Annotated in this window: 47 protein-coding genes and 1 pseudogene (1 of these 48 cut by a window edge); 34 read left to right on the top strand and 14 right to left on the bottom strand. The window is 69.2% G+C overall.

Translation table 11 applies throughout. The features are described from left to right. Window positions 1-619: 619 nt before the first annotated feature. The 3 genes and pseudogenes from ASC66_RS17755 to ASC66_RS04955 form a co-directional block, all read left to right on the top strand. A pseudogene (locus ASC66_RS17755) lies at window positions 620-2,410 on the top strand (DEAD/DEAH box helicase); the annotation flags it as partial. A 144-nt stretch (window positions 2,411-2,554) separates the two neighbouring features. Beyond that, complete coding sequence (locus ASC66_RS04960) at window positions 2,555-3,247, top strand: collagen-like triple helix repeat-containing protein (protein WP_157509650.1); 693 nt, start codon at window positions 2,555-2,557, stop codon at window positions 3,245-3,247. 196 nt (window positions 3,248-3,443) lie between these two features. Then, window positions 3,444-3,878, top strand: a complete 435-nt coding sequence (locus ASC66_RS04955) for a hypothetical protein (protein WP_082492015.1) — start codon at window positions 3,444-3,446, stop codon at window positions 3,876-3,878. Between the two features lie 124 nt (window positions 3,879-4,002). Here the strand turns inward: ASC66_RS04955 and ASC66_RS04950 are convergent, their stop codons facing one another. Next, window positions 4,003-4,755: a GntR family transcriptional regulator gene (locus ASC66_RS04950; RefSeq protein WP_055835416.1), complete on the bottom strand. Its 753-nt coding sequence runs from the start codon at window positions 4,753-4,755 to the stop codon at window positions 4,003-4,005. Between the two features lie 225 nt (window positions 4,756-4,980). On the opposite strand from ASC66_RS04950, the gene ASC66_RS04945 reads away from it, so the two are divergent. From ASC66_RS04945 to ASC66_RS04905, 9 genes are read left to right on the top strand one after another with little or no spacing between them, the layout of a single operon-like run. After that, window positions 4,981-6,057, top strand: a complete 1,077-nt coding sequence (locus ASC66_RS04945) for a substrate-binding domain-containing protein (protein WP_055835413.1) — start codon at window positions 4,981-4,983, stop codon at window positions 6,055-6,057. Window positions 6,058-6,089: 32 nt separating this feature from the next. Beyond that, window positions 6,090-7,634, top strand: coding sequence for an ATP-binding cassette domain-containing protein (locus ASC66_RS04940; RefSeq protein ID WP_200944709.1), 1,545 nt, complete (start codon window positions 6,090-6,092; stop codon window positions 7,632-7,634). Further along, window positions 7,631-8,608, top strand: a complete 978-nt coding sequence (locus ASC66_RS04935) for an ABC transporter permease (protein ID WP_055835405.1) — start codon at window positions 7,631-7,633, stop codon at window positions 8,606-8,608. Before ASC66_RS04940 ends, ASC66_RS04935 begins: the two co-directional genes overlap by 4 nt. Next, complete coding sequence (locus ASC66_RS04930) at window positions 8,605-9,663, top strand: ABC transporter permease (protein WP_055835402.1); 1,059 nt, start codon at window positions 8,605-8,607, stop codon at window positions 9,661-9,663. The genes ASC66_RS04935 and ASC66_RS04930 overlap by 4 nt, the downstream gene beginning before the upstream one ends. Then, complete coding sequence (gene lsrF / locus ASC66_RS04925) at window positions 9,656-10,531, top strand: 3-hydroxy-5-phosphonooxypentane-2,4-dione thiolase (RefSeq protein WP_055835399.1); 876 nt, start codon at window positions 9,656-9,658, stop codon at window positions 10,529-10,531. Before ASC66_RS04930 ends, lsrF begins: the two co-directional genes overlap by 8 nt. A gap of 55 nt (window positions 10,532-10,586) precedes the next feature. Continuing rightward, window positions 10,587-12,233 (top strand): glycerol-3-phosphate dehydrogenase/oxidase, encoded by a 1,647-nt coding sequence (locus ASC66_RS04920; RefSeq protein WP_055835396.1) that lies wholly within the window; start codon window positions 10,587-10,589, stop codon window positions 12,231-12,233. Window positions 12,234-12,246: 13 nt separating this feature from the next. Next, the gene (locus ASC66_RS04915) at window positions 12,247-13,746 is read left to right on the top strand and encodes an FGGY-family carbohydrate kinase (RefSeq protein ID WP_200944707.1); all 1,500 of its coding nucleotides are present in this window, start codon (window positions 12,247-12,249) and stop codon (window positions 13,744-13,746) included. A gap of 5 nt (window positions 13,747-13,751) precedes the next feature. Beyond that, on the top strand, window positions 13,752-15,671 hold the full coding sequence (locus ASC66_RS04910) for an SDR family NAD(P)-dependent oxidoreductase (protein WP_200944705.1): 1,920 nt from the start codon (window positions 13,752-13,754) through the stop codon (window positions 15,669-15,671). Between the two features lie 58 nt (window positions 15,672-15,729). Beyond that, window positions 15,730-16,032, top strand: a complete 303-nt coding sequence (locus tag ASC66_RS04905) for a putative quinol monooxygenase (RefSeq protein WP_055835390.1) — start codon at window positions 15,730-15,732, stop codon at window positions 16,030-16,032. Window positions 16,033-16,065: 33 nt separating this feature from the next. Here ASC66_RS04905 and ASC66_RS04900 read toward each other — a convergent pair whose 3' ends face one another. Further along, a complete protein-coding gene (locus tag ASC66_RS04900) occupies window positions 16,066-19,188 on the bottom strand; it encodes an AAA family ATPase (RefSeq protein WP_055835386.1) in 3,123 nt (1,040 codons plus the stop codon). Next, window positions 19,185-20,432 carry an exonuclease SbcCD subunit D gene (locus ASC66_RS04895; RefSeq protein WP_055835383.1) on the bottom strand — a complete coding sequence of 416 codons (1,248 nt, stop codon included), beginning with the start codon at window positions 20,430-20,432 and terminating at the stop codon, window positions 19,185-19,187. Before ASC66_RS04895 ends, ASC66_RS04900 begins: the two co-directional genes overlap by 4 nt. A 197-nt stretch (window positions 20,433-20,629) precedes the next feature. On the opposite strand from ASC66_RS04895, the gene ASC66_RS04890 reads away from it, so the two are divergent. After that, on the top strand, window positions 20,630-21,415 hold the full coding sequence (locus ASC66_RS04890) for an SDR family oxidoreductase (RefSeq protein ID WP_055835380.1): 786 nt from the start codon (window positions 20,630-20,632) through the stop codon (window positions 21,413-21,415). Between the two features lie 120 nt (window positions 21,416-21,535). Next, the gene (locus tag ASC66_RS04885) at window positions 21,536-22,126 is read left to right on the top strand and encodes a dihydrofolate reductase family protein (RefSeq protein WP_055835377.1); all 591 of its coding nucleotides are present in this window, start codon (window positions 21,536-21,538) and stop codon (window positions 22,124-22,126) included. Here the strand turns inward: ASC66_RS04885 and ASC66_RS04880 are convergent. After that, entirely contained in the window at window positions 22,102-23,211 is a 1,110-nt protein-coding gene (locus ASC66_RS04880; protein WP_055835372.1) for an LLM class flavin-dependent oxidoreductase, read from the bottom strand. The two genes, ASC66_RS04885 and ASC66_RS04880, sit on opposite strands and share 25 nt — an antisense overlap. A gap of 173 nt (window positions 23,212-23,384) precedes the next feature. Between ASC66_RS04880 and ASC66_RS04875 the strand changes: the two genes are divergently transcribed. Further along, window positions 23,385-24,344, top strand: a complete 960-nt coding sequence (locus ASC66_RS04875) for an FKBP-type peptidyl-prolyl cis-trans isomerase (protein ID WP_082492014.1) — start codon at window positions 23,385-23,387, stop codon at window positions 24,342-24,344. 201 nt (window positions 24,345-24,545) lie between these two features. Here the strand turns inward: ASC66_RS04875 and ASC66_RS04870 are convergent, their stop codons facing one another. Continuing rightward, window positions 24,546-24,824, bottom strand: coding sequence for a glutaredoxin family protein (locus tag ASC66_RS04870; RefSeq protein WP_055836359.1), 279 nt, complete (start codon window positions 24,822-24,824; stop codon window positions 24,546-24,548). A 92-nt stretch (window positions 24,825-24,916) separates the two neighbouring features. Between ASC66_RS04870 and ASC66_RS04865 the strand changes: the two genes are divergently transcribed. Beyond that, entirely contained in the window at window positions 24,917-25,522 is a 606-nt protein-coding gene (locus tag ASC66_RS04865) for a hypothetical protein (protein ID WP_055835365.1), read from the top strand. A gap of 198 nt (window positions 25,523-25,720) precedes the next feature. Here the strand turns inward: ASC66_RS04865 and ASC66_RS04860 are convergent, their stop codons facing one another. Continuing rightward, window positions 25,721-26,185 (bottom strand): hypothetical protein, encoded by a 465-nt coding sequence (locus ASC66_RS04860; RefSeq protein ID WP_055835363.1) that lies wholly within the window; start codon window positions 26,183-26,185, stop codon window positions 25,721-25,723. Between the two features lie 149 nt (window positions 26,186-26,334). Here ASC66_RS04860 and ASC66_RS04855 point away from each other — a divergent pair, with 149 nt between their 5' ends. Then, complete coding sequence (locus ASC66_RS04855) at window positions 26,335-27,039, top strand: VOC family protein (protein ID WP_055835360.1); 705 nt, start codon at window positions 26,335-26,337, stop codon at window positions 27,037-27,039. A 196-nt stretch (window positions 27,040-27,235) separates the two neighbouring features. After that, a complete protein-coding gene (locus ASC66_RS04850; RefSeq protein WP_055835357.1) occupies window positions 27,236-28,165 on the top strand; it encodes an AEC family transporter in 930 nt (309 codons plus the stop codon). 45 nt (window positions 28,166-28,210) lie between these two features. On the opposite strand, the gene ASC66_RS04845 is transcribed toward ASC66_RS04850, so the two are convergent. Continuing rightward, a complete protein-coding gene (locus ASC66_RS04845) occupies window positions 28,211-28,942 on the bottom strand; it encodes an SDR family oxidoreductase (protein ID WP_055835354.1) in 732 nt (243 codons plus the stop codon). A 205-nt stretch (window positions 28,943-29,147) separates the two neighbouring features. Here ASC66_RS04845 and ASC66_RS04840 point away from each other — a divergent pair, with 205 nt between their 5' ends. The 5 genes from ASC66_RS04840 to ASC66_RS04820 all read left to right on the top strand — a co-directional run bounded on the left by ASC66_RS04840 (window position 29,148) and on the right by ASC66_RS04820 (window position 32,859). Beyond that, complete coding sequence (locus ASC66_RS04840) at window positions 29,148-29,540, top strand: ArsR/SmtB family transcription factor (protein ID WP_055835351.1); 393 nt, start codon at window positions 29,148-29,150, stop codon at window positions 29,538-29,540. After that, on the top strand, window positions 29,537-30,022 hold the full coding sequence (locus tag ASC66_RS04835; protein WP_055835348.1) for an SRPBCC family protein: 486 nt from the start codon (window positions 29,537-29,539) through the stop codon (window positions 30,020-30,022). Before ASC66_RS04840 ends, ASC66_RS04835 begins: the two co-directional genes overlap by 4 nt. Before the next feature lie 186 nt (window positions 30,023-30,208). Continuing rightward, a complete protein-coding gene (locus tag ASC66_RS04830) occupies window positions 30,209-30,643 on the top strand; it encodes a VOC family protein (RefSeq protein WP_055835345.1) in 435 nt (144 codons plus the stop codon). A 22-nt stretch (window positions 30,644-30,665) separates the two neighbouring features. Further along, window positions 30,666-31,547 (top strand): shikimate 5-dehydrogenase, encoded by an 882-nt coding sequence (locus tag ASC66_RS04825; protein WP_200944703.1) that lies wholly within the window; start codon window positions 30,666-30,668, stop codon window positions 31,545-31,547. A 49-nt stretch (window positions 31,548-31,596) separates the two neighbouring features. Next, window positions 31,597-32,859, top strand: a complete 1,263-nt coding sequence (locus ASC66_RS04820; RefSeq protein WP_055835341.1) for a glycosyltransferase — start codon at window positions 31,597-31,599, stop codon at window positions 32,857-32,859. A 105-nt stretch (window positions 32,860-32,964) separates the two neighbouring features. Here ASC66_RS04820 and ASC66_RS04815 read toward each other — a convergent pair whose 3' ends face one another. After that, window positions 32,965-33,891, bottom strand: coding sequence for an EamA family transporter (locus ASC66_RS04815; RefSeq protein ID WP_055835338.1), 927 nt, complete (start codon window positions 33,889-33,891; stop codon window positions 32,965-32,967). 234 nt (window positions 33,892-34,125) lie between these two features. Between ASC66_RS04815 and ASC66_RS04810 the strand changes: the two genes are divergently transcribed. From ASC66_RS04810 to ASC66_RS04795, 4 genes are all read left to right on the top strand, one after another. After that, window positions 34,126-38,193, top strand: a complete 4,068-nt coding sequence (locus ASC66_RS04810; RefSeq protein ID WP_055835335.1) for an ExeM/NucH family extracellular endonuclease — start codon at window positions 34,126-34,128, stop codon at window positions 38,191-38,193. Window positions 38,194-38,563: 370 nt separating this feature from the next. After that, window positions 38,564-39,256: a hypothetical protein gene (locus ASC66_RS04805; protein WP_055835332.1), complete on the top strand. Its 693-nt coding sequence runs from the start codon at window positions 38,564-38,566 to the stop codon at window positions 39,254-39,256. 162 nt (window positions 39,257-39,418) lie between these two features. Continuing rightward, window positions 39,419-40,246, top strand: coding sequence for a YcnI family copper-binding membrane protein (locus tag ASC66_RS04800; protein WP_055835328.1), 828 nt, complete (start codon window positions 39,419-39,421; stop codon window positions 40,244-40,246). Between the two features lie 9 nt (window positions 40,247-40,255). Beyond that, window positions 40,256-40,891 (top strand): copper resistance CopC family protein, encoded by a 636-nt coding sequence (locus tag ASC66_RS04795; RefSeq protein ID WP_055835325.1) that lies wholly within the window; start codon window positions 40,256-40,258, stop codon window positions 40,889-40,891. A 105-nt stretch (window positions 40,892-40,996) separates the two neighbouring features. Here ASC66_RS04795 and ASC66_RS04790 read toward each other — a convergent pair whose 3' ends face one another. Beyond that, window positions 40,997-41,662, bottom strand: a complete 666-nt coding sequence (locus ASC66_RS04790; RefSeq protein ID WP_055835321.1) for a fasciclin domain-containing protein — start codon at window positions 41,660-41,662, stop codon at window positions 40,997-40,999. A 184-nt stretch (window positions 41,663-41,846) separates the two neighbouring features. Between ASC66_RS04790 and ASC66_RS04785 the strand changes: the two genes are divergently transcribed. The 3 genes from ASC66_RS04785 (at window position 41,847) to ASC66_RS04775 (ending at window position 46,570) form a co-directional block, all read left to right on the top strand. After that, window positions 41,847-43,649, top strand: a complete 1,803-nt coding sequence (locus ASC66_RS04785) for a cytochrome c biogenesis protein DipZ (RefSeq protein ID WP_055835318.1) — start codon at window positions 41,847-41,849, stop codon at window positions 43,647-43,649. 261 nt (window positions 43,650-43,910) lie between these two features. After that, the gene (gene recQ, locus ASC66_RS04780) at window positions 43,911-45,962 is read left to right on the top strand and encodes a DNA helicase RecQ (protein ID WP_055835314.1); all 2,052 of its coding nucleotides are present in this window, start codon (window positions 43,911-43,913) and stop codon (window positions 45,960-45,962) included. Window positions 45,963-46,045: 83 nt separating this feature from the next. After that, on the top strand, window positions 46,046-46,570 hold the full coding sequence (locus tag ASC66_RS04775) for a GNAT family N-acetyltransferase (protein WP_055835310.1): 525 nt from the start codon (window positions 46,046-46,048) through the stop codon (window positions 46,568-46,570). A gap of 6 nt (window positions 46,571-46,576) precedes the next feature. Here the strand turns inward: ASC66_RS04775 and ASC66_RS04770 are convergent, their stop codons facing one another. Next, entirely contained in the window at window positions 46,577-47,053 is a 477-nt protein-coding gene (locus ASC66_RS04770) for a GNAT family N-acetyltransferase (RefSeq protein ID WP_082492012.1), read from the bottom strand. Window positions 47,054-47,150: 97 nt separating this feature from the next. Continuing rightward, a complete protein-coding gene (locus ASC66_RS04765; protein ID WP_055835304.1) occupies window positions 47,151-47,765 on the bottom strand; it encodes a Pr6Pr family membrane protein in 615 nt (204 codons plus the stop codon). Between the two features lie 191 nt (window positions 47,766-47,956). Between ASC66_RS04765 and ASC66_RS04760 the strand changes: the two genes are divergently transcribed. Beyond that, window positions 47,957-48,370 carry a DUF7144 family membrane protein gene (locus tag ASC66_RS04760; protein WP_055835301.1) on the top strand — a complete coding sequence of 138 codons (414 nt, stop codon included), beginning with the start codon at window positions 47,957-47,959 and terminating at the stop codon, window positions 48,368-48,370. A 54-nt stretch (window positions 48,371-48,424) separates the two neighbouring features. Here the strand turns inward: ASC66_RS04760 and ASC66_RS04755 are convergent, their stop codons facing one another. Then, a complete protein-coding gene (locus ASC66_RS04755) occupies window positions 48,425-50,230 on the bottom strand; it encodes an Ig-like domain-containing protein (protein WP_162243473.1) in 1,806 nt (601 codons plus the stop codon). 296 nt (window positions 50,231-50,526) lie between these two features. Here ASC66_RS04755 and ASC66_RS04750 point away from each other — a divergent pair, with 296 nt between their 5' ends. Together ASC66_RS04750 and ASC66_RS04745 are read left to right on the top strand one after the other, a co-directional pair. Then, the gene (locus ASC66_RS04750) at window positions 50,527-52,746 is read left to right on the top strand and encodes an acyl-CoA dehydrogenase family protein (RefSeq protein WP_082492011.1); all 2,220 of its coding nucleotides are present in this window, start codon (window positions 50,527-50,529) and stop codon (window positions 52,744-52,746) included. Between the two features lie 9 nt (window positions 52,747-52,755). Then, window positions 52,756-53,790 carry an LLM class F420-dependent oxidoreductase gene (locus ASC66_RS04745; RefSeq protein ID WP_055835295.1) on the top strand — a complete coding sequence of 345 codons (1,035 nt, stop codon included), beginning with the start codon at window positions 52,756-52,758 and terminating at the stop codon, window positions 53,788-53,790. Between the two features lie 216 nt (window positions 53,791-54,006). On the opposite strand, the gene ASC66_RS04740 is transcribed toward ASC66_RS04745, so the two are convergent. Together ASC66_RS04740 and ASC66_RS04735 are read right to left on the bottom strand one after the other, a co-directional pair. Beyond that, complete coding sequence (locus tag ASC66_RS04740; RefSeq protein WP_055835294.1) at window positions 54,007-54,597, bottom strand: HhH-GPD-type base excision DNA repair protein; 591 nt, start codon at window positions 54,595-54,597, stop codon at window positions 54,007-54,009. A 105-nt stretch (window positions 54,598-54,702) separates the two neighbouring features. After that, window positions 54,703-55,734: a malate dehydrogenase gene (locus ASC66_RS04735; protein WP_055835290.1), complete on the bottom strand. Its 1,032-nt coding sequence runs from the start codon at window positions 55,732-55,734 to the stop codon at window positions 54,703-54,705. Between the two features lie 65 nt (window positions 55,735-55,799). On the opposite strand from ASC66_RS04735, the gene pip reads away from it, so the two are divergent. Then, on the top strand, window positions 55,800-56,573 hold the 5' portion of the coding sequence (gene pip, locus ASC66_RS04730; RefSeq protein WP_055835288.1) for a prolyl aminopeptidase. It continues 183 nt past the right edge of the window; only the first 774 of its 957 coding nucleotides appear in the window; it begins with the start codon at window positions 55,800-55,802; its stop codon lies off the right edge, out of view.

Raw genomic sequence — 56,573 nt, 5'->3', positions numbered from 1 at the left:
CCGGCCGCACGGCCAAGAACTACGACCCGTCCTACGCAAAGGGTGCCGCCAAGGGCGGCCCCAAGCAGGGTGCCCGCAGCCCGGGACACCGCGGCTTCCGCGCCGATGAGGCCGGTGCCGCCCCCAAGAAGAACCGCTGGAACGCCGACGAGCGTGCCGCTCGCGCAGCCGGTGGCTCCGAGCGCCCCGCCTACGGCGACCGCCCGCAGCGCGGCAACGACCGCCCGGCTTACGGCGACCGTCCGGCGCGCGGCAACGACCGCCCGTCCTACAACAACGACCGCGGTGACCGTCCGGCGCGTGGCAACGACCGCCCGGCGTATGGCGACCGCGCGGCCGGTGGCCGCAGCGAGCGTCCCGCGTACAACAACGACCGTTCCGNTGGCAACGACCGCCCGGCGTATGGCGACCGCGCGGCCGGTGGCCGCAGCGAGCGTCCCGCGTACAACAACGACCGTTCCGAGCGTCCGTCCTATGGCCAGCGCAGCGAGCGTCCCTCCTACGGTGACCGTCCGGCGCGTGGCAACGACCGCCCGGCGTATGGCGACCGCGCGGCCGGTGGCCGCAGCGAGCGTCCCGCGTACAACAACGACCGTTCCGAGCGTCCGTCCTATGGCCNCGAGGCCCTTGCCGGTGCCACAGTCGTCTTCACGGATGATGACGTCCTGCGACACGTGACCGTCCGGCGCGTGGCAACGACCGCCCGGCGTATGGCGACCGCGCGGCCGGTGGCCGCAGCGAGCGTCCCGCGTACAACAACGACCGTTCCGAGCGTCCGTCTTACGGCCAGCGCAGCGAGCGTCCCTCCTACGGTGACCGTCCGGCGCGCGGCAACGACCGCCCGGCCTACAACAACGACCGCGGCGACCGCCCGGCCTACGGTGGCGATCGCAGCCAGCGCAACGAGCGTCCGTCCTACGGCGACCGCCCCCAGCGCAGCGAGCGCCCCGCCTACGGTGCGGGCAGCGAGCGCCCCGCGTACAACGCAGACCGCGCACCGCGTCGCGACGTCGCCGACCGTGCGGACCGCCCGCGTCGCAACGTCGAGGAGCGTCCGCCGCGCCGCGACAACTTCGACCGCCCCGGATTCCAGAAGTCTGAGCGCAGCGACTCGAGCTTCTACCCGAAGCGCGACTTCTCCGGAACCGCAGGCAAGGGCCACTTCACCCCGCAGGACGACGTGGTGCTCGAGCGCCTCGAGGCCGAGGCAATTCAGGCCTCGGACGTCGTCGGCATGAGCTTCGGTGACCTGGGCCTCGGCGGCAACATCGTCGCAGCCCTCGCCGAGCTCGGTGCTCCGAGTCCGTTCCCGATCCAGGCCGCAACCATCCCCGACGTTCTCGCCGGCAAGGATGTCCTCGGCCGCGGAAAGACCGGCTCCGGCAAGACCATCGCCTTCGGCGCTCCCCTTGTGGAGAAGCTGATGGAGAACGGTGGCGGCAAGAAGCGCGCGATGGGCCGCAAGCCCCGCGCACTCATCCTCGCCCCGACCCGCGAGCTCGCACTGCAGATCGACCGCACCGTGCAGCCGATCGCACGCTCCGTCGGGCTGTTCACCACGCAGATCTACGGCGGAGTCCCGCAGCACCGCCAGGTCGGCGCACTGCAGCGCGGCGTCGACATCATCGTCGGAACCCCCGGCCGCATCGAAGACCTCATCGAGCAGGGTCGACTCGACCTCAGCGAGGTCACCATCACGGTCCTCGACGAGGCCGACCACATGTGCGACCTCGGCTTCCTCGAGCCGGTGCAGCGCATCCTGCGCGAGACCGCCGACAACGGGCAGAAGCTGCTCTTCTCGGCAACGCTCGACAAGGGCGTCGCCCAGCTGGTCAAGGAATTCCTTCCTGAGCCGGCCGTCCACGAGGTCGCCGGTGAAGACCAGGCCTCCTCGACGATCGACCACCGCGTGCTCGTCATCGAGCAGCGCGACAAGGGCCGCATCATCGAGCAGCTCGCCGACCGCAACGGCAAGACCCTGGTCTTCGCCCGCACCCGTGCCTTCGCCGAGCAGCTCGCCGAGCAGCTCGACGACGCCGGCATCCCGGCCGTCTCGCTGCACGGTGACCTCAACCAGGCCCGCCGCACGCGCAACCTGGCGCAGCTCACCTCCGGTCGCGTCAGCGTGCTGGTTGCCACGGATGTCGCCGCCCGCGGCATCCACGTCGACGACATCGACCTGGTGATCCAGGCCGACGCTCCCGACGAGTACAAGACGTACCTGCACCGCTCCGGTCGCACCGGCCGCGCGGGCAAGCAGGGCACCGTCGTGACGCTCATCCCCAAGCAGCGTCAGCGCCGCATGGCCGAGCTGCTCGAGCGTGCCGAGATCGAGGCCGACTTCGTCGTCTCGTTCCCGGGCGACGAGCTGGTCTCGCAGATCGCCGGCCACACGCCGGTGAACGCGTAACCACACGCAGCAGTTCTGGGCCCGCTCGACCTTCCGGTCGGGCGGGCCTTCTGCATGCCGGCTACCGGATCTGGGCCCAACTCTCGCCCTGCGGGCCGCTGCGCCGCTATGCTCGCCGTCAACCGTGCTGAGAAGGAGCCAACCGTGACCGATGCGAACGAGCCAGTCGTACCCGCTTCCCAGCCAGCGCCGGGTGGCGCGCCAGGCTCCGCTCCTGCCGGCGGCAAGCCGGCCGCGACGGTGACCAGGGCCATGCTGCTCTGGGTCGGCGTCGGAGTGGTGCTCCTGGCCTTCTTGGCCTCGTTCCTCGGCGCCAGCATGGCAGGAGCGGCGGCCCCGGCACCGACGCCAACGCCGGCTCCGACCGTCTACGTGACGCCGGAGCCAGAGCAGAGCGAGGAGCCGCTGGACCCAGCGGAGCTGGAGGCGATGATCACCGAACTCATGCCAACCGGATCGGTCGTGCGGGCGGGCGTTGGAGCGCCGTCGGTCGATGCGGGCCTGGACGGGGATCTCTACATCGACCTCGACAGCGCCAACGTCTACCTGCGGCAGGACGGCGTGTGGGTGTCCGTCGGCAACATCAGGCAGAACGCCGCGGAGAATTTGACGGGCGAGCAGGGCGAAACCGGCGCCACCGGTGAGCAGGGTGAACAGGGCGAGGCAGGCAAGCCGGGCAAGCCGGGCGAGCCGGGGGTCGCAGGCACGCAGGTCACGCTCGGCACCGAAAGCCCGGATCCGGACGCCGACTGCGGCGCGGATGGCGACATCTACCTCGACACCAGCGCCATGATCTTCTACGCCTGCGCCGCGGGAGTGTGGGCTCCGCAGGAGTAGCGGCGAGGCAGGGAATTCCCGCGCCACCGGCAGTGTTATGTCAATAGTCGGGCATCTGAGCGCGTCCAGCGCAGTCTCAGGCCACGTGCAGCGAGAATGCAGCGTGGAGTGCTTTGCTCGGCACAACACAGAGTTCTCGACACGGCTTCTCGACTGAGTTTTTCGACACAGAAGCTGCGGGAGCAGAGGGGGAGCGATGAGCACCAACTACGTGGATATTGAAGATGCGGCCGGAGTGACGCGGCGCTACCGCCATCACGCGAACGGGCGCGGCTTCGTCTCGGCCGAGGCGACCGTGCACCGCAGCGCGTTCATCGCGCGCGGAAGTTACGTCGACCCGGGTGCCGAGGTGCATGCCGAAGCACAGATCGGTCCGGACAGCTGGATCGAGCCGGGCGCGATCGTCGGTGCCGGCGCGACACTTGGATCTCGTGCGCACCTGGCCCAGCACGCCGTCGTCGGCGCCGGCTCGCGCCTGGGCAACCGGGTCACGATCGGGGCCGCGGCCCGCGTCGGCGCCGGTGCACGCCTCGGCGACGATGAAACCGTCCCGGCCGGAGCTGTCATCCCCGGCCTGACCCCCGCCGCGCCGAACGGATCCCGCGCCGAGCACCTCGGCCTGGCCGCCTAGCCGCCCGGCGCTTCGCGCCGCCAACCGCGTTCCGCGCCAGAAATGTCTGGCGCGGAACGCGGTTTTTGGCGCGCGTGTAGTGCGCATCGTGGCTGACGCGGCTACGCCGCGGGCGACCAGGTGCTCAACGGATGCCGAGGTAGAAGCGCGATTCGTCTGTGCGGTGAAGCGCGCGGTAGTACTCGAACGGAATCTCGTCGGCGCCCCACGCGATCGACTCGATGTGCAGAACCGGCGAGCCGGCGGAGAGCTCGAGCAATCCGGCTTCCTCTGCGGAGGGGATGACCGCCTGTATCCATCGGTCGGCACCGACCGGGGTCACCCCGTAGTGGCGGCGGAGGTGTTCATAGAGTGAGCGGTTCTCCAGATTGCTCTTCAGCAGACCACTGAATGGTTCCTTGGGTAGCGTCGTCTGCACGAGCAGAGCCGGCGTGCCGTCCACAGATCGCAAGCGCCGGATCCGGATCACCGCGGATCCCTCTGCGAGCCGGAGTGCGCCGGCCTCTGTGCTGTCGGCTTTGCCCTCGGAGAGGCTGAGTACGCGAGTCGCGGAACTGCGCCCCGCTGCGAGCAGATCGGCGGAAGATCCGAGGGTTGAGCCGATGAAGCCCAGGTCGCGACGCGGAGGCGAGACGAAGGAGCCCTTCGCGCGGATCTTGTAGATCAGGCCGCGCTGCACGAGGTCGGCGAGCGCTTCACGGACGACGGTGCGAGACACGCCGAAGCGGTCTATGAGCTCGGCTTCCGAAGGCAGTGCTTGGTCTGCGCTCAGTTCGCCACTCGTTACCGCACCGCGGATGACGCCGGAAAGCTGCATCCACAGTGGCTCCTTCGATGCGCGATCGAGCTGGTGATCGCGCAGAGATGCGCCGCTCATGAGTCCCCCTTCATGCGAGACGCCATCTTTGACGATCCCGAGACTACCGTTCGCTGCCCGGTTGACAGTGAAGGAATGTCTGCCTATATTCATATCACTACTAACTTGTCATTATGAGTTAGGGACTACAGGTCGGTCGGCAATCGGGGCGTTTCGTGTTCTCGCGAGGTATCCAATCGGTCAGGTAGAGCGCAAAGACGCGAATCACATTTATGGAGGACAACAATGTCGTTTAGATCCCTTCGGCGAGTCAGCATCGCCGCCGCGGCCATCGCCGCTCTCACCCTCACCGGATGCGCAACGGGCGCCGACGCCGGTTCAGCCCCGGCCGGCGACGGCGACGGCGTATCGATCGCCCTGAGCAACGGCTTCGTGAACGGCTGGCGTCTCACCCTCATCAACAAGTTCGAAGAGGAGGCCACGAAGCTCAAGGCCGATGGGATCGTCTCCGATTTCTCGACGGTGAACGCGCCCGGTGAGAACAGCGCAACGGAGCAGGCCTCCCAGATTCGCAGCCTGGTGCTGCAGAACCCGGATGTCCTGCTGGTCATCCCCGCCTCCTCCACCGCCCTCATCCCGGCCGTTGAAGAAGCGTGTGACGCCGGAATCACGGTTGTCGTTCTCGACGCCGACATGGACGCACCGTGCGCCCACGTTGTGCGCAACGCGTATGACATGTGGGGCGAGGTGTCGATCATGCCTGCGCTCGAGGCGATCGGCGGCGAGGGCAACATCGTCATCAACCGCGGCGTCATCGGCTCACAGCCGGAAGAGGCGTTCCATGCCCGTCAGCTGGAGATCCTCGAGGACTACCCGAAGGTGAACGTCGCCGCGGAGATCAATGGCTTCTGCGACAGCAGCACCGCCCAGAAGGAGATCGTCTCGGTGCTGGGCTCGCTTCCGGAGATCGCGGCAGCACCGGGATGCATCGGCGGCATGGGCATCGTTCAGGCATTCGAGTCGGCCGGCCGGGAGGCACCGGTCGTCGTGTTCGACACCGACGGCAAGTCGCTGAACTTCTGGAGGGACAAGGGCATCGACAACGGTTCCTTCGCCGCCCTCACCGACCCCGGCCAGGTCATCGCCGCGATGTACGTTGCTCTGGCAGTGCGGGACGGTCAAGACGTTCCACGCGAGGTCGTCCTCCCCCTTCTCGAGATCTCGCAGGATGACCTCGACTACTGGGCCGACAAGCTCGACTCCGATGAGTACGCGGCGAACCAGTGGGACAAGGAAAGCGTGGACGCTGCTCTGACCGCAATTGCCGCAGGCGAAGACGTTCTCGCCCCCGCCATCAAGTAACCCCGTGTGAGCGGCGAGTTCGAGGAATAACCATGTCACGTACAGCGATCAGTGAATCACCACCCAGTGAATCGGTCGGTATGGCGCCCAGCGCCGCCCAGACCGCGCCGACCATCATCGCGCGCGGCGTAACGAGGAGTTACGGAAAAACCCGTGCTCTGCGGGGCGTCGATCTGCGGCTCGAACATGGTGAGATCCTCGGACTCGTCGGTCACAACGGCGCAGGCAAGAGCACGCTCATGCGTATGCTCGCCGCCATCGAGCAGCCAGACTCCGGCGAGGTCATCGCCAGAGAACGCCAGGCGGGCAAGGCCTGGGACGCCGCGTCCGCCGCCGCATCCGGTGTGCGCATGGTCTACCAGGAGCTCGCCCTCTGCAATGACTTGACAGTCGCGGAGAACGCTTCGCTCTCTGACCCCCGCCCGCCCGGTGCATGGGGCTGGCGGGGACGCGCGGAACGACGTATCAGTGAGGCGCTCGACACCGTCTTCCCCGGCCACGGCATCTCGGTCTTGCGCCGCACCGGTGAGCTGGCCATGGCTGAGCGCCAGATGGTCGAGATCGCCCGCGCCCTCTGCACCGACACCCTCAGCATGCTCATCCTCGATGAGCCGACCGAGTCGCTCGGCGTTGACGCAACCGCCCAGCTCTATGCGCACCTTCGCACGCTTACCAGCCGCGGCGTGAGCGTCCTGCTCATCTCGCACCGGATGCAGGAGGTGCTCGCCAACAGCGATCGCATCGCCGTGATGAAAGACGGCCTGGTCGTCGAGACCTTCGCTGCGTCCGCGACGTCCGAGGGCGAACTGCTCGTCGCGATGGGTGGCGAGGTGCGCGCAACGGAGGCCGAGTCGGATGCCGTTTCAGTCGGCACCGCGCTGGCCGGTCGCGCCGGCCAGCGCGGTGACCTCGTCGCCTCGGTGCGCGCCGCATCGGGAATCTCCTTCGAGGCCCGCGCCGGCGAACTCATCGGTCTGGCCGGTCTCGCGGGTCAAGGCCAAGAGCAACTGTTGAACAAGCTGTGGAGCGCCGGCGCGCTGAGCCGAGGCGTCACCGTGCCGAAGCGTCGCGCGTACGTACCTGGCGACCGCCAGACATCGGGAATCTTGCCGCTCTGGAGCGTCGCGGAGAATCTCACCATCTCCGCGCTGCGCGGGCTCGGCCGCTTCGGTCTCATCGATGGGCGCGCAAAGCGCGCACTGGCCGCCCGCTGGATCACCGCGCTCAAGGTGCGCGGTGATGCCACCACTCCGATCACCTCCCTCAGCGGCGGTAACCAGCAGAAGGTCCTCGTCGCCAGAGCCTTCGCCGCCGATGCCGCGCTGGTGCTCCTCGACGATCCGTTCCGCGGGGTCGACGTCGCCACCAAGAACGAGCTCTACGCGCTGATGAAGGCCGAAGCCGCCGCAGGGCGATCGATCGTCTGGTACTCGACGGAGAACAGTGAGATGGCGCATTGCGACCGGGTCTACGTCTTCCGCGCGAACCGCCTCGTCTCCGAACTGAGCGGCGAATCCAACACCGAGGAGCGGATCATCGCCGACTCCTTCGACGAGACCACCGGAGAACTGCGATGACCACCACACTTCCGGCCACAGCCCGGCCCGGGCTGAGCACTCGCGCCAGGGTGAGCGTCAGCCATGGTTTTCCCGCCATGCTCTCCCTCGTTGCATTGCTCGTCATCCTCGGCATCGCCGTTGCCAACCAGCCCGGCATCCTCAGCGTGTCTGGCCTCACGCTCATGCTGATGTCCGCGGTGCCGTTGGTCTTCGCGGCGCAGGCGCAGATGCTCATCATGTCTGTCGGCGACATCGACCTCGGCATCGGTGCCCTCATCGGTCTCGTGACGGTCATCGCCGCCACGCTCCTGACCGAGAGCCCCATCCTCGGTGTCGGGATGCTCGTGGCGATTGTGCTGGTCTACGCCCTGCTCGGGCTGATCGTGCAGAAGCGCGGCGTTCCCTCCATCATCATCACGCTCGGCATGTCTTTCGTCTGGATCGGCCTCGGCCTGCAAATCCTGCCGACGCCGGGCGGTGCCACTCCCGAGTGGCTCGCGGCACTCGGCCGGTGGCGCCCGGATGCCATCCCCGCACCATTGGTCTTCATCGTGGCCGCAACCGTCATCGGCTGGTACCTCGCACGGCAGAGCCGTATCGGCACCCGGATGCGGGCGCTCGGCAGCAGCGCACCGACGCTGCAGAAGGCCGGCTGGTCTCTCGCCGGCACCCGCATCGTGACCTATGTGCTTGCCGCGACACTGATCATCGTCTCCGGCCTGCTGCTGGCCTCGCAGACCCGCTCGGGTGACATCAACTCCGCGAGCAACTTCACTCTCATGACGATCGCCGCAGTGATCCTGGGCGGCGGAAACTTCTCAGGCGGGCGTGCGCTGCCCATCGGTGCGACACTCGGCGCCGTCACCCTGGGCCTGATCACCGTGCTGCTCAGCGTGATGAGCCTGTCATCCAGCCTGCAGTCCGCTGCGCAGGGAATCATCGTGCTCGCCGTTCTGGCCGGTCGCGTCATCACAGAGAGGTTCACCCGATGAGCGTCACGCTCCCCTCACCTTCGCTGACCGAGCCGGATTCCGCTCTGGGGCGTCGCCGCCTCGGCTGGCCGGCCTGGGGCTGGTCCCTCATCGGCGTGCTCGCCGTGTGGGCCCTCATTGTCATCGTGCGTCCCGGCGCACCGCTCGACCCCCTCGCGCAGGCACTGACGCTGGCACCGTTCTTGGTGCTCGTCGCCCTCGGCCAGATGCTCGTCATCACGCTCGGCCCTGGCAACATCGATGTCTCGGTTGGCACGATCATCTCGATGGCGTCCTACGTCTCGGTGGCCATCGGTGCCAGCGTCGGTCCGATCGCCGGCATCCTCGCCGCCGTCGGTGTCGGCATCGCCGCAGCCGTCTGCAGCGTCATCGCCATTCTGTTGCTCAGAGTGCCGCCGATCATTGCCACCCTGGCGACGAGCTTGATCGTCTCCTCGGCGACCTTGCTCCTGGCCGATGCCAGCAGGCATTCGGCGGATGCCGGGCTCCGCGAGTTCGTGAACGCGAAGATCCTCGGGATCCCGGGGATCCCGGTGATCGCGCTGCTCGTGCTCGCCGTCACGGTCGTGATCGCCCTGATGCTGCGGCACACGCGCTTCGGCCTCTCGGTACTGGCCGTCGGACAGAGCGCCCGCGCCGCAGAGCGCGCCGGCATCACGGTGTGGGCGATCACCGCCTTGGCATACCTCGCCTGTGGTGCATTCGCCGGCCTCGCCGGTGGCCTGCTCGCCGCGTTCATCTCGCCGAGTACGGTGCTCGGCACCTCGTACATGCTCGACTCCATCGCCGTCGTCGTGATCGGCGGAACGTTGATTTCCGGCGGTCGGGCGGTTCCGACCGGCGCCTGGACCGGTGCGCTCTTCTTCGTTCTACTCTCCGGACTGTTGAACCTCGTGGGATGGAGCATTGGCGCTCAGAACATCCTCAAGGGCGTCCTCGTCGTCGCCGTGGTCATCGTCTCGGCCGCTGCCACCGGAACCGGCCGATCTTCACGTGCGCGACTGCGCGAATCCCTCCACCTCGGAAACAGAAACAAGGAGACAACACATGGCTGACCTCGATGACCTTCGCGAAGGAACGAACTTCGGCGGCGCGCCCGTCGGTACCCCGGGCAACTTCCACCTGAAGGGCCTTGGCGGTCAGGACTGGGGCATGCGTGCCCGCCTGTCGCGCATCTTCGACCCGGCCGACGGCAGGACCGTGATGCTCGCCTTTGACCACGGCTACTTCCAGGGCCCGACATCCGGTCTCGAGCGCCTGGACCAGTCGATTGTCCCTCTGATCCCGCAAGCCGATGCCCTCATGCTCACCCGCGGCGCGCTTCGCACCACCATCCCGGCCGAGAACGGCAAGGGCATTGTGTTGCGCGCCAGCGGTGGACCGAGTGTGCTGACCGACCTCTCCAACGAGGAGATCGCGGTCAGCATCGACGACGCCGTGCGGGTTGACGCTGCTGCGCTGGCCGTGCAGGTCTTCGTCGGAAGCGAGAACGAGACCAAGTCGATCAAGAACCTGACCACCTTGGTCGACCAGGGCCAGAACGTCGGAATCCCCGTGCTCGCAGTGACGGCAGTGGGTCGCGACATGGTGCGCGACGCCCGCTACTTCCGCCTCGCTACCCGGATGTCGGCCGAACTCGGCGCAGCTTTCGTGAAGACCTACTACGTCGAGGACGGCTTCGAGACCATCACGGCCGCCTGCCCCGTTCCCATTGTGATCGCCGGCGGCAAGAAGGTTGAGGAGAAAGACGCCCTCACCATCGCCTATCGCGCGATGCAGGAGGGCGCCGCCGGCGTCGACATGGGTCGCAACGTCTTCCAGTCCGACCACCCGTCCGCAATGCTCGCAGCCGTGCGCGCCGTCGTGCACGAAAACCTGACGCCCGATGAGGCCTTCGCCCTGTACGAGGAACTCTCCCACTGATCTGAGGGCGCGGGATGGAACCATCCCGCGCCCCTGTCGTTACATAAGGAACACCATGCCTGCTCTGTCGAGCTATGCACACGCCGTAGCCCCCGTGGACGTCGCCGTGATCGGCGCCGGAATCAATGGTCTCGCCGTCGCCCGAGAGGCCGCCCGTCGCGGCCTCAGCGTCGCGTTGATCGACCAAGACGACATCGGGGCACGCACCTCGGCCATCTCCACCCGCCTGATCCACGGCGGTCTCAAGTACTTGGAGCGCCTCGAGCTGCATCTCGTCTACGAGTCGATTCGTGAGCGCAACATCCTGCTCAAGCGTGCGCCGCACCTGGTGCACCATTACCCGATGCTGGTGCCGTTCGTGAAGGGCCAGAGCCGGCCCGGCTGGTTGGTCGCCTGCGGCCTGCTGCTGCACGACGCGCTTGCCATCGGAAAACCGCTGCCGTTCAACCGGATCGTCTTCGGAGCCAGGATGCGCCGCGATTGGCCGGAGCTCGCCGAGGGCGGTGTCACATGGGGCGGACTCTTCCACGATGCGCACGTACCACTGACCGAACGCCTCAGCCTCGAGCTCGCCGTCGACGCCCAGGCGCACGGCGCCACGGTTCTGACCCACTCCCGTGTCGAGGCGCTCGTGCGCACCGGCGGGCGCGTTGCCGGCGTACGTTACCGTGACCGTCTCGACGGGCAGTTGAAACAGCTTGATGCGCGCCTGGTCGTCAATGCTGCCGGACCGTGGGTCGACGAGGTGCTCGCTCTGGCCGGTGGGCACGACCGCAAGATGGGCCCGACGAAGGGCAGCCACCTGATTGTCGACCCCTTTGACGGGGCTCCGGACACCTGCATCTTCTTTGAGTCGCCGGATGACGCACGCCCGATGTTCGTGCTGCCCTGGAACGGTCGCTTCATGATCGGAACCACCGACATCCCGTACAACGACTCGCTCGAGTCGATCGTGATCGACAAGGACGAGAGCGCCTACCTGCTCAATGCGGTCAACCTGCTCATCCCGCGAGCGAAGCTCAACGTCGATGACGTGCTCTGGTCGTACTCCGGTGTGCGCCCCCTGCCCTATGTCGGCGAACTCGACGACCCGTCCAAAGTCAGCCGCGATCATGAGATCCTCGTGCACACTGGTGCCAGCAGCGGCCTGATCACCCTGATCGGCGGCAAGCTGACCACTCACCGCGCGTTGGGCGAGCTGGTGGCCAAGAAGATCGAGCGTGCGTTGGGTCGCAAGCCCGGCGTCTCGCCCACCCGCGATGCTGCGCTCCCGGGTGCCCCGGCCGGAGACTGGGCCGCGTACCGCACCAGCTTCATTGAGCGCAGCGCACTCCCTGTGGCATCCGCGACCCGCATCGTCGACACCTACGGCGTCGCCGCGGAGGTCATCGCGCGACTGGCCGCGGAGACGCCAGAGCTTGCGGAGATCGTCGACCCGGACAGCGGTGCGATCGCCGCCGAGGCCGTGCACGCCGTGCTGAACGAGGGTGCCTTCACCCTGGAGGACGTTGTGCTGCGTCGCATGGTCGTCGCGCTGAACGCCGACGTCGGCCTCTCGGCCGCCCCGGTGATCGCCGCCGTGCTGGTGCAGTACGCGGGCTGGACAAACGAGCGCGCCGAGACAGAGCTTGACCGATATCGTCAGTCGATGCGCCGTTTCATGCCGCGGGTCGTCCGCGCTGAAAATGCAGCCGACCACTAGCAAGGAAGCGACAGTGTCAGTTCAACAGTGTTTCATCGGGATTGATGTCGGCCTCACGTCGGCGAAGGCCGCCGCATTCGACGCGGATGGCAACGAGCTGCGGAGCTACTCCGCCCCGAATCCTCGCGTGGCCGTCGCCTCCGACCGCCAGGAGATCGACATGGCCGCGCTCTGGGGTGTCGTGGCCGATGTGCTCGGACACCTGACCGGCTGGCTCGACGCACATGGCTGGGCCGTGCAGTCGATCGGCGCTACCGGCCACGGCAACGGACTCTACCTCGTCGATGAGGCGCTGGCCCCGGTGCGGAGTGCCTTCGCCTCGACCGACACGCGCAGCGAGAACATCGTGGCTGGCCTGGACGAGGCCGAAGTGGAACGGGTACGTGCCATTACCGGCTCGATGCCGTGGGCCGGGCAGCCCGGTGTGCTGTTGCGCTGGCTGCATGACAACGAGCCGGAGGCTCTGGAGCGGGCACGCTGGGCGCTGACCTGCAAAGACTGGATCACCGCCTGCCTCGTCGGCCGCGCGACCGCCGACTACTCCGATGCCTCTGGGTGCGGACTGGTCAATCTGGCCGAGCGGCGCTACGAGCCGGAGGTGTTCGACGTGCTCGGCGTTCCGCGTGAGCTGATGCGCTTGCAGCCACCACTGGCGAACTCGGATGCCGTCGTCGGCGCGGTCACCGGCGAGGCCGCTGCCCGCACCGGCCTCGCGGCCGGGATTCCCGTGGTGGCAGGGTGCATGGATTGCGTGGCCAGCCCGATCGGGGCAGGCGCGACAAAACGTGGCGACGTCACGGTCATCGTTGGCACCTGGGCGATCAACTCGGTCGTCGTGCCCGTCAAGGATGCGCCGCCCCGAGTCACCCTGAACGCGTTGCTTCCAGATCCCAAACTCATGCTCGCGCAGGAGGTGGCCCCGACGTCAGCCGCCAGCATCGAGTGGTATTCCTCACTGATGTCGACCCTGGCGGCTGACGGTGTCACGCCGCAGCAGCTTCTCGCGGCGGCGGAGTCCGTTCCGCCCGGTGCCGATGGTCTGATCTTCCTGCCGTTCGTCCACGGCGCGCCCGAGCACCTCGGGGCGTCCGGAACCCTGATCGGTGTCAAAGGCAGCCACGGCCACCGCGAAATTGCGCGGGCCGTTGCGGAGGGCATCACCCAGTACCACCGGGTGCAGTTGGCCAAGTTGCGTTCCAGCGGTGCCGAGGTCTCGGATGAGCCATGGACACTCGCTGGCGGTGGCGCCAAGAACCCGCTGTGGGCACAGATGTTCGCCGACGTGATTGACCACCCCGTGCGCAGACAGCTGGGAACAGAGCTCGGTGCACGCGGCGTTGCGTTGCTCGCGGCCACTGGAACCGGTCACGATACCGGCGGCTGGGGAGTGAGCCCGGACCCCGCACTCGTGGTGTCGCCGGGTAGGGACCGTGACAGCTATCAACTACAGGGGGAGCGCTTCGACCGAGTGCTCGCCGCCATGGGACAGGTATGGACGGAGGCCGCACGATGACGGCAATGGAGCACGCACTGCAGGGTGCGCTCGAGGAGATTGTGCGCGTGTCACGCGCGCTCGGCGACGATCCGAAGCTCGTGCTGCACGGCGGAGGAAACACCTCGATCAAGGCGCTCGGCACGGACGTGACCGGCGAGGAGATCGAGCTGCTGCTCGTCAAGGGCAGCGGCTGGGATCTGGGCACGATTCAGGCACAGGGCTTTGCCCCGCTCCGCCGTGACCGGCTGCTTGCCCTGTTGAAGCTGCCGACGCTGAGCGACTCAAGCATGGTCAATGAATTGCGCCAGGCGTCGCTCTCGGCCACGGCGCCGACCGCGTCGATCGAGGCGCTGTTGCACGCCCATCTGCCCGCCCGTGTGGTTCTGCACTCGCACGCTGACGCCATCGTGGCCCTGACCGACCAGCCAGACGGGCTGCGGCGCGCCGCCCAGGTCCTGGGTGAGCGGGTCGTCGTCCTGCCGTACATCATGCCGGGCTTTGATCTGGCTCGGCTGGTTGCCTCGACCGAGCTGGGAGACGCGGATGCGATCGTGCTGTCCAACCACGGGCTCTTCACTTTCGCGGATGACGCTGAGCTCGCGCTCGAGCGACACCTCGCTCTGGTGGCCACGGCATCTGCAGCTCTCGGGATCGAGAACTGGGGCCATGAAGGAGAGAGCGTGTCCCGATCGGGGGAGCCGTTCGAGCTGGCCAGGCTGCGGCGGGACATCGCTCAGGCTGCGGGCCGCCCGCTGCTGTTGCGGCAATCCAGCTCGGAGCGGGCGTTGGCCTTCGCCGCTCGTGACGACCTCGCCGCCGTCACGGCGCGCGGAACCGCAACGCCGGAACACGTGATCCGCACCAAGCGGACGCCGCTGCTCGGCACCGACGTGCGGGCCTATGCCGACGATTACCTGCGCTATGTCGCCCAGAACCGTGGCGACGGTGAGTACACCGTGCTTGACCCGGCCCCACGTGTCGTGCTCGATGCCCGGCTCGGGCTGTTGACCGCAGGAGCGACACCGGCGGCGGCGGATGCGGTGCACGACATCTATGTGCACACGATGGACATCATCGATGCCGCCGATCGCGACGGCGGATATCACTCGCTCAACGAGGCGCAGAGCTTCGAGATCGAGTATTGGGAGCTGGAGCAGGCACGCGTTCGGCAGACGATGATCGGCCGTGATCTCGAGGGCGAGGTGGCCGTGGTCACCGGTGCGGCGTCGGGGATCGGCCGGGCGTGCGCCGCCGCGCTCTTGTCGCGTGGCGCCGCCGTGGTGGGCATCGACCTCAACGACTCCGTCGTGTCGACTTTCGAGGGGCGCTCGTGGCGCGCTGTCGTCGGCGACGTGAGCGACACCGCGGTACTGGACGCGGCCATCGATCTCGCCGCGCGCGAGTTCGGCGGCATCGACATGCTCGTTGTCGCGGCCGGAATCTTCCCGGAGAGCGCACCGCTGTCCTCTCTCGATGACACACTCTGGGATCGCTCGCTCCGGGTGAACGCCACGGCTGTTGCGCGGGCACTGCGGGTGACGCATCCGCTGCTCGCGCTCGCGCCGCGAGGCGGCCGCGTCGTGCTGGTGTCGACCAAGAACGTTGCGGCGCCCGGCCCAGGTGCCGCCGCCTACTCCGCCAGCAAGACCGCGGCGGCCCAGCTCGCCAGGGTCGCGGCGCTGGAATGGGCCGCCGACGGCATCCGGGTCAACCACGTCGAGCCCGATGCCGTCTTCGACACCGCGATCTGGACCACGGAGTTACTCGCCGAGCGGGCAGCGCGCTACGGCCTGACCGTCGAGGAGTACCGCACCCGCAACCTGCTGGGCATCGAGGTGACGAGTGCCATGGTCGCGGATGCCGTCGTGGCGCTCTGCGCGGGGTTCCCGGCAACCACGGGTGCACACATCACGGTGGATGGCGGCAACGACCGCGTGATCTAGTTGCCTCGGCCATGCTCAACCGCGCACTCGCGCCCCATCGAAACAAAGGACCATCACCGTGTCGGACAGCTTCTTCCAGGTCATTGCGCGTTACCAGCCGAGGGACGGACAACTCGAGACTGTGCTCGAGCTGCTCGCCGAGCTGACCACGGCAACGCGCGCCGAGCCCGGCTGCGTCAGTTTCGAGTACTTCCGCAATGTCGAGAACCCGGGGGAGGTCGTGATCGTGGAGCGCTTCGTAGATCAGGCCGGTTTCGCGGCGCACCGCGATACCGAGCACTTCACCCGCATCGGGGTGGAACAGATCGTGCCGCTGCTCGAAGCCCGGTCCTCAACCAAGGCGGTCGCGACGCTCGTGTAGTCGGAGCGTTTGAGGCTGCGATCGAGCCGTGGCTCACGCCGCCTGCGTGATCGTGCTCCAGCCGTGCTCGCCGACGCTCACCTGCAGCGAGGCGTGAATCTGCTCCTTCATCGCCTCGACGTGGCTGATCAGCCCGATCGTGCGGCCGCCGGTGCGGAGGCTGTCGAGCGTCGCCATCGCGATCTCGAGGGTGTCGGCATCCAGAGAGCCGAATCCTTCGTCGATGAACAGGGTGTCAAGCGTGATGCCGCCTGCCCGCCCCGTCACGACCTCGGCGAGGCCGAGCGCGAGCGCGAGAGAGGCCAGGAAGGTCTCGCCACCCGAGAGGGAGTGCGTCGCCCGCTGCTGGCCGGTGTGGCCGTCCAGAATGGCCAGACCGAGTCCGGACTGGGCGCCGCGGTGGGCGATCCCGTCATCGTGCTCAAGCGTGTACCGGCCGCCGCTCATCTGGCGCAGCCGTGCGTTCGCCGCCGCGACGATCTCTTCCAGCTCGGCCGCGAGCACGAAGCTCTCGAGGCGCATCCGCCGCTCGTTCGGGGCATCGCCCTTGAGCGTGGCCGCGAGCCGTGCGACGACCTCGTAGCGTTCAATCAGCTCGGCGGATGCCGTGATCAGCCGCCCGGCGCGACCGATGAGCTCGTCGAGGGCTTCCGCCTGCCCGCGCACCGTGGCGTGACGGGCGAGCGCGGCGTCTCGGGTGTCGCGGGCCGCTGCCAGCGCTGCCGCCGAGGCGTCCAGTTCGATCAGATCGGCCGGAAGCTCTGCCAGTTCCGGCTCGCCGAGCGTCGCAGTCGCGGCTGCGACGGCATCGTCGTGTGCCCGCACGCGCGTCTCGATCGCGGCACGCGCGGAGGCGTCGAGGTGGGCGGCGGTGACCGCGTCCGCCGAGGCGAATCCGTGTGCAGACAGCTGGCCGGCGAGGGCGGCATCTGCGTCGATGAGGGCGGCCGCGGCCGATGTGTCTGCGGCGATCGCCTCGGCGAGCCCGCGAGCCAGCCGGAGCGTGTCCGCGAGGGCGGAGCTGCGCTCGGCCACCGTGGCGTAGCCGGCGCGCTGCTCGGCGAGTCGTTGCTCGGCGGAGTCGCGCCGGGTGCCGGCCGTCGTCACCGCCGTCGCTGCGTGTCCGAGCGCCTCCCGGAGCGAGCCGACGTTGGCCTCTGCGCTCTCGAGCTCTGCGCGCCGCGCCGTGAGCGCGGAGCTCAGCCGCTCCAGCTCGTTCGCGGCGGCCGTGGCGGTGTCGCGGGCCGCTGTCGCCGCCACGATCAACTCGGCGAGTTCGGAAGCGGTGCGTCCGCCGGCGCTGGCCGTTGCCGCGGCCAGCCTCTCCGCGAGCGCGCCGGCGGCACGCCTGGCCTCCTCTGCACGCTCGCGCCGCTCGGCCAGCACGGCCTCGGCCTCCTCGATGTCGGACTCGGTCACGGCGTCAGCCGACGTCTCCGCCGGACGCGGGTGCTCTGTCGCACCGCACACGGCGCAGGGATCACCGTCACGCAACGCGACGGCGAGTTCGGCGGCATGGCCGTTCAGCCTGACAGCGCGCAGCCGGTCGAGTTCGGCGGATGCTGCGGTGCTCTCCTGCCCGCTCGTGAGTTCGAGCGCGCGGGCGGCGGCGAGCCGGGTCTCGAGCGTCACGGCGGTCTCGGCGTGCTCGAGCGCCGTCGTCAGCCGGCCGAACTCCGCGGTCGTGCCCTCGAGAGTGGCGGCGACCGCCATCAGCTCAGCGATCCGATCGCTGTCGGCCGCGATCAGCGCGGGTAGAGCCGCCGTGTGTTCGAGAGCCTCGGCGAGGGCCGTCTCAGCGGTCTCCTGCGCGCGCCGCAGCCGTTCGAGCTCAGCCAGCTGCGCCGGCATCTCGCGTTCGAGCAGCATGGCGTCATCGAGGGCGCCCTGCTGCAGCGTCGTGCGCTCGACCACCGCGTCGATCTCCGCCGCGGTCGGGGCGGCCGAGCCCGGGTCTGCGGGGTCGGCATCGGCAGCGCGAGCGGTCTCTGACGCGGCGAAGGCGCGCTGCGCGCCGGCCAATGCGGCTGCGGCGTGGGCGGCCGCCGTCCGCCCGCGGCGTGCCGCCGTGACGGCGCCGATCGCGACATCGGCGCGGCCGGCCGCGGTGAGCGCGGCCCGGTCGGCGTCGACGGCCGCGGATGCCGCGCGCAGGGTGTCCAGCCGTTGCTCGGCGTCTGCGCGGCGCAGTTGCGCGGTGCGCCGGGCGACGAGTGCGTCGTGTGCACCGTCGGCGAGCGTGAACGCCGCGTCGGCGGCATCCGCCTCACGTGCGGCGCTCGACAGCTGCTCGTGCGCCGCAGCGCCGAGCTCGGCGAGCCACGGCGTCACCTGCTCGGGCAGGGGCGGCTCCGGGACGCGCAGGAGATCGGCGACTGTGGGATCGTCGGCGGCATCCGGTGCACGAGTCTCGGCCGCAGAATCGGCTGCCTCCGCGCCGGTGGCCGCAGCGCCCGGTGCCGTTTCGTCATCCACCCCGAGGCCGAGCGAGCGGGCGATCGTCACGGCCTGCTCGAGCATCTGGGCGAGCGTCGTGCGTTGCGAGCCCAGCTCGCCGTCCAGGGACTTGCGCTGTTCGGTGATCGCGAGCTCGTAGTCCTGGAAGCGGCGCGTGCCGAAGAGCGAGCGCAGCACATCCTGGCGGGCCTCGCTCTTGGCCAACAGGAACTGCTGGAAGCGGTTCTGGGCCAGCAGGATCACCTGCAGGAACTGGTCGCGGTTGAGTCCGACGAGCTCGGCGACGCGCGGGCCGACGGTGCGCGGGCCAGCCTCGATTCCGATCCACTCGCCGTCCCGGAGCTCGAACAGCTCTGCGGTCGGCTTCTGGGTGACGGTGCCGATACCCCGCGACTTCTGCCGCTCGTACTCGGGCGCGCGCTCGACCCGGTAGCGGGTGTCGCCCGCCGTGAACTCGAGCGTGACCAGGCTGGCGTCGTCTGGCCCGCAGTGGTCGCTGCGCAGCCGGCCCTTGGTGCCGTCGTAGCGCGGAACACCGTCGTAGAGCGCGAAACAGATCGCGTCGAGGATGCTCGACTTGCCCGCGCCGGTCTTGCCGCCCATCAGGAAGATGCCGTCGTCGGCGAAGGCGTCGAAATCCACGTGCTGCGCGGTCTTGTACGGGCCGAAGCCCTGCACGGTGAGCCGGTTGATCCTCATGCCGCGTCGCCGTCCCGTCTGGCATCGTCCCGCTGTGAGCCATTCAGGGCTATGACCTCGGCCAGCAGCGCGCGTTCGGCGTCGCTGGCGCCGACGCCGTTGCGCACGTGCTCGAGAAAGCCGCCGACGATCTCGCCGTCGCTCTTGGCCTTGATACGTTCGGCGTAGCTGGCCCCGGATGCGGCCGCGACGACGCTCGGGCGGTGGTCGAGCGTCGCGCACCACCGGAACCGCGTCTGCAGCGTGCGCATGGCATCGAGCGGGCGGGACTGGTCGGTGAGCACCGCGAACACCCAGTCCTGCGCGGCGTGCTCGTGCGCGGCATCCGTCATCAGCTCGTCGAGGGTGCCGGTGAGGATGCTGAGGCGGCGGGGAGTCGGCAGTTCGAGCCACTCCACCGATTCGAGGCCGTCGGCGCCGAGCTCGACGAGCCAGCCGCCGCGCGGTTTGCCGGCCTCGCTGAAGGAGAAGTGCAGCGGGGCACCGGAGTAGCGCGCCCGCTCGCTGAGGGTCGAGCGGCCGTGGATGTGGCCGAGGGCCACGTAGTCCGGTCCGTCGAAGGTCGACAGCGGCACCAGGTCGAGCCCGCCGGCGGTGATGTCGCGCACGACGTCATCGGAGATCGGGCCTGAAGCGTTGTCAAGCATGGCGGGCGCTGCGCCCGCACCGATGGTGCCGTCACCGTTGTCGCCGCCACCGACGTTCACCGCGAAGCAGTGTGACATGACCACGCTGCGGCCGCCACGCGCCGCCAGGTCGGTGCGCACGCGGTCCATCGCGAAGCCGAGGACCTGGGCGTGAGTGCGCAGGGGGATGCCCGGGTAGAGCCCGCGCACGAGCGCCGGCTCGAGATAGGGGATGCCGTAGAACTGCACGTCGCCGTGCACGTCGGCGAGCGTGACGGGTCGGTCGAGCTGTTCGGTTTTGGCGAGCACGTGCACGCCGCCGAAGGCCGCGAACTCCGATTGGAAGCCGAGACGGGTCGCGGAGTCGTGGTTGCCGCTGCTCAGGATGACGGTGGCACCGGCCTCACGGATCGCGCTGAGCGCCCGGCCCAGCAGCTCGTAGCTGCCTTGCGACGGCACGGCGGAGTCGAAAACGTCGCCGGCGACGAGCACGACGTCGATAGCCCGTTCGCGCACGAGCGCGGCCAGCTCACGCAGCACCTCGTCGAGCGCCGCGAGCGTGGAATGCCCGTGAAAGGTGCGCCCGACGTGCCAGTCCGAGGTGTGCAAGATCCGCATGACTCCACGGTAGCGGTGGCCGCTGACACGACAGTGTGCGGCCACGCGGTCACCGCGTGAGAAGGCAGACGGGTGGGAAGCCTGACGGCCGAGAAGCCAAATAGGTGAGAAGGCAGCGAGGTGAACGCGGGGCGAGTAGCAGGTGCATCTTGGCGCCGACCGTCAACGGTCACAGGGCCCGGTCGTACGCTCGACTCATGAATCGCACCTATGTCGTCACAGGCTCAGCATCGGGAATCGGCGCCGCAACGGCCGAACTGCTGCGGGAGCGCGGAAATCGGGTGATCGGCGTCGACCTGCGTGGCGCCGACGTCGTCGCCGACCTCTCGACCTCGGCCGGTCGGGCCGCGGCTGCGGAGGCCGTGCTCGCGGCATCCGATGGCCAGATCGACGCCGTCATCGCCGCTGCCGGAATCTCGGCGCCGATCGCGCTGACCGTCTCGGTCAACTTCTTCGGCGTCACCGAATTCCTCGAGGCCCTCGCCCCGGCGCTGGCCCGCAGCAGCGCGCCGCGCGTCGCGGCCGTGAGCTCGATGGCCTCGCTGCAGCCGAACTCGGCAGAACTCGTCGAGGCGCTCCTGAGCGGCGACGAGCAGGCGGCCGTCGCGATCGGCACGGCGCTGGCGGAGAAGGGCCCGGAGACCGGCTACCTCAACTACCCGTCGAGCAAGCGTGCCCTCAGCCGGTGGATCCGTCGCGAGGCGATCACCGAGCGCTGGGCCGGCGCCGGCATCCCGTTGAACGCGGTGGCCCCCGGGACCGTCGTCACCGCCATGACCCGTGAGCTGCTGGCAAGCGAGGAGGGGCGTGCCATGGTCGACGCCGCCGTGCCGATGCCGTTGAACGGCCACTCCGAGCCGATCGTGATCGCGCGTCTCCTGGCCTGGTTGACGAGCGAGGAGAACACGCACACGACCGGTCAGACGATCTACACCGACGGCGGAGCCGACGCCACGCTCCGCGGCGACAACATCTGGGACTGACCCACGATGCTGCGGCCTCCGGCCGTGCCCGCCGCGAGAGCAGACGGGCACGGCCGGAGTCGCATCACGCTGCCGTAGACTGCCGCACCAGGCGCGTCGCAGAGCATGAGGAGGCCGACCATGGGCCGGGTGGTCGTCGTGAATTTCATCAGCCTCGATGGGGTGATCCAGTCACCGCTCTCGCCCGATGAGGATCGTGACGGCGGCTTCGAGCGCGGCGGCTGGGTGCTTCCGTACGGCGACGACACGGTCAACGCGTTCATGGAATCGGTCACGGTCGGCGCTTCCGGCATGCTGCTCGGCCGCCGAACCTACGAGATCCTCTCCGGGGCGTGGGCGGATGCCGACGAGTCCGAGCCGGCGATCGCGGCCATGAACCGCATGCCGAAGCACGTCGTCACGTCGTCCCCTGGCGATCTCGCGTGGCGGAATTCCTCACCGGTCGCGGGCGAGCTGGCGCCCGCGGTCACGGATCTGAAGCGCCGCACCGACGGTGAGCTCGTCGTTTTCGGGGCGGGGACCCTCGTCCGCGCACTGGCACAGCACGACCTGGTGGATGAGTATCGCCTCCTGCTCATCCCGGTCGTCCTCGGCGCAGGCAAGCGCATGTTCGACGACCGCGGCCACCTCGCCCGGTTCGCGCTGAGCGCGAGCACCGTCGCGCCCAGCGGCGTCGTCATCCTCAGCTACACCCGCGATACATCCGGCTGAGCAGCCGTGAGCAGGCGCAGCGTCTGCTCGCGGCCAGGCGTGCGGTCGATCGGCTCATTCGCGTGGGAACCGCCGATCGCCGACACCATCACCTCGTCGACGCCATGCTCGGCTGCGAAGGCGGCGAGCTCTGCCCTGGCCGTCTCCGGCGTGCCGATGAGCCAGCGGGACTCGGCGGCCGCGATGAACGAGGCGCGGGCGGCATCCGGGGCGTCCAGCTCGGCCGCCGCGGCCTGCTCCACGGTCTCGAGCGCCGTCAACCGCTGGCCCATCCGCAGCCGAGCCATCATGCGCAGCTGCGGCAGGGCGCGGGCGCGAGCCTCCTCGAGCGTCGGCGCGACCGAGGCGTTCAACGTGAGGAACGACTGCGGCGTGGGGTGCCCCTCACTCGGCTGGTACTCGCCGCGATAGATCCGCATGGCGGCGGCGAGGCCCTCGCCGCTGAAGTGGTTCGCAAAGACATAGGGCAGGCCGAGGCGCGCGGCGAGCCGCGCGGAGTACTCGCTCGAACCGAGCAGCCAGATCGTCGGGGCACTGGATGCCGCCGGCGTCGCGTGCACCGTGTACTCCTGTCCGCTGGTCAGCGAGAAGGAGGCGCCGGTCGGCTGCAGCAGGGCCTGGATCTCGGTGATGTTCTCCGGGAAGCGCTCGACCTCGCTGGTCGATCCGCTCTGCCGCAGCAGCGCCGAGATCACCGGGTCGCTGCCGGGAGCGCGGCCGATGCCGAGGTCGATGCGGCCGGGCGCGATCGCCTCGAGTGCCGCGAACTGCTCGGCCACGATCAGCGGCGCGTGGTTCGGCAGCATCACGCCGCCGGAACCGACTCGGATCCGCTCGGTGCGGCTGGCGATCGCTGCGATCAGCACGGGCGGCGCTGTCGACGCGACGGCGGGCATGTTGTGGTGCTCGGCCAGCCAGTAGCGCTCGTATCCGAGTTCGTCGGCCGTCTGGGCGAGCGCGACGGATGCCGCGACCGCCTGTGCGCTGCTCTGCCCGGTGCGCACGGGCACCAGATCGAGCACGGAGAGGCGGGGAGAGATCGGGGTGGTCGGGGTGGACTCGGGGGCGCCGGCTGCAGAAGTCATCACAGTTCGGAACCCGCGAGGAGGCGTGGCTATTCCGCAGGGCATGATCAGGCGCCGGCATTCGGCATCCGTCCGGCGCGCGTTCAGCCAAGCCCAAGTTCGAGCTGCCAGACTCGACGAGGCCGTTCGCGGCACTCCGAATTGCACCCACACGGAATCGAGAACTTTCCAGCATGAAAATGACCACACCGTTGCGCCGCATGGCGCCGCTGGCGCTCCTGGCCGCGAGCGCCCTCGTTCTCACGGGATGCGCGGCTGGCAGCGACTCTGATTCAGATGCGACCGCGACGCCGGCCGCCGATGCGTGCACCTCGTACACCTCCGGCGACGAGAGCGAATCGGTCACGGTCAGCGGTGACTTCGGCAAGGAGGTCACGGCCGAGTTCACCACCCCGTTCGAGGCGACCGAGCTGCAGCGCACGATCGTGGACGAGGGCGACGGCGACGTGACCGCGGCGGGCGACAGCGTCGATCTGCGCATCAACGTCTTCAAGGGCACCACCGGTGAGGCGGCGATCGCCGAAGACGCGACCTTCACCGTCGGTGACCCGCAGATCTTCCCGGCGTTCCTCGCCGGCATCGAGTGCGTGCCCGTCGGCTCGCGCGTCGTCACCACGATTCCCGCCGCCGACCTCTTTGGCGAGGCCGGCAGCGAAGGCCTCGGCATCGCGGCCAACGAGAGCGTCGTCGTCGTGACCGATGTCTCCAAGATCGTTCCGCCGCTCACCGCGGAGGAGTGGACCGAGAACCCGCCGACCGTCAAGTTCAATGGCGAGGAGCCGCCCGTTCTGACGCTGCCGGAGGGTGAGCCGCGGCCAGAGCTGCTCGTCGACGTGATCGAAGAGGGCGACGGCGCCGTCATCAAGAAGGGTGACACCGTCACCACGAACTACCAGGGCACCAACTGGAACACCGGCGAGATCTTCGACCAGAGCTACGGCAAGGAGCCGCTGGTTCTGCCGACCACGAGCGTCGTCGAGGGCTTCGGCACCGCGCTCGTCGGCCAGAAGGTCGGAACCAAGCTCGTCGTCTCGATCCCGCCGGAGTATGGCTACGGCGTCGAGGGCAGCAGTGAGCACGAGCTCGCCGGCCAGACCCTCGTCTTCGTGATCGAGATCCTGGATGTCGAGTAAGCACCTCGCGTAAACAGCGAAACACGGAGGGCCCGCTCGAGAGAGCGGGCCCTCCGTGTTTCCACGTGGCGCCAACGGCATCCCCTCACCCGCGAGATGCCAGAGATGGCCCCTTCGGAGCGTCTGAAGGGGCCATCTCTGGCATCTCGCCGCGGCGAGGCGGCATGGAGGCGGCGAGGCGCGCGAGGCGAGCCAGACCGGCTAGATGGCGGCGAGCTCGCCGAGCTTCGCGTGCAGCTCGGAGTCGCGCGGCTCCACCATGTGGGTGGCATCCGGGAACACGATCACCGGGATGTTGGTGCGGCCGCTGATGGCCTTGGCGCGGTCTGCACCCTCGATCTCGATCTCGAGGTCGACGTAGTCGTAGTCGACTCCGAGGGTGTCGAGCAGCGACTTGGAGCGGCGGCAGTCGCTGCACCAGGTCGCGCCGAACATGGTGATGCGGTCAAAGGTCTCGGCGGATGCGGAAGCGTCGGTCATGTCACCCATGCTAAAGCGCGAGGCTGGGCGATACGCTGGAGGCAGGCCGCTGGTGCGGCCGACACCGAGGTCGAAGACGAGTACGGCAGGGCATGATGGCACGTCGCAGGCGCAAGGGATTCACGCCGTTCGACGATGAGGCGATCCCCAAGCGTGATGAGGTCTCCCTCGACGAACAGATCGAGGAAGGCGTGATGTTGGCGGAGTTCGGCGCCCGGATGGCGCTGAAGAACCAGATCATCATCGGTGTGCTGACGGAGCCGGATGCGTTCGACGACGAGCGGGTGCGCGATGCCGCACGGGCCGCCCTCTACGAAGAGGTGCAGCAGGAGGACGAGTCGGCCTCGATCGCCGAGGATGAACGCGGCTCGGCCGCCAACCGTGAGGGCAAGGCCCTGCACCACCACGACTACCGCACCGACGACGTCGCCAATCTGCGACGTCGGGAGAAGGTGCACGCCGCCGTCGCCGAACGACTCTGGCGCCTGCGCGAGGACCGCGAGTACCTCGACTCCTTCATTGCCAGGGCCAGGGCAGATGCGTGGAGTGAGATCTCGGCCGTGATCGAGAAGAAGCTCGACGACGTGTGGCCGCCACTCCTCGTCGAAGACAAGTCAGATGGCACGCCGGAGAAGCGCGTGAAGCAGCTTCGCAAGGAGCTCCGCCGCGAGGTGCGTGCCGCGAACCGCCGCTGGTAACGGGGTGGATGCCGCGGCATCTTGCCCGCCCACCGCGCCAGTCACCGCGCACGCTGCCGGCTCGGCGACGTCGCCCGAGCGCTCGCGCCAGTTACCGGGATATGACGCAGAAACTACTGGCGCGTAGCGCGGTAACTGGCGCAGAACGCGTGCCTGAGTCCGCACGGGCGCCGTGCCGGGACGGTCCGCCCGCTGAGGCTACGCGGCGACGGCTGCCGAGGTGCCGCGCGCCTTCAACAGCGTCTTGGAGGTCCAGCCGAGCAGGATCGAGACGACTCCGACGCCGATCGCGAAGAGTGCGATGCCGAAGGAGATCACCGAGGTGAAGAGCGAGGCCCGCAGGAACGAGGCGTTCATGACGGTGGCACGCATCGGGTCGTCCTGCGCGAGCTGCGCGTAGGTCAGCCCGTCGGTCATGGCGAGGGCGTGGGTGTTGATGATGTCGGCCTGAGCGAATGCGGTCAGCGGGCCGGCGACCTCCCACCCCTCGAGGAACGGCGCCCCCTCGCTCACGGTGATGCCCTCCGCGCGCAGCTTGACGCTCACCGCGATCCATGCCACGACCCCGACCACGATGAAGATGACACCGAGCACGATGACGCCGATGCTCGCGATGTGCGCCAGGCGCAGAGACTTGTCCAGATTGCTGCTGATCGTCGACATCGATCGTCCTCCCCAAGCGAATGATGTCTGCAGCGTATCCGCATCGCGGCGCCACGCGATAGGGCGGGCGTCCGGCCGGGCGCGGCGAACGTTACGGTGTTGGTCGCGCCCGCCGCGACGGTCGCCACGGGTGTGGGAGATTGTCAGCCATGACCGACGCCACCGCTGACACCCGCCCCGCCCCGCTCGACGCGCCGTTGACCGAGGCGCTCGCCGCGGCCATCGACCACCTCGTCTTCGCCGGGCCGGACCTCTCCGCCGCCGTCGCGAACATCGCCGAACGCACCGGTGTCACCGCCGCCCCCGGCGGGCGTCACGCCATCGGCACCGCCAACGCCCTCATCGCCTTCACGGTGGCCGGCGCCCGCGGCCCGCACTACCTCGAGATCATCGGGCCGGACCCGGAGGGGGAGCGCGCGGCATCCGAGATCGAGATCTTCGGCATCAACTCGCTGCAGGCGCCCACCCTCAGCAGCTACGCCGTGCACCTCGGGCCGGCGAGCATCGAGGATGCCGCAGCGCGCGCCCGTGCGGCCGGACTCGTGCTCGGCGATGTTGCAGCGCAGTCCCGTACGAAGCCGGACGGCTCCGTGCTGGCGTGGAGCTTCACGGCACCGCCCGGCCATGTCTCGCCGATCGTGCCGTTCCTGATCGACTGGGGAACGACCGCCCACCCCGGACTCAGCGAGCTGCCGACGCTGGAACTCGTCGCGCTCCGCGGCGAGCACCCGCGCCCGGCCGAACTGCGGGCGCAGCTGGCGGAACTCGGGGTGCCGCTGGACATCGCGCAGGGCGAGACGCCGGCGCTGATCGCGACCGTGCGCGGCACGCTCGGCGAGGTCGAACTGCGCTAGCCGCGCATTTCGACAAGCTCAATCAATGGGGCCTCCGCTGGTTGAGCCTGTCGAAACCCGTTGGCGGAGCAGATGCCCGTTGGTTGAGCCCGTCGAAACTCGGGGGTATCCGGCCTCGGGCCGATCGGGCCCGAGGCGTCGATAGGATTCGAAGGTGCGCCGCGGCGCAGCGTGAAGCAGCGAGGGGCGAATCGGTATGGAAGCAGGCGTCGACGGCGTCGTGACCGCTCTCGCCGTCATCCTGCTGCCGATCCTGCTCGGCTACATCGTCGGGCGCACGAATGTGCTCGGCGAGCACGCGCGTCCCGTGCTCAGTCGCCTCGTATTCTTCGTGCTCTCGCCGCTGCTGCTCTTCACCGTGCTCTCCGGCGCCGATGTGCACACGCTGTTCTCCGCACTGCTCCCGGTCTCGGCGATCGCTGGAGCGCTCATGGCACTGCTGTTCGCCGTGCTGGCATGGCTCTGGCGCCGCCCGCTCGCCGAGTCGGTCATCGGCTCGCTGGCATCCGGTTACGTCAACGCCAACAACATGGGCATCCCGATCGCGCTGTACATGCTCGGCGACGTCGCCTACGCGGCTCCGATTGTGCTCCTGCAGCTGCTTGTCTTCACCCCGATTGCGCTCGCGATCCTTGATGCGAAGGTCACCGGCTCCACCTCGCTGCCGCGGATCCTCGGCCAGACCTTTCGCAACCCGATCATCATCGGCTCACTCGCCGGCCTGCTCGTGGCGCTCGCGGGCATCACGCTGCCGGCCGTCGTGCACGACCCGATCGCCAGCGTCGGCGAGGCCGCGATCCCGCTGATACTGATCAGCTTCGGGCTCTCGCTCGCCGGCCAGCGGATGCTGAGCCCGGGGAGCGGACGCAAGCTCGTGCTCGTGGCCTCGGTGCTGAAGCTGATCGTGATGCCCGTTGTCGCCTGGCTGTTCGGCGCCTTCGTCTTCCGCCTCGACCCCACGGCGCTCTACGTCGTGGTCGTGCTCGCCGCGCTGCCGACGGCCCAGAACGTGTTCAACTACGCGCAGCGCTACGACACCGGCGAGATTCTGGCGCGCGACACCGTCTTCGTCACCACGCTCGGCTGCGTGCCCGTGCTGCTCGGCATCGCACTGCTCTTCTCGTAGTTCCGAGCGCAGCTCTTCTCCTAGTTCCGAGCGCAGCGCCGAGCGCTAGGCGAGCTCGCGCCGCGGACGCACCGCGATGTCGGTGATGTGCACATCGGCCGGGGCATCAACGACGAAGCGCACCGCGTCTGCGACCGAGCTCGGCCGGATGTACTTCTCCGGCTCGTACGGCTCGCCCGCGCTCTCATTGCCGGAGCGCAACAGGGGAGTGTCGGTCTGCCCGGGCGCGACGGTCGCCACGCGCAGCCGCGCCGACGACTCATCGATCCGCAGCACATCGGCGACCGCCTTCAGGGCGTGCTTGCTGGCCGCGTAGACGGCGCTGCCGGGAATCGCCCGCGTGCCGGCACCGGAGCCGATGAAGACGACCGTCCCCGCCGCCGCGCGCAGCTGCGGCAGCAGCACCCGGGTGAGCTCCGCGGGCGCGATCACATTGCTCCGCAGCACGAGCTCCCAGTCGTCGACGGATGCCGCGGCGACACCCAGCCGGGGAGCGATCGCCGCCGCGTGTACGAGCACGTCCACGCGGGGCAAAGCGGCGACGGCTGCGAACGCGGCAAAGTCGGTGAGCTCCAGCAGCTGCGTGCGGCATCCCGTCTCCGCCGCCAGTGCGGCCAGGGCGTCGGCCGAGCGGCCGACCGCGATCACGTCGTGCGTGGTGGACAGCTCGGCGACGATCGCCGCGCCCATGCCGCCCGTCGCGCCCGTGACAAGTGCGACCGGGCGCTCGCTCCCCGGGCGCGGGGCGGGCTGGTCGGGGGTGGCTGCGGTGGGCATTGGTCTCCTCTGCACAGTTTTTCTGCGTCGGTCTCTGGCGGGCTTCTGCCTGGTCTCTGGCGGCGCGAGAACCGGTGGATTTCATGCTGTCACGGGGGCAGGCGGCATCCGCGGCGATGACGATTTGCGTCGGGGTCTTGACGGGCTGCGCGACCCGGCGTACATTCGTGATCAATAAAACAGTTGATCAAGCAAAGGGTTGATTATGAGCCTCGACCTCCACGCCGATGGGCGTCTCGACCGGGCCTTCATGGCGCTGGCCGACCCCGTGCGGCGGGAGATCATCGCCAGGCTCAGCCGCGGGCCGGCGACGGTCAACGAGCTCGCCGAACCATTCGAGATCTCCAAGCAGGCGGTGTCCAAGCACATTCAGGTGCTCGAACATGCCGGGTTGGTCACGCGCAGCCGTGACGCCCAGCGCCGGCCGGTGCACCTCGATGCCGGCGCCCTCGAACGGCTCACGGCCTGGATCGACGGCTACCGGCTCATCCACGAGGCGCAGTTCCGTCGGCTCGACGCCCTGCTCGGATCACTGACGAACACCGACACCGGCGCGAGTGATGCCGGCACCACCGAATCCAAGGAGAAAGAACAATGAGTACCACCACCAACGCTCTCACCGTCACTGCTCCGGAAGGCGTGCAGTACGTCGACTTCGTGCGGGAATTCGACGCCCCCGTCGCCGCGGTCTTCCGCGCCCACGCGGAACCGGATCTGGTCAAGCAGTGGCTCGGCCCAGACGGCTACGACGTCGAGATCGAGCGCTTCAACTTCGTCACGGGCGGCGGCTACCGCTACATCCACCGCGCACCAGACGGTGAGGAGTACGCGTTCAATGGCGTCTTCCACGTGGTCCGGCCGAATGATTTCGCGATCCAGACCTTCGAGTACGAGGGCTTCGCGGATGCCGTCAGCATCGAGTCCATGCGCTTCGAAGACCTCGGCGACGGGCGAACCCGCCTCGTCGGGCACTCCGTCTACCCGAGCCAGGAGGCACGCGACGGCATGGTCTCCAGCGGCATGGAGCGCGGCATGTCCGAGGGCTACAACCGCCTCGACCAGCTGCTGACGACACTCTGACGGCTGACGACACTCTGAGCAGCGAACCGGCCGGCGGATGCCGCGTGGCCCGACCTTGCGGCATCCGCCCGGCTCGCGCTCAGCGGCACAGGTCCGGCACGGCACCGGCACGCCACCGGCACGGCGCGAGCGCACGGCACCAGCACCGCGCCACCAGAACACTCACCAGCAGTCAGGAGAAGCACCATGGATTGGACACTCGAAGTCATCGTTCTGCCGGTCAGCGACATCGACCGCGCGGTGGCGTTCTACCGCGACCAGGTGGGATTCCACCTCGACCATGACACCAGGACCGAGCAGATGCACGTCGTCCAGCTCACCCCGCAGGGATCTGGCTGCTCGATCGTGATCGGCGATCTGCCCGCACAGAACGAAATGGCCCCAGGGTCGATGCGCGGGCTGCAGCTCGTCGTCTCCGATGCCCAGGCCGCCCGCGATGAACTGATCTCGCGCGGTGTCGAAGCGAGTGAGATCGTGACCTTCGACGCCAGGGACGGCGGCACCTTCTTCGGCTTCTCCGATCCGGACGGCAACAGCTGGGCCGTGCAGGAGCTGCGCGTGCGCGCCGAGAAGCCGCTCATCCCGCTCGAGGCACGTGGCCGCTTCGGAGGCGACGACTGAGCCGAGCGCCTAGAGTTCTGAGATGCCGATTCTCAACAAGGACATGACCCTCTGCATCTCGCTCTCGGGCCGACCGAGCAACATCGGCACGCGCTTTCACAACTACCTCTACGACGCGCTCGAGCTGAACTACATCTACAAGGCGTTCAGCACGGGCGACCTGCCCGCCGCCATCGCCGGTGTGCGCGGGCTCGGCATCCGCGGCTGCGCCGTGTCGATGCCATTCAAGGAGGCGGTGATCCCGCTCGTCGACGAGCTCGACCCATCGGCCGCCGCGATCGAGTCGGTCAACACGATCGTCAACAACGACGGCCACTTGAAGGCATACAACACCGACTACCTGGCGATCCAGCGCCTCGTCGAGCGGCACGCGGTGGCGCCGTGCCCCGTCGTCGTGCGGGGCAGCGGCGGCATGGCGAAGGCGGTCGTCGCCGCGCTCCGCGACGCAGGCTTCACCGACGGCACCGTGCTCGCCCGCAACGAGGCAGCGGGGCGTGCGCTGGCGGAGCAGTACGGCTGGCGGGTTGCCACCCAGGCGCCGTCCTGCGCTGTGCCGGATGCCGCTGGCGCCCCTGACGCCGCAGACGCCCCGCGCACCGACGTCGCGGTCGGGGCAGGACTGCTCGTCAACGTGACGCCGATCGGCATGGCCGGCGGAGCCGAGAGTGCGGAACAGTCGTTCTCGGATGCCGCGATCGCCGCCGCATCCGTCGTCTGGGACGTCGTCGCGATGCCCAGCGAGACCCCGCTGATCCGCGCGGCGCGAGCCGCGGGCAAGCGCGTGATCACGGGCGCAGAGGTGATCGCCATCCAGGCCGAGGAGCAGTTCGTGCTCTACACCGGTGTGCGCCCGAGCGCCGAGCTCGTGGCCGAGGCCTCCGCCTTCTCGCTCCGCCAGGAGTAGGTGCTGCCACCCATGCGGCGCGCGGTGCGCGCTGCGTAGAGTGGCCGCCATGAATTCCGCCGAGCCTCGGGCCGATGCGGGCCCACACCCGCGCAGCTACCTGTTCGCACTCACCGACGGTGGCGGCACGGTCCCCCCGGAGCTCGGCGTCGTCAGGCGGCTCCACGCCCGCGGCCACACGGTGACGGTGCTCGCGGAGCCCTCGATGGCCGAGCAGGTGATCGGCACGGGGGCGACGTTCCTGCCCTGGTCGTGGCGGCCGGCGGAGCCCTTCCACGACTGGGATCTGCGCACTCCGACGCGTCTCGCGCGCGGGATGGCCGAGCAGATGATGACCGATCCGGCCCCGAGCCAGGCGCACGACACCGTCGCTGCCATCGACAGGAGCCGGCCAGAGCTGGTGCTGACCTCGTCTTTCGCCGTCGGAGCGATGATCGCAGCCGAGGCGTGCGGCGTGCCGTTCGACGTGCTGTTCCCGAACGCCTATCCGTTGCCGGCGCCTGGCATGCCACCGTTCGGCGCCGGGCTCACACCCGCGCGCGGCTCGCTCGGGCGAATGCGGGATCGGGCGGCGACCGCGATCAGCGGCAGGCTCTTCGATCACTACGCGCTCGCGCCGCTCAACCGGGTGCGCGCCGCGAACGGCCTCGATCCGATCGCGCACACCTGGGATCAGATGCACCGTGCCCGCCGTCAGCTCGTTCTCACCTCGGCCGCGTTCGACTTCCCGGCCACACTGCCCGGCAACGCCCGGTACGTCGGCGCCGTGCTCGACGACCCAGAGTGGGCGGCCGACGACGCCTGGACGCCACCGGATGGGCGGGCGCCACTCGTGCTCGTCGCCCTCTCCTCGACCTTCCAGAACCACGTCGGCTGCCTCCAGCGCATCACCGACGCGCTCGGAAGTCTGCCCGTCCGAGGCCTCGTGACCACGGGGCCGGCAATCCGCCCGGAGGCGATCCACGCACCCGCGAACGTCAGCGTCGTCGCCTCCGCCCCGCACAGCGCCGCGATGCGTGAGGCGAGCCTCGTCGTCACGCACGGCGGCCATGGCACGGTCGTCAAGTCGCTCGCGGCCGGCCTGCCGCTCGTCATCCTGCACCACGGGCGTGACCAGGCGGACAACGCGGTGCGCGTCACCAGCCGCGGCGCCGGCATCGCGGTGCCCCGGTCGGCATCGGCGGAGCGGATCGCCGGCGCGGTGCTCACGGTGCTCGCCGACTCGGACTACCGCGTCGCCGCGCAGAGGCTCGGGCGGGCCGTCGCACGCGACGCCGCCGGGGGAGCGCTGCTCGCGGAGCTGGAGTCCTGAGCCGGTCCACGTCCTCCCGCTCCCGCTTCGGCACGGCATCCAGACCGCAGTTTGACGCCTTTCCGGCGCCCGGAAGCCGTCGAACTGCGATCTCGAGCGAGCGGCTCAGGCGAGGGCGAGCAGCCCGGCCGCGGTGATCGCCAAGGCAAGTCCCACCCACTGCACGGGGGCGATGCGTTCCTTGAGCACGAGTGCGGCGAGGAGGATCGTGCCGGCCGGGTACATCGCGACGAGCACACTCATCACGCTGAGTTCGCCGAGTCGCAGGCCGATCAGCATGAACACATTGGCGACGGCGTCCACCGCCCCGGCCGCGACGGCGAGCAGCAGCCCGGTGCGCACGGTTGTCGCCGACGGGCGCAGCGCCCGTTTCGTGAAATCCACGGGGCCGGCGGCGGATGCCGCACCTTCCGGCCCGGCTCCGCTCACCCGCCGTGCCCCGATGCGCCACAGCAGCAGCACGACGGCGAACATGATCGCTGCGTTCACGCCCCGGTTGAACAACAGCGGCACGATCCCGCTGTCCTCCGGCGTGAGGTCGATCAGGATCATGAAGGTGCCGATCGCCGCCCCGCTGCCGATCGCCATCAGGATGCCGCGGAGGCTCGGCCGCACGGCACCCTGTTCCGGCACGAAACCGACGAGCACGACCGCGAGCAGGGCGAGGCCGAGCGCCCAGTAGCCGATCGGGGAGAACGCCTCGCCGCGCAGCAGGCCGAGCGTCATCGGCACGATCGCGGAGACGACGGCGGTGAGCGGCGAGAGGATGCTCATCGGGCCGATCGCCAGGCACGCGTAGAGCATCGAGATGGCCAACGCGCCCGTCACGCCGGAGAGGGCGCCCCAACCGATGGCGGATGCCGACCACGCCCCGCCCAGCCACGGCAGCGCGAGGAGCAGCACCGCGAGCCCGGCCGCGGCCGTCACCGCCGTCGTCAGCACCGCGCTGATGCGCCTGGCGGAGAGCCCTCCGAAGAAATCGGCGGCGCCGTAGACGAGCGCGCCGGTCAGACCGAGGAGTGCGATGAGCATGAGGGCTCCAGACTAGACCGGCCGACACGCTGCTCATGTGAGCAGCGAAGGTGACAATCTGCTTAAGCGCAAGAGAAAAACAATGGCACCCCCTTGGCAGTGTCGGTGTGCTTCCCTAGGCTGCGACTGACCCCCGCAGGGGGGTCGCCCAGTCGCCCTGCTTGGCGTCATGCTGCGGTCACATCGCGGCGTTCGGCGCGCAATCGGGCGGGCACCACATCGACAGGAGATCTCGTGCACCAGCAACACAGCTCCCGCTCGCGGAGGCTCGCAGCGCTCGCCGTCACGACGACGGCCGCGCTCGCCTTCACGGCATTCGGTTCAACACCGGCATTCGCAGAGGATGCCGTCGCAGCAGCCGCCACCCACACGATCGCCCAGGTCCAGGGAACCGGCGCAGCCAGTCCGCTGCCGAGCAACACGCCCGTCACCGTCGACGGTATAGTCACGGCCGACCACCGCGTCGGCGGGTTCGGCGGCATCGTCGTCCAGACGCCCGGCGTCGGGGGCGACGTCGACCCGAGCCCAGGCGCCTCCGACGGCATCTTCGTCTTCCTCGGAGCCAATGCAGCAGCCGGCATCGCCATCGGAGACCAGGTCACCGTGAGCGGCCTCGCCGGTGAGCGCAGCGGGCAGACCCAGATCAACGCGAGCGCCGGTTCGGTTGCGCTCGTCGCCGCCGGCGTCGGACTGCCGGCCCCCGTCGTACTGCCCGACACCCTGCGCGGAGACGCCCGCGAGCCCTTCGAGGGCATGCTCGTCGCCCCGAGCGGCAGCTACGCGCTCAGCTCCAGCCACAACCTCTTCTCCTTCGGTGAGCTCTGGCTGAACGCCGGTGAGGCCGCGGCGGTCAAGAGCACAGAACTGGTCGGCCCCGGTGCAGAGGCCGATGCGATCACCGCGGCCAACAAGGCCGCGCGCGTGCTCGTTGACGATGGCTACAGCGTGCGCGTCACCGACGCGTCGCACAACGGCGAGCAGCCCTACTTCACCGCGGACACCGTCGTCCGCAACGGCGACACCGCCGTGTTCCCCGCTGCGGGCATGGTCCTCGGCTACGGCTTCAACGAGTGGCGCCTGCAGCCGCAGCTGCCGGTGACGGATGCCAGCGACGCCGCAGGCAAGGTGAGCTTCACCCCGGTGAACCTCCGCGCCGACGCACCGCCGGAGGTCGGCGGCGACGTGAGGCTCGCCTCCTTCAACGTCTTCAACTACTTCACGACCCTCTCCAGCGTGAACTCCGCCGCCCGCGGCGCCGAGACACAGGAGGAGTTCGACATCCAGAAGTCCAAGATCGTCGCGGCCATCAACGGCCTGGACGCCGACGTCGTCGCGCTCATGGAGATCGAGAACTCGGTCAAGCTCGGCACCCCCGCCGACATCGACGCCGCGCTGAACGATCTGGTCGCCGGGCTCAACGCCGCTGCCGGCTCCGAGGTCTGGGCGGCCGTGCCGACCCCGGCCGCGCTGAACGACGCCGCGATCACCGACTTCATCACGAGCGCGATCATCTACAAGAAGGAGGCCGTGACCCCGGTCGGCGCGAGCAAGACCGTCATCGACGAGACCGTGTGGGACATCGCACGCGAGCCGATCGCACAGACCTTCACCTTCGAGGGCAAGACGATCACCGTCGTTGCCAACCACTTCAAGTCCAAGAGCTCACCGGGCGGCACTCCGGCGCCGCCGGAGCCGGCCGATGGGCAGGGCTTCTTCAACGCGGAGCGCACGGAGCAGGCCCAGTCCCTGCTCGCCTTCAGCCAGCAGCTGCAGGCCGAGTCTGGCAGCGGTGACGTGTTCCTGATCGGTGACTTCAACGCCTACGCGCACGAAGACCCGATCAACGTGTTCACCGCAGCGGGCTGGACGGATGTCGTGCCGACGCACGCCGCCGGCCAGTACACCTACACCTTCAACGGTGAGCTCGGCTCGCTCGACCACGTGCTCGCCTCGCCGTCGGTGGCACCGACCGTCACGGGCGCAGGCGTCTGGAACATCAACTCGCCGGAGTGGAGCGACCGCGGCTACGCGTTCGGTGCCACAGAGGCCGGTACCCCGTTCCGGTCCAGCGACCACGACCCGATCGTCGTCGGCGTCTCCCAGGAGGTGCAGCCCGTCGACATCAACGTCGTCACGGTCAACGACTTCCACGGCCGACTCGAGCAGGTGGCACCGTCCGGCGGGGCCGCGGTACTCGCCGGCGCCGTCAAGCAGGTCCGTGACGCGAACCCGAACACGGTCTTCGCCGCAGCGGGCGACCTGATCGGCGCATCCACCTTCACCTCCTTCATCCAGCAGGACAACCCGACGATCGACGCACTGAACGCGGCCGGACTCGACGTCAGCTCCGTCGGCAACCACGAGTTCGACCAGGGCTGGGACGATCTGAGTGGGCGGGTGCTTGACCGGGCCAACTGGGAGTACCTCGCGGCGAACGTCTACGACAAGACGACGGGCAAGCCCGCGCTGCCGGAATACTTCACCGAGACGTTCGAGGGCGTCACGGTCGGCTTCGTCGGCGCCGTCACCAACGAACTGCCGTCGCTGGTCAGCCCGGACGGCATCGCGAATCTTGAGGTGCGCGATGTCACGACGGAGGTGAACCGCGTCGCCGATCAGCTGCGCGATGGTGATGCGGCCAACGGCGAGGCGGATGTCGTCATCCTGCTCGTCCACGAGGGCGCAGCCACGGCCGCGATCGAGTCGGCGACCGACGAGGCCACGGCCTTCGGAAAGATCGTGACCGGCGTCGACTCCGACGTCAACGCGATCGTCTCCGGTCACACTCACCTCGCCTACAACCACGTGATCGACGGTCGCCCGGTGATCTCGAGCGGCCAGTACGGCGAGAAGTTCGGCCTGATGGATCTGCAGGTGAACCCGCAGACCAAGGAGCTGGTCTCGATCAGCAACGAGACGCTGCCGCTGATGAGCGCGCCGATCCCGGCAACACCGACCACGCCGGCCGTTCCGGCGATGCCGCTCTACCCCGCAGTGCCGGAGGTGCAGGCGATCGTCGCCGACGCCGTCGCCGTCGCCGACGTGCTCGGTGCACAGAAGCTCGGCGACATCACGGCCCCGTTCAACCGGGCGAAGCTCTCCAACGGCACCACGGAGAACCGCGGTGGCGAGTCCACACTCGGCAACTTCGTTGCCGACGTGCAGCTGTGGGCGACGCAGGCTGCCGGAGCCCAGATCGCCTTCATGAACCCGGGCGGCCTGCGCACCGACATGCCGTACGCCAGCTCGGGACCGAACGACCCGGATGGCAACGTCACATACAAGGAGGCGGCTATCGTGCAGCCATTCGCCAACACCCTGGTGGCGATGGACATCACCGGCGCGCAGCTGAAGACACTGCTCGAACAGCAGTGGCAGCCGGCCGCGTCGACCAGGCCGTTCCTGAAGCTCGGCGTCTCGGAGGGGCTGGAGTACAGCTACAACCCCGCAGCGGCCGCCGGCGGGCGCATCGGCGCCATCACCCTGAACGATGAGGCGATCGACCCGGCCGCCAGCTACCGCATCGCGGTGAACTCCTTCCTGGCCTCCGGTGGCGACAACTTCAGCGTCCTCGCCTCCGGCACCAACCGAGCCGACACCGGCAAGGTCGACCTGGCGGCAATGGTGGACTACCTCGCCGTCAACTCGCCGGCCTCGCCCGACTACGCGCAGCGCGCCGTCGGTGCGGTGCTGAGTGCGCCGGCGGATGCCGCAGGCTACGAGGCCGGTGAGACTGTCACCGTCAACCTCAGCTCGCTGGCCTTCGGCGACAGCACGACGCCGGCTCCCGGCACGGTCGAGCTCTCGCTCGGCGGTGTCGCCGTGGCATCCGCCCCCGTCGACGCGACGGTGACGGACGCCGTCTTCGACGAGACCGGAACGGCGACCGCGCAGTTCACGGTGCCGGACGGCCTCGACGGGGTGCAACAGCTCGCGATCACCGTCGCCGCGACGGGAACAGCGGTCTCGGTGCCGATGGCGATCCAGAGCGTTGTGGTGCCGGAGAAGATCGCCAGCATCACGTTCGGGGCCCCGAACAAGCTGCTGGCCAAGGCCGGTTCGGCTGTGAAGTACAACGTCACCGTGGCGGCGGCATCCGGGCCGCGTGCCACGGGGACCGTCGAGGTGCGAGACGGCAAGAAGGTGATCGCGACGATTGAGCTGACGGCCGCGGACAAGGGCAAGGCGAGCGTCAAGCTGCCGAAGCTCGGTCGGGGCATTCGCATCCTGACCGCGCACTACCTCGGTTCGGACACGGTCGAGGCTTCGCGGAGCCTGCCGGTTCCGCTGATCCTCTGGTAAGCGACGCCTGATCGACGGCCCTCCCGCCCCGTGCTGGAGGGCCGTCGTGCTTCCCGCCGCCGCTGACGGCACGGGCCCCAAGCCGTGAGCCCCCGCTGGTTGAGCCTGTCGAAACCGCGCCGGGCGGCCACGGCGCGGCGCCGCCCGCTGTACCGCCGGCCGGTGTTTCGGTGGCCGCGCCGGTGACGCGGGCGCCAGCGGCGGCATGTCGACCGATTCTCCGGCCGAGCGCACGGGCAACCTGGCGAGCAGCGGTCGCATTTCATGAGGGTGCCTGACCATGGGCTGCCGCCTTTCGCGACGCTCCGCGTCGCGCCCGCTGGTTGAGCCTGTCGAAACCCCGATCGGTGAGCGGACGTAGACTGGGTGCATGACGAACTCACGCTGGGCGCGGTTCACGCGCGGGTGGGTCGTCGCCGCACTCTCTGTCTTCGTCGCGGCACTCTCGCACAGCTTCGCCGGTGGGGCGACGCCGAGCTGGCTGGCCATCGCGCTGGCTCTCGCGTTCGCCTCGATGCTCAGCATCGGTCTCAGCGGCGGCCGCGCGGCATCCACGCGCCGCTCGGCTCCTGGCCGGGTCGCGCTGGCCGGCACGGTGGTCTCGGTCGCGGGAAGCCAGCTGATGTTCCACGGCCTCTTCAGCCTGCTGGGCGCACAACCCGCGCTCGGCCACGCCGCGCTGCCGGCCGCATCGGTGGGCGTGCACGCGGGGCACCAGCTGAGCTCGGCCCAGATCGCGGGTCAGCTCGCGGCCATCGCCCCGCAGGGCAGCACCCTGCTGCCGAGCGGCGCGCACCACGACGCCTGGATGCTGCTCGGCCACACCGTCGCCGGCCTGCTCACGATCGCCGCCCTGCTGCACGGCGAGCAGGCGCTGCGCGGCCTCGCCCGCACCGCCGGGCTTGCGCTGCGCGGCCTCGTCGTACGCCCGATCGCTATCGTCGCGATCCCGGATGCCGCACCCGCCCGCCCCCGGGCGCACGCGGTCTGGATCCCGCGCCCGCTCGACGTCGTGCAGGCGGCGTTGCGCCACCGCGGCCCGCCGCTGTCCGCAGCCGCCTGAACCACACATCGCGTCGGCCAGGCCACTCTCATCGCGCACTCCACGCACATGCGTCGAACGCGCCCGCTCGTTTCCTCACCCATTCGCCGACCCCTACGGCGCCTGGATGGGTTCAGACCCGCACCAGGCACCGGCCGTATCGGCACCCACACAAGGACTCTCATGACCACTCGCACCATTCGTTCCGCCCGTTCAACCTCGGCCCGCACCCGCACGCTCACCGTCGCCGGCCTGGCGGCAGGAGCGCTGCTCGCGATCGGCGCCCCGCTGGCGGCATCCGCGCACGTCACCGTCACGCCGAGCGACACCGCCGCCGGCGCATACACACTGCTCACCTTCTCGACCTCGCACGGCTGCGAGGGCTCCCCGACCACGAAGATGACGATCGACATCCCCGAGAGCATCATCTCGGTCACGCCCACGGTGAACCCGAACTGGACGATCGAAAAGATCAGCACCGGAGAAGGTGACGCCGCCCGCGTCTCGCAGGTCGTCTACACGGCCATCACCCCGCTGGAGGACGGCTTCCGTGACACCTTCGTGCTCTCGGCCAAGCTGCCGGATGACGCCGTCGGCGAGACCCTCGAGTTCCCGGTGCTGCAGAGCTGCGCCGTCGGCGAGACGAGCTGGAGCGAGACGAGCGTCGCCGGTGAGGACGAGCCGGAGTCGCCCGCACCGTTCATCGTGCTGACCGAGGCCGCCGCCGACGGCGACGGTCACGGCGGCCACGCCGCTGCCGGCTCGGATGACGCCGCCGTCGAGAGCGGCGAGGAGACCGCGGTCTCGCCCGAGGCTCCGAGCTCCGACATGGTCGCCCGCATCCTCGGCGTCGGTGGCCTCATCGTCGGCGCCATCGGCGTGACCCTGGCCGTCGTCACCCGGCGCTCGGCCACGGCCAAGGCCGGAGCAGCGGGTACCGCTGCCGGCGCTGCCGGCGCTGCCGGCGCTGCCGGCGCTGCCGGCGCTGCCGGCGACAAGGCTGCGAAGTAGGCTGCCGTCATGACGCGAAACCGGATCTCCTCGGGCCGCGGCCTGCGGCAGCGCGCCGCATGCGGTGCGGCCATCGCCGCACTCGTGCTCGGCACCGCCGTCTTCGGGGCGGCGGCACCCGCATCCGCACACAACCAGGTGATCGACACGGTCCCCGCCGCCGACGCCGTCGTGACCGAACAGCCCGGGACGTTCTCGGTGACGACCAGTGACGCCATCCTCGACGCCGAGACCGGCAACGCCATGGTGGTGAGCGGGCCGGCATCCGCCCCGCTCTACTACGGCGACGGCTGCGGCGTCGTGACCGGCCCGACCCTGGCGCTCGACGCGCAGCTCGGCGAGCCGGGAATCTACACGGTGACGTGGCGGGCCATCTCGGTCGACTCCCACGTGATCTCGGAGTCGTACGAGTTCGAGTGGGCCCCGGATGCCGGCGTGCAGCTGGCCGAGGGAACGGTCGAGCCCCCCTGCGCGGCCGCGAGCGGCCAGACGGGTGACGAGCCGGAGTCCGGCTCGGACGCCGGCACAGAGGGCGAGACGGCTCCGGCCGCCGACCTCAGCACCGTGCTCTGGATCGGTGGCGCCCTCGGCGCCGCGCTGATCGCCGTGCTCGTGACCGTGTTCGTGCTGCGCCGACGCCAGTAGTCAGATCGCCCGCGGGCGCACAGAAACGGCTCGGGTTCAGCAGAACCCGAGCCGTTTCTCGTTCAGCGTTCGTCGTCACGCGGCCGTTCGGGCCGCCGGGTGGACTCAGCTGGCCGGCAGCAGAACCGCGTCGATCAGGTAGACGGTCGCGTTCGCCGTGTGCACACCGCCACAGATGACGTTGGCGCCGTTGACCATGAGCTCATCGCCGCTGCCGGTCACCTCGACGGTGCCACCCTGCACGGTGGTCTGCGTGCCGACGATGGCGTCCGGCGCGATCTGACCGGGCACCACGTGGTACGTCAGGATCGAGCTGAGCATGGCCGGGTCGGTCTTGAGCGTCTCGATCGTGGCGGGGTCGATTGCCGCGAAGGCGTCGTCAACCGGGGCGAAGACGGTGAACTCCGAGCCGTTCAGTGTGTCCACGAGATTGACGTCCGGGTTCAGCTGCCCGGAGACCGCAGCGACGAGGGTCTTCAGGAGCGGGTTGTTCGACGCGGCAACGGCCACGGGGTCTGCCGACATGCCCACGATCGATCCGGAGCCGGATGGGACGGCGTCGGCGTAAGCCGCGCAGCCGGGGCCGACGAGGTCGGCGGCCGGGTCAGCCGTCATCGCCTCTGGCGTCGTGCTGGGCGCTGACTCCTCGGCGGAGCTCGAGCTGGAGTCGCCGGCGGCCGTGCCGGTGTCCATCGAACAACCGCTCAGGGCGAGGGCGGCGATGGCGACGACGCCGAAGGCAGTGAGCGTGGTGCGGGTGAAGTGACGCATGGAAGTTCTCCTTCGATAGATCGGCTGGATGCCGGGGCCCACGCGCTGTGAGGGCTCAACAGGGCATTCGGCGGCATCAGCGGATCGGATTGGTCACATCTGCAAATAATGTGTGGCGGTTTCGCGGCACCAATCCCAACCGGGCCCCGCACCGAACCCTCTGCAATCGCATCGAGAGGACATCGTGCTCACACTCGCTCTCATCGGCTTCGTCGGAGGCCTCATCACCGGAATCTCGCCGTGCATCCTGCCCGTGCTCCCGGTGATCTTCTTGTCGGGCGGCGTGCAGAGCGCACGCAGCCCCCGCCAGCGCACGGCCCAACAGAAGCGGCTGGCCTCGGATGCCGCGGCCGGCTCGCCCGCCGTCGCCACCGCAACGCTGACCGCCGAGCTTGAGCCGGCGCCGTCCCGGTGGCGCCCCTACCTCGTGATCCTCGGCCTCGTCGTCAGCTTCAGCGTCTTCACGCTGATCGGCTCGCTGCTGCTGGCCGTGCTCGGGCTGCCGCAGGACGTGCTGCGCTGGGCCGGAATCGTGGTGCTGGTGCTCATCGGCATCGGCCTGATCGTTCCCCGCTTCGAGGCGATCCTCGAGAAGCCCTTCGCCTGGATCCCCAAGAAGGATGTCGGCACCGAGCGCGGCGGCTTCGTGCTCGGCATCGCTCTCGGCGCCGTCTACGTCCCCTGCGCCGGGCCGGTGCTGGCCGCGATCACCGTGGCAGGCTCCACCGGGCGGATCGGGATCGAGACCGTCGTGCTGACGGCCAGCTTCGCGATCGGGGCCGCGCTGCCGCTGCTCATCTTCGCCCTCGCCGGGCGCCGCGTCGCCGAGCGGGTGCGCAGCTTCCGCAAGCACCAGCGCGGCATCCGCATCACCGGCGGCGTCGTGATGATCGCGCTCGCCATCGGGCTCGTCTTCAATGTGCCGCAACTGCTGCAGCGTCTCGTGCCCGACTACACGAGCGCGCTGCAAGACCAGTTCGGCAACTCGGAGCAGATCAGCGAGGCGCTCGACCTCGGCGGCCTGGTGAACGAGCAGAACAAGGACCTCGACCAGTGCACGAATGGGGCAACCGAGCTGCAGAGCTGTGGGGTCGCGCCAGACATCCGGGGCATCCAGGAGTGGTTCAACACGCCGGGCGGTGATCCGATCGCGCTGGACGAGCTGCGCGGGCAGGTCGTACTGGTGGACTTCTGGGCCTACTCCTGCATCAACTGCCAGCGCTCGATCCCGCACGTCGTCGCCTGGGACAAGGCGTACCGCGACGCCGGCCTCACGGTGATCGGGGTGCACTCGCCCGAGTACGCATTCGAGAAGGAGCCACGCAACGTGCGGGCGGGCGCCCAAGCCTTCGGCATCGAGTACCCGGTCGCGCTCGACAACAGCCTCGCCACCTGGACCAACTACCGCAACCGCTACTGGCCCGCGCACTACCTGATCGACGCGGACGGCGTGGTGCGCCACATCCGCTTCGGCGAGGGCGGCTACGCCGACACCGAGAAACTCATTCGCGAGCTGCTCACGGCGGCCGACCCGTCCGTTCGGCTTCCCGATGCCACGGACGTCGTCGATACGACCCCCTCGGGTGGCGCGACGACGCCGGAGAGCTACCTCGGCACGACGAAGCAGGTCAACTTCGCCGGGGCGGAGAAGTACTCCGCCGCGACCGGCAGCTTCCGGCTGCCGAGCGAACAGCCGGCTGACAGCTTCGCACTCGACGGGCAGTGGACGCTCGGCACCCAGTCGATCGAGCCGGCCCCGCGCTCCGACTCGGCCGAGATCCGGCTGAACTACACGGCAGCCGAGGTGCGGATGGTGCTCTCCGGCAGCGGGACGGTCACCGTCGACGTGGACGGCACGCAGACGAGCATCGAGGTGAGCGGGGTTCCGCGCTCCTATGAGCTGCTGAACACGGATGCCGTGGCATCGGGAACCGCCACCGTCACCCTGCCGCCCGGCGTGCAGGCGTTCTCCTTCACCTTCGGGTAGCGGGGAGCTTTGAGGACCGCAGCCGAACCAGCATCGGTGCGGTTCTCGAGACTTCGTTGCTTGGGGCTGCCGCCTTTCGCGCCGCTGCGCGTCGCGCTGCTCGACCGGTGGGGCCCAGCGGCTCTCCGCTGATCGGCAGGGTCTTCCGGGTCTCCGCTGACCGGCAAGGTCCTGCGGTCTCCGCTGATTGAGTAGGCCGCCCGCGGCCGTATCGAAATCGAGGAGGCGGAGCCTGTCAGGAGCCCCGGTTACACTCGACGGGTGAACGATTACGCGGAGCCGGCCTGGGCAGAACCTGTCTGGGACGGCGAGGAATTCCCGCCGCCGCCCGAGGATGACTGGGCCCCGCCGGAAGACCCGTACTTCGCTGCTGCGCCCGGCGGTGCCGGGAATTCGACCCTTCGACAAGCTCAGGGCACGCCAAGCTCAAGCAACGGGAGTGGGCAGCGCTCCTCGCTGATTGAGCCTGTCGACATCAAGCGACCGGCATCCGCCAAGTTCGCCAGCGCGGCCGAGGCGCTGCACACGGTCTTCGGATACGACGCCTTCCGTGGGGAGCAGGCGGCGATCATCGCGCAGGTGGCGGCCGGCGGCGACGCCGTCGTGCTCATGCCGACCGGTGGCGGCAAGAGTCTCTGCTACCAGATTCCCGCGCTGCTGCGCGAGGGAACCGGCATCGTCGTCTCCCCACTGATCGCCCTGATGCAAGATCAGGTCGATGCGCTCAACGCCGTTGGCGTGCGCGCCGCCTACCTCAACTCCACCCAGGACTCGGGCACGCGGGCGGCCGTCGAGCGCGCCTACCTCGGCGGCGAACTCGATCTGCTCTACATCGCGCCGGAGCGCCTCGGCACCGAGCAGGCCAAACAGTTCCTCGCCCGCGGCCACATCGCACTCTTCGCGATCGATGAGGCGCACTGTGTGTCGCAGTGGGGGCACGACTTCCGGCCCGACTATCTCGCCCTCGGAGAGCTGGCCGAACGCTGGCCGGATGTGCCGCGGATCGCACTCACCGCCACGGCGACCGATGCGACGCACAAGGAGATCACCTCCAGGCTGCACCTCGAGCGGGCCGAGCACTTCGTCTCCAGCTTCGACCGACCGAATATTCAGTACCGCATCGTGGAGAAGAACGAGGTGCGCAAGCAGCTGCTCGACTTCATCCGCGCCGAGCACGCCGGCGACGCGGGAATCGTCTACGCGCTCTCCCGTGCCACCACCGAGAAGACGGCGGCGTTCCTGCAGGCGAACGGCCTCAATGCGCTGCCGTACCACGCCGGACTCGACGCCGGTCTGCGCGCCCGCACCCAGTCGCGCTTCCTGCGCGAAGACGGCGTGATCGTCGTCGCGACGATCGCATTCGGCATGGGCATCGACAAGCCCGACGTGCGCTTCGTCGCACACATCGACCTGCCCAAGTCCGTCGAGGGCTACTACCAGGAGACGGGTCGCGCCGGCCGTGACGGCGAAGCCTCGACCGCGTGGCTCGCCTACGGTCTGCAGGACGTCGTGCAGCAGCGGCGCATGATCGACCAGTCGCCAGGTGACATCGCGCACCGCCGCCGCATGTCGTCGCACCTCGACGCAATGCTCGCGCTCTGCGAGACGGTCGAGTGCCGCAGGGTCAACCTTCTCAGCTACTTCGGCCAGCCCAGCCGAGCGTGCGGCAACTGCGACACCTGCCTGGCCCCGCCAGCCTCCTGGGACGGCACGGTGCCCGCCCAGAAGCTGCTCTCGACGGTCGTCCGGCTGCGCCGTGAGCGCAATCAGAGCTTCGGCGCCGGCCAGATCATCGACATCCTCCGCGGCAAGCAGACGCCGCGCACCGCACAGCACAAGCACGAGACGCTCGCGACCTGGGGCATCGGCGGCGACCTCGGCGACCAGCAGTGGCGCGGCGTCGTGCGCCAGCTGCTCGCCCAGGGCCTCGTCGCGTCCACGGGCGACTACGGCACCCTGGCCGTGACGGATGCCGGCGGCGAGGTGCTCTCCGGCGCCCGCATGGTCTCGTTGCGGCAGGAACCGGAGCGCGCGGCATCCCGCAGCAGCCGTTCGAGCAAGCAGACGGCCGCACTCGCCGATCTGAGCCCGGCCGACGTCGAATTGTTCGAAGCCCTGCGCGCCTGGCGCGGAGCGACGGCGAAGGAACTCGAGGTCCCGGCCTACATCGTGTTCGGCGACGCAACCCTGCGCGCCGTGGCCGCCGCCAAGCCGCGCTCGCTCGCCGAGCTCGACGGCATCAGCGGCATCGGCGCGAAGAAACTGGACTCCTACGGCGAAGCCCTCGTCACGGTCGTCACCGCCTTCGGCTGAGCCGCCTTCGGCTGAGGCCCCGATGTCTGAGCCAGCCCGCAGCGCCCGTTGCCCGTGTCGGCGCGGCGACGTAGCCTCGGAGCATGCATGAGACGGTCACACTCCGACGCTGGGGCGAGGGGGATCTCGCGATTCTGGAGCGCAGCAACACTCCGGAGATGACGCGCTTCCTCGGCGGGCCGGAATCCGAGGAGGCGTTGGCGAATCGGCAGGCCCGCTTCCTGCGGCTCTGGCGGGAGGGTGAGGCGCGCATGTTCGCCGTCGAGTCCGCGGGGGAGGCCGAAGCGGTCGGCTCGATCGGCTACTGGAAGAAGAGCTGGCAGGGCGCCGATGTGTACGAGACGGGGTGGAGCATCGCGACCCCGTACCAGGGCCGCGGCCTCGCCACGCTGGCGCTGAGGGCCTGTGTCGCAGATGCCGCGCAGCAGGGCGACCGCCGCTGGCTGCTGGCCTTTCCGCGCACCGACAACGCCGCATCGAATGCGCTCTGCCGTGCGGCCGGATTCACCCTCCGCGGCGAGGAGGACTTCGAGTATCCGAAGGGCACGGCGATCCGCTCGAATGTGTGGGCATACGACCTGGCCGCGCTCACGCCCGTTGCTCGCTAGGAGGCGTCAGGCGAGCTTCTTGCTCATGTTCACCGCGGCGATCCCGTAGCCGAGCGATTCGTAGAGTGCCTGCGCGCCCGAGTTGAAGCCGAAGACGTTGAGGCCGATCGACGCGGCCCCGAGCGCACGCGCCTCCGCCTCGCCGAGCAGCAGCGCCTGGCGGGCATGGCCCTTCCGCCGGTGCGCCTCGTCGATCTCGACGTCCCACACCCACCACTCGGTCGTGCTGCCGCTCTGCGGGCCGATCCAGAGATACCCGACAACGGTGTCGCCGCTCTGCTGCGCGTCCACGACGTCGAACACCTGGTGCAACGGCAGCGGAACGCCGTCGGGGAAGAACTGGGTGCTCGAATCCGCCGCCCGCTTGGCGGCCAGCTCCGGCTCTTCCCCGGCGGCGATGCGCGAGAGTCGGTAGGCCTCGTTGGAGGAGACGATCCAGCCGGCGAGGCGGTCGGCGGGCATGGGGCGCAACGCGGTTGTCATGTCATCGATGATGCCACGCCGTCCGGGCCGTGAGCGTGTCGAAACCCGTTGGTGGAGCTTGGCCTGCCCTGAGCCTGTCGAACGGTCGAAACCCGCCCTAGGTCTTGAGGATCTTGATGCGCGTCACCGCGTAGGCGCCGTAGCCGAAGAGGATCGTGATCGCCGAGATGATGAGGGAGTACACCGCGACCGAGTCGTAGCCGCTGGCCGGGTCGAGGAACGGGTACGGCACCCAGCCATCGCTTGCGCCGCGGATCAGGATGACGACGAGCCAGATCACGGGGTAGATCAGCATCACCCAGAGGCGCGCGAACGGCAGTTTGATGCGATCGCCGAAGAGCACCCAGTCGGCGACGGCGTAGATCGGGATCCAGATGTGCAGGATGTCGTTGGACCACGGCACGTTGAACGCCCCGTCGAGCCCGGCGTCGGCGAGCAGCGTGTTGTAGACGATGCCGACAATGGCCATGATGACCGTGGCGAGGGCTCGCAGGTAGGAGAGCCATCTCGGCTGTGCACGCTTGCCGAAGATGAAGATCGCCGACAGCGCGAATGCCACCGCGGCGATGATGTTGCCCTGGATCGTGAAGTACCCGAAGAAGTTGAGGGGATTGATCTCCGTCCCCGACGCGGTGCTCATGAACTGAGCGACGATCGCGACCACGATCGCGGCGGCGGCGATGGAACGGAGGCTGGCAAACAGTATCTTCACGGATCCACTCTCTGGCGCGGTGTGTGGTGCGCCGGTCGCGCACCCACGAGCTTGAGCGTAGCGAACGGCATCCCCAGCTGCGCGGCCCCACCTGCGCATGTCGTCAGCGGGCCTCTGTTGCTCCGCCGCGCGTCAGCACTACGCTGAGCGCAGCGGGAGCCACCCGCGCAGAGTGGGTGAGGGAGCAGCGCATGAACAGCACATCCTTGAATCGTCGCCCGGGCGGGGTCACCCTCGTCGCGGTGCTCGCCTGGATCTCGGGCGCACTCGACATCGTCGGCGGAGTGCTCCTGCTCTTCATGCAGAACGACCCGGAGATGCAACGCGCCTTCGGCGGCTCAACCGGTCTGATCACCACGGCCATCGTCGGAATCCTGTTCGGCGTCGTCGTCGTGGCGGTGGCGAACGGCTTGCTCCGGGGTCGGAACATTGCCCGTCTGATCGTCACGGTCGTGCAGGTCCTCTCCATCACCGCCGGCATCTTCACGTCCATCGCGGCCCCGACGCTGATCTCCACCGAACTCGTCGGCGTGATCATCGCCGTGATCGTGCTGATCCTGCTGTGGACGCGTTCCGCCAGCGCGTACTTCCAGCCCCAGCCGTGACGTCGACCGCTTGAGGCGCAGCAGGGTGCGCCTCAAGCGGTCGGTGCGCGGGCTTCAGGCCGCGACGCCCGTGCGCCGCACGCGGGTCAACAGCATCGCGCCTCCGAATGCGAGCAGCAGGAGTGCTGCGAGCCCGGCCGGGAGCGGGTTGCTGCCCGTCGCTGGCAACGCTGCGGCTGGCGCCGTCGTGGGGGGAACGCTCGGCAATGCCGCCGCGGTTACGGTGATTGTGATGGCGGGGGCGGATGACGGAGCGTTCTTCTCGTCGCCGAGGTAGCGCGCGGTGATCGCGTGGCTGCCGACGGCCAGCGTCGACACCGACAGGGTGGCGACACCCTTGACGGTGGCCGCAGTGCCGAGAGAGCTGCCGTCGGCGAAGAACTCGACGGTGCCGGTCGGGTCGCTGCCGGTGACGGTGGCGGTGAGGGCGATGGCGGTGCCTGCTTCCGCAGATGCGGCGCTGGTGCTGAGGGTTGTTGTTGTGGCGCCGGGGATGACGGGTGCGGCGGTCACGGTGACGGTGACCGCGGTGGATGCGGAGGCGGCATTCGTCGCATCGCCGCTGTAGCTGGCGGTGATCGCGTGGCTGCCGACGGCGAGCGTCGATGCCGAGAATGCCGCGATGCCGGATGAGGTGGGTGCGGTGCCGAGAGAGCTGCCGTCGGCGAAGAACTCGACTGAGCCGGTCGGGTCGGTGCCGGTGACGGTGGCGGTGAGACCGATGGCGGTGCCTGCGTCCGCAGACAAGGTGCTGGTGCTCAGGGTTGTTGTTGTGGGGCCGGGGATGACGGGTGCGGCGGTCACGGTGACGGTGACCGCGGCGGACGTGGAGGCGGCATTCGTCGCATCGCCGCTGTAGCTGGCGGTGATCGCGTGGCTGCCGACGGCGAGCGTCGATACCGAGAATGTCGCGATGCCGGATGCGGTGGCCGCTGTGCCGAGAGAGCTGCCGCCTGCGAAGAACTCGACGTCGCCGGTCGGGGCGCTGCCGGTAACGGATGCGGTGAGGGCAATGGCTGTGCCTGCTTCCGCAGACAAGGTGCTTGTGCTCAGAGTTGTTGTTGTGGGGCCGGGGATGACGGGTGCGGCGGTCACGGTGACGGTGACCGCGGCGGACGTGGAGGCGGCATTCGTCGCATCGCCGCTGTAGTTGGCGGTGATCGAGTGGCTGCCGACCGCGAGCGTCGATACCGAGAATGTCGCGATGCCGGACGCGGTGGCCGCTGTGCCGAGCGTGCTCCCGTCGGCGAAGAACTCGACTGTGCCGGTCGGGTCGCTGCCGGTGACCGTGGCGGTGAGGTCTATTGGAGCGCCGACAACCGCAGAAACGGGATCGGCCGAGAGGGTCGTGCTGGTGGCAGCCGGAACGAACGCGCCGAGCGCGAGCGAGCCGGGACCGGTCACGTCGAAGCCGAATGAACCAACGGCCCCCGGAGCGGAGCTGCTCTGAAAGAGGAAGTAGGTGGTGTTGGCATCGAGGGTGACCGTGCGGTAGACGCCGTCGTCGACGCCCAGGAGGCAGGAGGTGCCCAGGCTGCTGACGTCGGGGGCGGCCGTGTAGATCGCAAGTGTGCCGTCGCCCAGGAGCCCGCCTGTTGGCGTCCACGCCCTGTCGACCGGTGTGTACACACCCGCGACGTCGACGTGGAACGGCTGGACCGTGTAGTGGCGAAGCGCGGCGTCGTCGACGAAGTTGCATGCGCCGCCGAAGTCCGCGATGCTGCCACCGCTGTACTGCGGGTCGCCCGCGTCCAGGGAGTAATCGATGTACGAGACGGGGTCGGCCGCGTAGGCGGGGGCGGCGATGCCGACGCTCAGAATCGTGGCCAGGGTAAGCGTTGCGATGACGGGTAGGCGCATTTGGCCGAGCATAGCAACGAGAATAGGTGCGCGGCGTTCTGCAATGCCCCCAGTTCAGGGAAGTTACCCGGACTCAGCGCCCGCCCCGATGGGAGGCCCGTTCCCGGGGCGAGCCTTGTCGATGATCTCCGGATGACGCGGGCAGCTCTTGTGGGATTCACACAGTGCCGTGGCATCGGTCCGTGGTGTTCTTTGTAGGCCGTTGACGCAGTATTTCACTGCCATGCCCCGTGCTCGTACCGTGAAGTCAGACCTGTTTCACAGCACTGTTTCACAGCGAAGAATGAGGACCAACGATGGTTGACACTGCTCGCAGCACCGACGGCACCCCCGTAGACAGCACGGCGCCACACGGCACCGCCGTCCCGATGGACTCGCCCGCAGACGCCGACGCGGTGCGCGTCGACACCGAGGCGCTCGGCCGGCAGCTGCTCGGCACCTGGGCCGAGGCCCGCCTGGCCTCGCGGAAGCTGGCGGGGCGGCCGGAGATGCAGCGCATCGAGGGTCAGAGCAAAGAGGAGCACCGCGAGCGCGTGTTCGGCCAGCTCAAGCTGCTCGTCGAGGACGGCCAGGTGCTGCGCGCCTTCCCCAGCGCGCAGGGTGGCAAGGACGACCACGGCGGCAACATCGCCGGATTCGAGGAGCTCGTCTCCGCCGACCCGAGCCTGCAGATCAAGTCCGGTGTGCAGTGGGGGCTCTTCGCCGCCGCGATCCTGCACCTCGGCACCGAGTACCACCACGAGGCGTTCCTGCCCGGCGCGATGAACCTCGACGTGCCGGGCGCCTTCGCCATGACCGAGATCGGCCACGGCTCCGACGTCGCGAGCGTCGCGACCACCGCGACGTACGACGAGGCGACGCAGGAGTTCGTCATCAACACCCCGTTCCGCGCTGCCTGGAAGGAGTTCCTCGGCAACGCGGCCGTGCACGGCACCGCCGCAACGGTCTTCGCCCAGCTCATCACCAAGGGCGTCAACCACGGCGTGCACGCACTCTACGTGCCGATCCGCGATGAGAGCGGCGAGTTCCTGCCCGGTGTCGGCGGCGAGGATGACGGCCTCAAGGGTGGCCTGAACGGCATCGACAACGGCCGGCTGCACTTCAGCGATGTGCGCGTTCCCCGGGTCAACCTGCTCAACCGTTACGGCGACGTCGCCGAGGACGGCACGTACAGCAGCCCGATCGCCAGCCCCGGCCGCCGCTTCTTCACGATGCTCGGCACGCTGGTGCAGGGCCGGGTCTCCCTCGACGGCGCCGCCACGGCGGCATCCGCCATGGGCCTCGCCATCGCGATCACCTACGGCAGCCAGCGCCGCCAGTTCACCGCCGGCAGCGACACGGACGAAGAGGTGATCCTCGACTACCAGCGGCACCAGCGCCGGCTGCTGCCGTTGCTTGCGACGACGTACGCGGCGACCTTCGCCCACGACGAGTTCCTCGTCAAGTTCGACTCCGTCTTCAGCGGCAAGGCCGACAGCGACGCCGACCGCGAAGACCTCGAGACGCTCGCGGCCGCGCTCAAGCCGCTGAGCACCTGGCACGCCCTCGACACGCTGCAGGAGGCCCGTGAGGCCTGCGGCGGCGCCGGGTTCATGGCCAGTAACCGGCTCGTGGGGTTGCGGGCTGACCTCGACGTCTTCGTCACCTTCGAGGGCGACAACAACGTGCTGTTGCAGCTCGTGGCCAAGCGCCTGCTGACCGACTACTCGAAGAAGTTCGCCAAGGCCGACCCCGCCGCGCTCGCCAGGCTCGTGGCCTCGCAGGCCGCCGACCGCGCCTACCACGGCAGCGGGCTGCGGAGCCTCGCCCAGACCGTCGCCGACTTCGGATCGACGGCGCGCTCCGTCGACCACCTCCGCGACGAGAACTCGCAGCGCGAGCTGCTCACCGACCGCGTCGAGACGATGATCGCGGGAGTGGCCGGCGCCCTCCGCGAGGCCCGCCACATGAGCAAGGCGGATGCCGCCGCCGCGTTCAACGCACAGCAGAACGAGCTGATCGAGGCCGCTCGCGCCCACGGCGAGCTCCTGCAGTGGGAGGCGTTCACGCGCGCGCTCTCCACGTGGGACGAGAGCACCGATCCGGGCACGACCCAGGTCCTCACCTGGCTGCGTGACCTCTTCGGCCTCGGCCTGATCGAGAAGCACGCCGCCTGGTACCTCATCAACGGGCGCCTCTCGCCACAGCGCGCACAGTCGCTCACGGCCTACATCGACCGCCTGCTCACCCGCATCCGACCGCACGCCGTCGACCTCGTCGACGCCTTCGGCTACGGCCCGGAGCACCTGCGCGCGCCGATCGCGAGCGGCATCGAGCAGGAGCGTCAGGACGAGGCGCGCGCCTACTACGCCGAGCAGCGCTCGTCGGGCACGGCACCGCTCGACGAGAAGGTGCTCGCCAAGCAGGCGGCGAAGGCGGCGAAGGCCGCGGCCGCGGCATCCGCCCCCTCGAAGAAGCAGCAGGGCAAGCCGAGCGCGAAGCCGAGCCGACCGACCGCAACCGCGGCCGCGAAGTAGGCTGCGGCCATGCGATTCGGTTACAACATCGGCTACTGGCGGCAGGGGCCGCCCGCCGGCGCCCGCGAGGCTGTGCAGGAGGCGGAACGCCTTGGCTTCGACTCGGTCTGGACCAGCGAGGCATACGGCTCCGATGCGCTCACCCCTCTGGCCTGGTGGGGCGCGCAGACCGAGCGGCTGAAGCTCGGCACCGCGATCATGCAGATGTCGGCGCGGGCGGCGACGGCGACGGCGATGGCCGCCATCACGATGGACCACCTCAGCAACGGGCGGTTCATCCTCGGCCTCGGCGCCTCAGGCCCGCAGGTCGTCGAGGGCTGGTACGGGCAGCCGTACCCGAAGCCGCTGGCCCGCACACGCGAGTATGTCGACATCGTGCGCCAGGTGCTCGAGCGTTCCGCCCCCGTCACGAGCGACGGCCCGTTCTACCCGCTGCCGTACTCCGGAGGCGACGGCACGGGGCTCGGCAAGCCGCTCGTGTCGACGGTGCATCCGCTCCGCCGCGAGCTGCCGATCTACCTCGCCGCCGAGGGACCGAAGAACGTGTCCCTCGCGGCCGAGATCGCCGACGGCTGGTTGCCGTTCCTGTTCTCGCCACGGCAGAACGCGGAGTTCAGGGCGCAACTGGCCGATGGCTTCGCCCGTCGCGCCGACGAGCGCTCTCCGCAGACCGACTTCGAGGTGGCCGTGACGGTTCCCGTGGTGGTGAACGACGACGTCGAGAAGGCGGCGGATGCCGTGCGCCCGATGATCGCGCTGTACGTGGGCGGCATGGGCGCCAAGGGTGCGAACTTCCACCGCGACGTCGTTGCCCGGCTCGGCTACGAGGCGGAGTGCGATCTGATTCAGGAGCTCTACCTCGGCGGGCGGAAGGAGGAGGCGATCGCCGCTGTGCCGACCAAGCTCGTCGAGGAGATCGCCCTCATCGGGCCGGCAGCCAAGATTCGTGACGAGCTCGCGCGCTGGGAGGAATCCGTCGTCACGACGATCCTCGTGCAGGGTGACGTGCGCACGGTGCGTGCGGTCGCCGAGCTCCTCGGCTGAAACCACGCTGGTCGAGCCTGTCGAAACCCGGCAAGCACCGCTGACGGTTCCTGAGATTCCCTTGGTGGGGGGGCTGCCGCCTTTCGCAACGCTGCGCGTTACGCTGCTCCTTCGTCGCGGCGCCGCTCGCTCGAGCCAGCGTGCATTCTCACGTTGGCTCGAGGGAGCAGCCGAGGAACGAGGCAGCGACCGAAGCCCTGACACCTCCCGAAACCGTTAGCCTCTGCTCGCTTTCGCGGCGGCCTTCGCGGCCTTCTTCGCCTCGCGCACGAGCCCGAGCGAGTCGGCATCCGTGATGTCGGCGACCGAGCGGTAGGAGCCCTCCTCGCCGTACGGCGCCGAGGCCTCGCGCCAGCCGGCCGCGTCCAGGCCACGCTGTTTGCCGAGCAGTGCCAGGAAGATGCGCGCCTTCTGCTCGCCGAAACCGGGCAGCTGTTTCAGCCGGCGCAGCACCTCTGCACCGCTCGGGGCGTTGCCGTCGCTGTCCGGAGCCGTCCAGATCGCCGCGGCATCGCCGCCCCATTCGCGCTCGATGATCGCGCAGAGCTCCTGCAGCCTGGCCGCCATCGAACCGGGGAAACGGTGCACGGCCGGGCTCTGCCGACAGATCTCGACGAAGGCCTCCGGCTCGGTGTGTGCGATCGTCGCGGCGTCGAGCGCGCCCAGGCGTTGGCGCAGCTTCTCCGGCCCGGCGAAGGCGGTCTCCATCGTCACCTGCTGGTCGAGCAGCATGCCGAGCAGCAGAGCGAGCGGGCTCTCGTCCAGGAGCGCGTCGCTGGCGGCATCCCCGGTCAGATACGTGGTCATGTCTCTCCTCTTTCGTTTGCGCCGAGACTGTAATTTCGGGTGGAATAGGGCCCCACTTCGCCCGAACTTGCAGTCTCGACGACGGGCGTGTGGTCGTGGAGCGGCTCAGAGGAGGCCGAGAGAGCGCACCGCGTCGCGCTCCGAGACGAGCTCGGCCACGGAGGCGTCGATGCGCGTGCGCGAGAACTCGTCGATCGAGAGGCCCTGCACGATCCGGAGCTCCCCGTCGACCGACTCGACCGGGAACGAGCTGATCAGGCCCTCCGGCACCCCGTATGAGCCGTCGGAGGGCAGCGCGACCGACGTCCAGCCTGCTTCACCGGTCAGCGGCGAATCTGCCCCGACCCAGTCGCGCACGTGATCGATCGCGGCGGAGGCCGCTGACGCCACCGAGGACGATCCGCGCACCTCGATGATCTCGGCGCCGCGCTTGGCGACGCGCGGGATGAACTGCTCGCTGAGCCAGCGCGATGCGCTCTCGGCGCTGCCGAAGCGCTCGGCGAGGAGGGCGGGAACCGACGTTCCGTCGAGGGTCGCGTGGGAGACATCGGGGTACTGCGTCGCCGAGTGATTGCCCCAGATCGTCACATTGCGGATGCCGCCGACCGGCGCGTCCAGGGCGGCGGCCAGCTGACCGAGCGCCCGGTTGTGGTCGAGTCGGGTGAGTGCCGTGAACCGTGCAGTCGGCACATCGGGAGCGTGCGCGCTGGCGATCAGCGCGTTCGTGTTGGCCGGGTTGCCCACGACGACGACACGCACATCGTCGGCGGCGCCGGCGTTGATGGCCGCGCCCTGTGGCCCGAAGATGCCGCCGTTGGCCGCGAGCAGATCGGCGCGCTCCATGCCGGGGCCACGCGGGCGGGCACCGACGAGCAGTGCCACGTTCACGCCGTCGAATGCGGCGGTCGCGTCGTCGCTCACGTCGACGCCGCGAAGCAGCGGGAACGCGGCATCCTGCAGTTCAAGTGCCGCACCCTCGGCGGCCTTGACGCCCTGCGGGATCTCGAGCAGCCGCAGCCGGACGGGGACATCGGCGCCGAGCATCTGCCCGGAGGCGATGCGGAAGAGCAGGGCGTAACCGATCTGGCCGCCCGCGCCGGTGATCGTGACGGTGACGGGGTTCTGTGAGTGCGCCATAGTTCAGCCTAATCACGCCGGGCCCCACCGGTGCGGCCAAGTTGCACAACATCTACGCTCGATGCATGCGCGAGTTCTACCCCGACATCCAGCCGTACGAGTCCGGATTGCTCGATGTCGGCGACGGCCAACAGCTGTACTGGGAGGTTTCTGGCAATCCCGAGGGCAAGCCGGCCGTCTACGTGCACGGCGGTCCGGGTGCCGGCAGCGGCCCGGCGCAGCGGAGGGTGTTCGACCCCGAGAAATACCGCATCGTGCTCTTCGACCAGCGCGGCTGCGGGCAGAGCCGTCCGCACGCCAGCGACCCCGCCGCCGAGCTCACGGCGAACACGAGCTGGCATCTGGTCGCCGACATGGAGAAGCTGCGTCGCCACCTCGGCATCGAGACGTGGCTCGTCTGCGGCGGTTCCTGGGGCAGCGCCCTCGCGCTCGCATACGCGCAGACCCACCCGGCCAGCGTCAGTGAGCTCGTGCTGCGTGGCATCTTCACCTTGCGCCGCACGGAGCTGGACTGGTTCTACCAGGGCGGCGCGAGCGCCCTGTTCCCTGAGCTGTGGGAGGCCTTCATCGAGCCGGTGCCCGCCGACGAGCGCGGAAACATGATCCGTGCGTACAGCCGGTTGCTGAACGACCCGGATCCGGCCGTGCACGGCCCGGCTGCGATCGCCTGGGCGCGCTGGGAATCCTCGACGATCACGCTGCTGCCGCAGAAGCACACCATCGACCACTTCACCGAGGAACGCTTCGCGATCGCCTTCGCCCGTATCGAGAACCACTACTTCATGAACGGCGGGTGGTGGGACGACGGGCAGCTCATCCGCGATGCCGCGACGCTCCGC

The organism is Leifsonia sp. Root4 (assembly GCF_001425085.1).
Lineage (GTDB): Bacteria > Actinomycetota > Actinomycetes > Actinomycetales > Microbacteriaceae > Microterricola.
Note: the sequence above shows the minus strand (reverse complement) of the source record. Positions and strands in the feature narration are given on the sequence as shown.

What these genes read in the sequence shown, in the direction of transcription:
- ASC66_RS04745 (WP_055835295.1), top strand. Translation starts at nt 52,756, where the DNA reads ATGCGATTCGGTTACAACATCGGCTACTGGCGGCAGGGGCCGCCCGCC.
- ASC66_RS04895 (WP_055835383.1), bottom strand. Translation starts at nt 20,432, where the DNA reads ATGCGGATCTTGCACACCTCGGACTGGCACGTCGGGCGCACCTTTCAC.
- ASC66_RS04950 (WP_055835416.1), bottom strand. Translation starts at nt 4,755, where the DNA reads ATGAGCGGCGCATCTCTGCGCGATCACCAGCTCGATCGCGCATCGAAG.
- ASC66_RS04930 (WP_055835402.1), top strand. Translation starts at nt 8,605, where the DNA reads ATGAGCGTCACGCTCCCCTCACCTTCGCTGACCGAGCCGGATTCCGCT.
- ASC66_RS04735 (WP_055835290.1), bottom strand. Translation starts at nt 55,734, where the DNA reads ATGGCGCACTCACAGAACCCCGTCACCGTCACGATCACCGGCGCGGGC.
- ASC66_RS04790 (WP_055835321.1), bottom strand. Translation starts at nt 41,662, where the DNA reads ATGCGTCACTTCACCCGCACCACGCTCACTGCCTTCGGCGTCGTCGCC.
- lsrF (WP_055835399.1), top strand. Translation starts at nt 9,656, where the DNA reads ATGGCTGACCTCGATGACCTTCGCGAAGGAACGAACTTCGGCGGCGCG.
- ASC66_RS04825 (WP_200944703.1), top strand. Translation starts at nt 30,666, where the DNA reads ATGCCGATTCTCAACAAGGACATGACCCTCTGCATCTCGCTCTCGGGC.
- ASC66_RS04940 (WP_200944709.1), top strand. Translation starts at nt 6,090, where the DNA reads ATGTCACGTACAGCGATCAGTGAATCACCACCCAGTGAATCGGTCGGT.
- ASC66_RS04935 (WP_055835405.1), top strand. Translation starts at nt 7,631, where the DNA reads ATGACCACCACACTTCCGGCCACAGCCCGGCCCGGGCTGAGCACTCGC.
- ASC66_RS04755 (WP_162243473.1), bottom strand. Translation starts at nt 50,230, where the DNA reads ATGCGCCTACCCGTCATCGCAACGCTTACCCTGGCCACGATTCTGAGC.
- ASC66_RS04740 (WP_055835294.1), bottom strand. Translation starts at nt 54,597, where the DNA reads ATGACCACGTATCTGACCGGGGATGCCGCCAGCGACGCGCTCCTGGAC.
- ASC66_RS04860 (WP_055835363.1), bottom strand. Translation starts at nt 26,185, where the DNA reads ATGTCGACGATCAGCAGCAATCTGGACAAGTCTCTGCGCCTGGCGCAC.
- ASC66_RS04820 (WP_055835341.1), top strand. Translation starts at nt 31,597, where the DNA reads ATGAATTCCGCCGAGCCTCGGGCCGATGCGGGCCCACACCCGCGCAGC.
- ASC66_RS04830 (WP_055835345.1), top strand. Translation starts at nt 30,209, where the DNA reads ATGGATTGGACACTCGAAGTCATCGTTCTGCCGGTCAGCGACATCGAC.
- ASC66_RS04910 (WP_200944705.1), top strand. Translation starts at nt 13,752, where the DNA reads ATGGAGCACGCACTGCAGGGTGCGCTCGAGGAGATTGTGCGCGTGTCA.
- ASC66_RS04945 (WP_055835413.1), top strand. Translation starts at nt 4,981, where the DNA reads ATGTCGTTTAGATCCCTTCGGCGAGTCAGCATCGCCGCCGCGGCCATC.
- ASC66_RS04795 (WP_055835325.1), top strand. Translation starts at nt 40,256, where the DNA reads ATGACGCGAAACCGGATCTCCTCGGGCCGCGGCCTGCGGCAGCGCGCC.
- ASC66_RS04775 (WP_055835310.1), top strand. Translation starts at nt 46,046, where the DNA reads ATGCATGAGACGGTCACACTCCGACGCTGGGGCGAGGGGGATCTCGCG.
- ASC66_RS04815 (WP_055835338.1), bottom strand. Translation starts at nt 33,891, where the DNA reads ATGCTCATCGCACTCCTCGGTCTGACCGGCGCGCTCGTCTACGGCGCC.
- ASC66_RS04800 (WP_055835328.1), top strand. Translation starts at nt 39,419, where the DNA reads ATGACCACTCGCACCATTCGTTCCGCCCGTTCAACCTCGGCCCGCACC.
- ASC66_RS04865 (WP_055835365.1), top strand. Translation starts at nt 24,917, where the DNA reads ATGATGGCACGTCGCAGGCGCAAGGGATTCACGCCGTTCGACGATGAG.
- ASC66_RS04855 (WP_055835360.1), top strand. Translation starts at nt 26,335, where the DNA reads ATGACCGACGCCACCGCTGACACCCGCCCCGCCCCGCTCGACGCGCCG.
- ASC66_RS04840 (WP_055835351.1), top strand. Translation starts at nt 29,148, where the DNA reads ATGAGCCTCGACCTCCACGCCGATGGGCGTCTCGACCGGGCCTTCATG.
- ASC66_RS04875 (WP_082492014.1), top strand. Translation starts at nt 23,385, where the DNA reads ATGAAAATGACCACACCGTTGCGCCGCATGGCGCCGCTGGCGCTCCTG.
- ASC66_RS04750 (WP_082492011.1), top strand. Translation starts at nt 50,527, where the DNA reads ATGGTTGACACTGCTCGCAGCACCGACGGCACCCCCGTAGACAGCACG.
- ASC66_RS04835 (WP_055835348.1), top strand. Translation starts at nt 29,537, where the DNA reads ATGAGTACCACCACCAACGCTCTCACCGTCACTGCTCCGGAAGGCGTG.
- ASC66_RS04805 (WP_055835332.1), top strand. Translation starts at nt 38,564, where the DNA reads ATGACGAACTCACGCTGGGCGCGGTTCACGCGCGGGTGGGTCGTCGCC.
- ASC66_RS04920 (WP_055835396.1), top strand. Translation starts at nt 10,587, where the DNA reads ATGCCTGCTCTGTCGAGCTATGCACACGCCGTAGCCCCCGTGGACGTC.
- ASC66_RS04770 (WP_082492012.1), bottom strand. Translation starts at nt 47,053, where the DNA reads ATGACAACCGCGTTGCGCCCCATGCCCGCCGACCGCCTCGCCGGCTGG.
- ASC66_RS04890 (WP_055835380.1), top strand. Translation starts at nt 20,630, where the DNA reads ATGAATCGCACCTATGTCGTCACAGGCTCAGCATCGGGAATCGGCGCC.
- ASC66_RS04885 (WP_055835377.1), top strand. Translation starts at nt 21,536, where the DNA reads ATGGGCCGGGTGGTCGTCGTGAATTTCATCAGCCTCGATGGGGTGATC.
- ASC66_RS04760 (WP_055835301.1), top strand. Translation starts at nt 47,957, where the DNA reads ATGAACAGCACATCCTTGAATCGTCGCCCGGGCGGGGTCACCCTCGTC.
- ASC66_RS04850 (WP_055835357.1), top strand. Translation starts at nt 27,236, where the DNA reads ATGGAAGCAGGCGTCGACGGCGTCGTGACCGCTCTCGCCGTCATCCTG.
- ASC66_RS04870 (WP_055836359.1), bottom strand. Translation starts at nt 24,824, where the DNA reads ATGACCGACGCTTCCGCATCCGCCGAGACCTTTGACCGCATCACCATG.
- ASC66_RS04955 (WP_082492015.1), top strand. Translation starts at nt 3,444, where the DNA reads ATGAGCACCAACTACGTGGATATTGAAGATGCGGCCGGAGTGACGCGG.
- ASC66_RS04880 (WP_055835372.1), bottom strand. Translation starts at nt 23,211, where the DNA reads ATGACTTCTGCAGCCGGCGCCCCCGAGTCCACCCCGACCACCCCGATC.
- ASC66_RS04900 (WP_055835386.1), bottom strand. Translation starts at nt 19,188, where the DNA reads ATGAGGATCAACCGGCTCACCGTGCAGGGCTTCGGCCCGTACAAGACC.
- ASC66_RS04845 (WP_055835354.1), bottom strand. Translation starts at nt 28,942, where the DNA reads ATGCCCACCGCAGCCACCCCCGACCAGCCCGCCCCGCGCCCGGGGAGC.